The sequence below is a fragment of the Methylophilus sp. 3sh_L genome (assembly GCF_046766015.1).
Taxonomy (GTDB): Bacteria; Pseudomonadota; Gammaproteobacteria; order Burkholderiales; family Methylophilaceae; genus Methylophilus.
In genome coordinates this window covers 402,185-458,881 of the sequence record NZ_JBKOUF010000002.1, presented here as the reverse complement: position 1 = coordinate 458,881, position 56,697 = coordinate 402,185, and the positions used below count along the sequence as shown (strand labels likewise).

General features: G+C 51.6%; 59 protein-coding genes (2 of these 59 only partly in view). 36 read left to right on the top strand and 23 right to left on the bottom strand.

All coding sequences use genetic code 11. From position 1 onward, the window contains the following. The 3 genes from ACIDF8_RS07750 to ACIDF8_RS07740 form a co-directional block, all read right to left on the bottom strand. Positions 1-212 carry the 5' portion of a type I secretion system permease/ATPase gene (locus tag ACIDF8_RS07750; RefSeq protein WP_412010042.1) on the bottom strand. 1,933 nt of this gene lie to the left of the window's left edge, so the window shows 212 of its 2,145 coding nt (coding positions 1-212); the start codon lies at positions 210-212; its stop codon lies off the left edge, out of view. Between the two features lie 135 nt (positions 213-347). Next, positions 348-2,276 (bottom strand): EAL domain-containing protein, encoded by a 1,929-nt coding sequence (locus tag ACIDF8_RS07745; RefSeq protein ID WP_412010041.1) that lies wholly within the window; start codon positions 2,274-2,276, stop codon positions 348-350. 118 nt (positions 2,277-2,394) lie between these two features. Next, positions 2,395-3,066 carry a transglutaminase-like cysteine peptidase gene (locus ACIDF8_RS07740; protein WP_412010040.1) on the bottom strand — a complete coding sequence of 224 codons (672 nt, stop codon included), beginning with the start codon at positions 3,064-3,066 and terminating at the stop codon, positions 2,395-2,397. A 194-nt stretch (positions 3,067-3,260) separates the two neighbouring features. Between ACIDF8_RS07740 and purB the strand changes: the two genes are divergently transcribed. The 11 genes from purB (at position 3,261) to ACIDF8_RS07685 (ending at position 15,256) form a co-directional block, all read left to right on the top strand. Continuing rightward, positions 3,261-4,634 carry an adenylosuccinate lyase gene (purB, locus tag ACIDF8_RS07735; protein ID WP_412010039.1) on the top strand — a complete coding sequence of 458 codons (1,374 nt, stop codon included), beginning with the start codon at positions 3,261-3,263 and terminating at the stop codon, positions 4,632-4,634. Positions 4,635-4,736: 102 nt separating this feature from the next. Then, positions 4,737-6,566 (top strand): autotransporter assembly complex protein TamA, encoded by a 1,830-nt coding sequence (locus ACIDF8_RS07730; RefSeq protein WP_412010038.1) that lies wholly within the window; start codon positions 4,737-4,739, stop codon positions 6,564-6,566. Further along, positions 6,566-9,949: a translocation/assembly module TamB domain-containing protein gene (locus tag ACIDF8_RS07725; protein WP_412010037.1), complete on the top strand. Its 3,384-nt coding sequence runs from the start codon at positions 6,566-6,568 to the stop codon at positions 9,947-9,949. The genes ACIDF8_RS07730 and ACIDF8_RS07725 overlap by 1 nt, the downstream gene beginning before the upstream one ends. A gap of 12 nt (positions 9,950-9,961) precedes the next feature. Then, complete coding sequence (locus ACIDF8_RS07720) at positions 9,962-10,684, top strand: NYN domain-containing protein (protein ID WP_412010036.1); 723 nt, start codon at positions 9,962-9,964, stop codon at positions 10,682-10,684. Beyond that, positions 10,681-11,271: an NAD(P)H:quinone oxidoreductase gene (gene wrbA / locus ACIDF8_RS07715; RefSeq protein ID WP_412010035.1), complete on the top strand. Its 591-nt coding sequence runs from the start codon at positions 10,681-10,683 to the stop codon at positions 11,269-11,271. The genes ACIDF8_RS07720 and wrbA overlap by 4 nt, the downstream gene beginning before the upstream one ends. A gap of 23 nt (positions 11,272-11,294) precedes the next feature. After that, the gene (locus tag ACIDF8_RS07710) at positions 11,295-12,035 is read left to right on the top strand and encodes a HugZ family protein (RefSeq protein ID WP_412010034.1); all 741 of its coding nucleotides are present in this window, start codon (positions 11,295-11,297) and stop codon (positions 12,033-12,035) included. Further along, complete coding sequence (locus ACIDF8_RS07705; protein WP_412010033.1) at positions 12,032-12,394, top strand: DUF2069 domain-containing protein; 363 nt, start codon at positions 12,032-12,034, stop codon at positions 12,392-12,394. The genes ACIDF8_RS07710 and ACIDF8_RS07705 overlap by 4 nt, the downstream gene beginning before the upstream one ends. Before the next feature lie 96 nt (positions 12,395-12,490). Further along, positions 12,491-13,240 (top strand): 5'/3'-nucleotidase SurE, encoded by a 750-nt coding sequence (gene surE / locus ACIDF8_RS07700; RefSeq protein WP_412010032.1) that lies wholly within the window; start codon positions 12,491-12,493, stop codon positions 13,238-13,240. Between the two features lie 36 nt (positions 13,241-13,276). Beyond that, positions 13,277-13,951, top strand: a complete 675-nt coding sequence (locus ACIDF8_RS07695) for a protein-L-isoaspartate(D-aspartate) O-methyltransferase (protein WP_412010031.1) — start codon at positions 13,277-13,279, stop codon at positions 13,949-13,951. Further along, positions 13,948-14,835, top strand: coding sequence for a peptidoglycan DD-metalloendopeptidase family protein (locus ACIDF8_RS07690; RefSeq protein ID WP_412010030.1), 888 nt, complete (start codon positions 13,948-13,950; stop codon positions 14,833-14,835). The genes ACIDF8_RS07695 and ACIDF8_RS07690 overlap by 4 nt, the downstream gene beginning before the upstream one ends. A gap of 73 nt (positions 14,836-14,908) precedes the next feature. Beyond that, positions 14,909-15,256, top strand: a complete 348-nt coding sequence (locus tag ACIDF8_RS07685) for a hypothetical protein (RefSeq protein ID WP_412010029.1) — start codon at positions 14,909-14,911, stop codon at positions 15,254-15,256. A 40-nt stretch (positions 15,257-15,296) separates the two neighbouring features. On the opposite strand, the gene leuA is transcribed toward ACIDF8_RS07685, so the two are convergent. Beyond that, entirely contained in the window at positions 15,297-16,991 is a 1,695-nt protein-coding gene (leuA, locus tag ACIDF8_RS07680; protein ID WP_412010028.1) for a 2-isopropylmalate synthase, read from the bottom strand. 162 nt (positions 16,992-17,153) lie between these two features. On the opposite strand from leuA, the gene ACIDF8_RS07675 reads away from it, so the two are divergent. Further along, entirely contained in the window at positions 17,154-17,618 is a 465-nt protein-coding gene (locus ACIDF8_RS07675; protein WP_194747001.1) for an Lrp/AsnC family transcriptional regulator, read from the top strand. A 157-nt stretch (positions 17,619-17,775) separates the two neighbouring features. Here ACIDF8_RS07675 and ACIDF8_RS07670 read toward each other — a convergent pair whose 3' ends face one another. From ACIDF8_RS07670 to ACIDF8_RS07650, 5 genes are all read right to left on the bottom strand, one after another. Further along, complete coding sequence (locus tag ACIDF8_RS07670) at positions 17,776-19,212, bottom strand: hypothetical protein (RefSeq protein ID WP_412010027.1); 1,437 nt, start codon at positions 19,210-19,212, stop codon at positions 17,776-17,778. A gap of 303 nt (positions 19,213-19,515) precedes the next feature. Then, a complete protein-coding gene (locus ACIDF8_RS07665) occupies positions 19,516-19,884 on the bottom strand; it encodes a thioredoxin family protein (RefSeq protein ID WP_412010026.1) in 369 nt (122 codons plus the stop codon). Between the two features lie 94 nt (positions 19,885-19,978). Continuing rightward, positions 19,979-20,578, bottom strand: coding sequence for a nitroreductase family protein (locus ACIDF8_RS07660; RefSeq protein WP_412010025.1), 600 nt, complete (start codon positions 20,576-20,578; stop codon positions 19,979-19,981). Between the two features lie 10 nt (positions 20,579-20,588). Continuing rightward, positions 20,589-23,135, bottom strand: coding sequence for a DNA mismatch repair protein MutS (gene mutS / locus ACIDF8_RS07655; protein WP_412010024.1), 2,547 nt, complete (start codon positions 23,133-23,135; stop codon positions 20,589-20,591). Positions 23,136-24,134: 999 nt separating this feature from the next. Continuing rightward, on the bottom strand, positions 24,135-24,950 hold the full coding sequence (locus ACIDF8_RS07650; RefSeq protein ID WP_412010023.1) for an inositol monophosphatase family protein: 816 nt from the start codon (positions 24,948-24,950) through the stop codon (positions 24,135-24,137). 84 nt (positions 24,951-25,034) lie between these two features. On the opposite strand from ACIDF8_RS07650, the gene ACIDF8_RS07645 reads away from it, so the two are divergent. Continuing rightward, positions 25,035-25,787: an RNA methyltransferase gene (locus ACIDF8_RS07645; RefSeq protein WP_412010022.1), complete on the top strand. Its 753-nt coding sequence runs from the start codon at positions 25,035-25,037 to the stop codon at positions 25,785-25,787. A gap of 136 nt (positions 25,788-25,923) precedes the next feature. On the opposite strand, the gene ACIDF8_RS07640 is transcribed toward ACIDF8_RS07645, so the two are convergent. Next, positions 25,924-26,232, bottom strand: a complete 309-nt coding sequence (locus tag ACIDF8_RS07640) for a YkgJ family cysteine cluster protein (protein WP_412010021.1) — start codon at positions 26,230-26,232, stop codon at positions 25,924-25,926. Positions 26,233-26,432: 200 nt separating this feature from the next. On the opposite strand from ACIDF8_RS07640, the gene cysE reads away from it, so the two are divergent. From cysE to fdx, 9 genes are all read left to right on the top strand, one after another. Beyond that, positions 26,433-27,167, top strand: coding sequence for a serine O-acetyltransferase (gene cysE, locus ACIDF8_RS07635; RefSeq protein WP_412010020.1), 735 nt, complete (start codon positions 26,433-26,435; stop codon positions 27,165-27,167). A 151-nt stretch (positions 27,168-27,318) separates the two neighbouring features. Then, positions 27,319-27,789, top strand: coding sequence for a Fe-S cluster assembly transcriptional regulator IscR (gene iscR, locus ACIDF8_RS07630; protein WP_412010019.1), 471 nt, complete (start codon positions 27,319-27,321; stop codon positions 27,787-27,789). A 23-nt stretch (positions 27,790-27,812) separates the two neighbouring features. Further along, complete coding sequence (locus ACIDF8_RS07625) at positions 27,813-28,958, top strand: cysteine desulfurase family protein (protein WP_412010018.1); 1,146 nt, start codon at positions 27,813-27,815, stop codon at positions 28,956-28,958. 26 nt (positions 28,959-28,984) lie between these two features. After that, positions 28,985-30,202, top strand: a complete 1,218-nt coding sequence (locus ACIDF8_RS07620) for an IscS subfamily cysteine desulfurase (RefSeq protein WP_412010017.1) — start codon at positions 28,985-28,987, stop codon at positions 30,200-30,202. A 183-nt stretch (positions 30,203-30,385) separates the two neighbouring features. After that, positions 30,386-30,769: a Fe-S cluster assembly scaffold IscU gene (gene iscU, locus ACIDF8_RS07615; protein WP_412010016.1), complete on the top strand. Its 384-nt coding sequence runs from the start codon at positions 30,386-30,388 to the stop codon at positions 30,767-30,769. Position 30,770: 1 nt separating this feature from the next. After that, positions 30,771-31,094, top strand: a complete 324-nt coding sequence (gene iscA, locus ACIDF8_RS07610; protein WP_412010015.1) for an iron-sulfur cluster assembly protein IscA — start codon at positions 30,771-30,773, stop codon at positions 31,092-31,094. 44 nt (positions 31,095-31,138) lie between these two features. Beyond that, positions 31,139-31,651, top strand: a complete 513-nt coding sequence (gene hscB, locus ACIDF8_RS07605) for a Fe-S protein assembly co-chaperone HscB (protein WP_412010014.1) — start codon at positions 31,139-31,141, stop codon at positions 31,649-31,651. Between the two features lie 6 nt (positions 31,652-31,657). Next, the gene (gene hscA, locus ACIDF8_RS07600) at positions 31,658-33,550 is read left to right on the top strand and encodes a Fe-S protein assembly chaperone HscA (protein ID WP_412010013.1); all 1,893 of its coding nucleotides are present in this window, start codon (positions 31,658-31,660) and stop codon (positions 33,548-33,550) included. A gap of 1 nt (position 33,551) precedes the next feature. Next, positions 33,552-33,893, top strand: coding sequence for an ISC system 2Fe-2S type ferredoxin (gene fdx / locus ACIDF8_RS07595; protein WP_412010012.1), 342 nt, complete (start codon positions 33,552-33,554; stop codon positions 33,891-33,893). Between the two features lie 80 nt (positions 33,894-33,973). On the opposite strand, the gene ACIDF8_RS07590 is transcribed toward fdx, so the two are convergent. From ACIDF8_RS07590 to ACIDF8_RS07580, 3 genes are all read right to left on the bottom strand, one after another. Continuing rightward, positions 33,974-34,618: a carbonic anhydrase gene (locus ACIDF8_RS07590; protein WP_412010011.1), complete on the bottom strand. Its 645-nt coding sequence runs from the start codon at positions 34,616-34,618 to the stop codon at positions 33,974-33,976. A gap of 44 nt (positions 34,619-34,662) precedes the next feature. After that, positions 34,663-36,249, bottom strand: a complete 1,587-nt coding sequence (locus ACIDF8_RS07585; protein WP_412010010.1) for a SulP family inorganic anion transporter — start codon at positions 36,247-36,249, stop codon at positions 34,663-34,665. Positions 36,250-36,382: 133 nt separating this feature from the next. Beyond that, a complete protein-coding gene (locus tag ACIDF8_RS07580) occupies positions 36,383-36,670 on the bottom strand; it encodes a hypothetical protein (protein WP_412010009.1) in 288 nt (95 codons plus the stop codon). Positions 36,671-36,838: 168 nt separating this feature from the next. Between ACIDF8_RS07580 and ACIDF8_RS07575 the strand changes: the two genes are divergently transcribed. From ACIDF8_RS07575 to ACIDF8_RS07565, 3 genes are read left to right on the top strand one after another with little or no spacing between them, the layout of a single operon-like run. Beyond that, entirely contained in the window at positions 36,839-37,630 is a 792-nt protein-coding gene (locus tag ACIDF8_RS07575) for a helix-turn-helix transcriptional regulator (RefSeq protein ID WP_412010008.1), read from the top strand. Positions 37,631-37,632: 2 nt separating this feature from the next. Further along, positions 37,633-39,615, top strand: coding sequence for an ATP-binding protein (locus ACIDF8_RS07570; protein WP_412010007.1), 1,983 nt, complete (start codon positions 37,633-37,635; stop codon positions 39,613-39,615). Then, positions 39,612-40,064 (top strand): response regulator, encoded by a 453-nt coding sequence (locus ACIDF8_RS07565; protein ID WP_412010006.1) that lies wholly within the window; start codon positions 39,612-39,614, stop codon positions 40,062-40,064. Before ACIDF8_RS07570 ends, ACIDF8_RS07565 begins: the two co-directional genes overlap by 4 nt. 6 nt (positions 40,065-40,070) lie before the next feature. On the opposite strand, the gene ACIDF8_RS07560 is transcribed toward ACIDF8_RS07565, so the two are convergent. After that, positions 40,071-40,328, bottom strand: coding sequence for a hypothetical protein (locus ACIDF8_RS07560; RefSeq protein WP_412010005.1), 258 nt, complete (start codon positions 40,326-40,328; stop codon positions 40,071-40,073). A 219-nt stretch (positions 40,329-40,547) separates the two neighbouring features. Here ACIDF8_RS07560 and ACIDF8_RS07555 point away from each other — a divergent pair, with 219 nt between their 5' ends. Next, positions 40,548-40,880 carry a PepSY domain-containing protein gene (locus tag ACIDF8_RS07555; RefSeq protein WP_412010004.1) on the top strand — a complete coding sequence of 111 codons (333 nt, stop codon included), beginning with the start codon at positions 40,548-40,550 and terminating at the stop codon, positions 40,878-40,880. 45 nt (positions 40,881-40,925) lie between these two features. Here ACIDF8_RS07555 and ACIDF8_RS07550 read toward each other — a convergent pair whose 3' ends face one another. The 3 genes from ACIDF8_RS07550 to ACIDF8_RS07540 are packed head-to-tail and all read right to left on the bottom strand — an operon-like array spanning position 40,926 to position 43,248. Beyond that, positions 40,926-42,260, bottom strand: coding sequence for a sensor histidine kinase (locus ACIDF8_RS07550; protein ID WP_412010003.1), 1,335 nt, complete (start codon positions 42,258-42,260; stop codon positions 40,926-40,928). After that, positions 42,257-42,922, bottom strand: coding sequence for a response regulator transcription factor (locus ACIDF8_RS07545; RefSeq protein ID WP_412010002.1), 666 nt, complete (start codon positions 42,920-42,922; stop codon positions 42,257-42,259). Before ACIDF8_RS07545 ends, ACIDF8_RS07550 begins: the two co-directional genes overlap by 4 nt. Further along, positions 42,922-43,248, bottom strand: a complete 327-nt coding sequence (locus tag ACIDF8_RS07540) for a PepSY domain-containing protein (RefSeq protein WP_412010001.1) — start codon at positions 43,246-43,248, stop codon at positions 42,922-42,924. Before ACIDF8_RS07540 ends, ACIDF8_RS07545 begins: the two co-directional genes overlap by 1 nt. Before the next feature lie 185 nt (positions 43,249-43,433). On the opposite strand from ACIDF8_RS07540, the gene ribA reads away from it, so the two are divergent. From ribA to ACIDF8_RS07490, 10 genes are all read left to right on the top strand, one after another. Then, entirely contained in the window at positions 43,434-44,039 is a 606-nt protein-coding gene (gene ribA / locus ACIDF8_RS07535) for a GTP cyclohydrolase II (RefSeq protein WP_412010000.1), read from the top strand. Positions 44,040-44,337: 298 nt separating this feature from the next. Further along, positions 44,338-44,988, top strand: coding sequence for an OmpW/AlkL family protein (locus ACIDF8_RS07530; RefSeq protein ID WP_412009999.1), 651 nt, complete (start codon positions 44,338-44,340; stop codon positions 44,986-44,988). A gap of 21 nt (positions 44,989-45,009) precedes the next feature. Beyond that, positions 45,010-46,239 carry an SfnB family sulfur acquisition oxidoreductase gene (locus tag ACIDF8_RS07525; RefSeq protein ID WP_412009998.1) on the top strand — a complete coding sequence of 410 codons (1,230 nt, stop codon included), beginning with the start codon at positions 45,010-45,012 and terminating at the stop codon, positions 46,237-46,239. Positions 46,240-46,333: 94 nt separating this feature from the next. Next, a complete protein-coding gene (locus ACIDF8_RS07520) occupies positions 46,334-47,605 on the top strand; it encodes an O-acetylhomoserine aminocarboxypropyltransferase/cysteine synthase family protein (protein WP_412009997.1) in 1,272 nt (423 codons plus the stop codon). 404 nt (positions 47,606-48,009) lie between these two features. Continuing rightward, a complete protein-coding gene (locus ACIDF8_RS07515; protein ID WP_412009996.1) occupies positions 48,010-48,738 on the top strand; it encodes a hypothetical protein in 729 nt (242 codons plus the stop codon). Between the two features lie 96 nt (positions 48,739-48,834). Then, positions 48,835-49,122, top strand: coding sequence for a hypothetical protein (locus ACIDF8_RS07510; protein ID WP_412009995.1), 288 nt, complete (start codon positions 48,835-48,837; stop codon positions 49,120-49,122). Positions 49,123-49,327: 205 nt separating this feature from the next. After that, positions 49,328-49,807: a hypothetical protein gene (locus ACIDF8_RS07505; RefSeq protein ID WP_412009994.1), complete on the top strand. Its 480-nt coding sequence runs from the start codon at positions 49,328-49,330 to the stop codon at positions 49,805-49,807. Between the two features lie 544 nt (positions 49,808-50,351). Continuing rightward, positions 50,352-50,618: a hypothetical protein gene (locus ACIDF8_RS07500; protein WP_412009993.1), complete on the top strand. Its 267-nt coding sequence runs from the start codon at positions 50,352-50,354 to the stop codon at positions 50,616-50,618. A 108-nt stretch (positions 50,619-50,726) separates the two neighbouring features. After that, positions 50,727-50,984 (top strand): hypothetical protein, encoded by a 258-nt coding sequence (locus tag ACIDF8_RS07495; protein WP_412009992.1) that lies wholly within the window; start codon positions 50,727-50,729, stop codon positions 50,982-50,984. A 242-nt stretch (positions 50,985-51,226) separates the two neighbouring features. Then, positions 51,227-51,475 carry a FitA-like ribbon-helix-helix domain-containing protein gene (locus ACIDF8_RS07490; RefSeq protein WP_412009991.1) on the top strand — a complete coding sequence of 83 codons (249 nt, stop codon included), beginning with the start codon at positions 51,227-51,229 and terminating at the stop codon, positions 51,473-51,475. 112 nt (positions 51,476-51,587) lie between these two features. Here the strand turns inward: ACIDF8_RS07490 and ACIDF8_RS07485 are convergent, their stop codons facing one another. The 6 genes from ACIDF8_RS07485 to cysK form a co-directional block, all read right to left on the bottom strand. Further along, positions 51,588-52,565 carry a sulfate/molybdate ABC transporter ATP-binding protein gene (locus ACIDF8_RS07485; protein WP_412009990.1) on the bottom strand — a complete coding sequence of 326 codons (978 nt, stop codon included), beginning with the start codon at positions 52,563-52,565 and terminating at the stop codon, positions 51,588-51,590. Position 52,566: 1 nt separating this feature from the next. Then, on the bottom strand, positions 52,567-53,457 hold the full coding sequence (cysW, locus tag ACIDF8_RS07480; RefSeq protein WP_412009989.1) for a sulfate ABC transporter permease subunit CysW: 891 nt from the start codon (positions 53,455-53,457) through the stop codon (positions 52,567-52,569). Positions 53,458-53,497: 40 nt separating this feature from the next. Next, on the bottom strand, positions 53,498-54,331 hold the full coding sequence (gene cysT / locus ACIDF8_RS07475) for a sulfate ABC transporter permease subunit CysT (RefSeq protein WP_412009988.1): 834 nt from the start codon (positions 54,329-54,331) through the stop codon (positions 53,498-53,500). 118 nt (positions 54,332-54,449) lie between these two features. Beyond that, positions 54,450-55,319, bottom strand: coding sequence for an EAL domain-containing protein (locus ACIDF8_RS07470; RefSeq protein ID WP_412010053.1), 870 nt, complete (start codon positions 55,317-55,319; stop codon positions 54,450-54,452). A 71-nt stretch (positions 55,320-55,390) separates the two neighbouring features. Beyond that, on the bottom strand, positions 55,391-56,371 hold the full coding sequence (locus ACIDF8_RS07465; protein ID WP_412009987.1) for a sulfate ABC transporter substrate-binding protein: 981 nt from the start codon (positions 56,369-56,371) through the stop codon (positions 55,391-55,393). Positions 56,372-56,632: 261 nt separating this feature from the next. Next, positions 56,633-56,697 carry the final stretch of a cysteine synthase A gene (cysK, locus tag ACIDF8_RS07460; RefSeq protein WP_412009986.1) on the bottom strand. The gene runs 919 nt beyond the window's last position, so only the last 65 of its 984 coding nucleotides appear in the window; its start codon lies beyond the right edge, outside the window; it ends in the stop codon at positions 56,633-56,635.

Here is a 56,697-nt window from a genome sequence, read left to right as displayed (position 1 = left end):
GATGCAATCGCAGCTTGTTGCACCGTCACCGCCAACTGCAAGCGCTCTGCAGAGCGCTTGAACAGTTCGGGATTCAACTTTCCGTCCTGCAACGGCAGTCCCGAAATCAGCGCATCCCGCGTCGTCGCCAACCGATTATGACGACAGATAAAAAGCAGACACTCCAACAGGGCGTCTTTCTCGGTTTTATTAAAGTATGGCGTCGTTTCCATGGCAGATGACTTATTATTATCCTTATCCGAGCGATATCAGTGACTGATTAACAATGTCGATTGTATGGTCTTTCAACTGGCATCAAAACGGGGAGTATATGGCATAACCCGTTTGAATTACAAAAATTGACCACTTCACAGGTCCCCAAACGTACTGTTTTCCTGAACGTAAGGGCCGGTGACGGCTTCTATACCGACGGCATTCAAGCTATCCAACTCCTGCTGGTGCTGCACCCCTTCGGCAATCGGGACAATACCCATGGTGCGCACCATCATGCAGAGACCGCGCATGAGTGACTGCTGTTGCGGCCGCAAATGAATATCGCGGATCAGCGAAGCGTCAAACTTGATGTAATCCAGGCCCAGCTCATGCAAATCACCTAATTGTGATAAACGGGTAGCAACATGCTCCATCCCTATCATGCAGCCCAGCGATTTGACCAGGTGCACAAATTCCCGGAATTTAATAAAGTCACTAAACACCGCCTCTTCTGCCACCTCAAAACTCAATCTGGCCGGCTGGCTGACTGTCAGGATCAAGGCCTGCAATTTGTCACGGTAATCATCGCTACGCATAGCAGCAGCAGATACGTTCACACTTAAATTGGCATTGCTCTTGGCCAGCATGTCGACGGCATATTCAAGCGCAAGCCCATCCAGGGTCTTGATCATATCGAGCTGGCTGGCCCAATCAATAAAGGCACCGGCCGCCAGCCATTGATCCCCTTCATCAATATGCAAACGCAAGGGACACTCGTAGTGGAACAGTTGCTGATGGCGCTGCATGACCGGATAGCAGGCCAGCTTGATTTGTTTCTGCTCAATCGCTTGCAAGAATTGCTGTTTCCATTGACTGAGGTAATTTTTTCTCGAAGTAACGATACTGTTGGCATTCATCACCCGCATCGGCAAGGCCCCCTGATCCTCGGCCAGATCAAGGATAAATTGCATGACACGGTGGATATCAGCGAAATCGTCGCCTTTTTTGGTTTTAGTATGCGTCAGCACAAATTGGAACTGCAGCAATTGTTGTGCTGCATTGAGTTTTTCCAACACCAGTTTCAGCTCGGTGGCCACAGCAAAATCATCGACAGGCTGACGGCTGAAAATCCCGAACACGCCCCCGGCCAGGCGACCGCAGACCACATCGGGATAATGCATCATTTGCTGCGACAAGGCATCACCCACTTTTTTGATCAATTGGTTGGTCACGCTGTAGCCCAATTGCCGGTCAATATCAGACAAATTGCGCATCTGCACCAGGATCAACATGCCCTCAACAAAACTATCATTTTTGAGCGCCACCGAAGCTGTATTGGTAAAGTGTGACTGGTTCATAAGACCCGTCACTTCGTCGTAGTTGATTTGCTGATTCAGGGTGTTCAGGCGTTCAGACTCTGCCGTGACCATGGATTTGACACGGTCAGACAAGGTATTCATGGTGCGTACCAGCTTCTTGAACTCCTCGGTTTCTGGCTCGGCAATCGTAATGTATTTACGCTCGCCCAAGGCTTCAGCTTGAGCAATGACCTCATCGAGCGGCCGCAAGATTTTCTTCAGCCACACCCCAGAAATCGCGTAACTCAACAAAGCCACCACCAATGTCCACAGCATGGCATGGCGCGAAGTCTCCCAAAGCTGGTCATAAGCCAGCGAAGGTTCACTCTCCATGATCAACGTGCCATATTGCTGCCAGCCAGACTGGATATTGGCAACACCGGGTTGGATTTCAATCGACAGTAGAGACTGGAACCAGCCAGGGGCTGCCGAGTGTGGCGCACGGTTAATACGCTCTATCATGGTTTTATTATCGGGTGAAACAATGGCAATCCGGCGGTAGTGGCCCATGTCAAACTGTGCACTGACAATCAGCTCAACTGTGACATTATCTTTTTGGATATTGGAAAGCGTAATGGCCAGCCCGTTGGCATTATCATTATTCTTTTTTTGCAGCTGTTCAGCCATGTAACGATGGTCATTGTAAACACCAAGAAACAGACATCCGGCGGCCACCATCAAAATAATGGCCGAAATTGCAATACGTATTTGTTTGATTAACGACATCAGAAAGCCCTCTTACTTTCCTGGGGGGAGATTGGCAACTGCCCGGTCCTTATGCAGACTCTATGTGCAAGCCTAGCATCCTCACCCCATAATAACCATACCTCTAAACATTTTTCCCTCATTCCAATCCGTCCTGTCGCATCCGCGTCAATACATCTCTCCATTTCGAGATATTGGTCGGTGAGCCCGCACGAACATTTGGATTATTGGCAACGAACAAGCCTTTATCGTTGAAACTGAATACAGGCGCCAAGTCACCGCGCCGCGAGGCGGGTAACAATTCAAAATTCAGGTTATCCAGAATCAGTGGATCGCTGTTAGGCGTGGCATAGTAAGCCAATACCATGTGTGGGCGGATAGCCCCGCTAGGCATGCGTGCGCGGACATAAGTCAGGCGTAATTTATCCTGTGAGACGCCCAGCTTCTTGAGCAGAATGTATTTGGCGATACTAAAATCTTCACAGTCACCGGCACCCTTACCCAGGGTTTCGAGTGGACTGGCCCAATAATCCTCCATGCCCCATAAGGTACTGTCATCCACAAACAGCACATGCTGATTGGTGAAGTCATTGACCATGCCTACCTTGGTCATTTCGCTGGAGCCGCCAATCTGTGCAAACAACTCATTCAGGCGCATGACATTCTGGTAGGCCTCTTCACCATAGCGCTGGCGGATTTTCTCCAGCATGGCCAGCACATAATCATCCGCCTGTATCTGCGACCATAGCAGGCTGATTGCCAGACATAAGCCTGTCAATATTCTGGCAAAGATAGGTGGCGTCAATTTCATGGGCATCTAGGTTTTTCAGGCAACGATTATGTCACGATGAAAAGAGACACAATTTAACAAACAAAATGGTTTTCATCGACAAATTCCGTCCTGTTTCATCCACACAATCCTACAAACATGACAGAGACAACAAAGACAAGTATGGATGGATTGGGTAAAATGCTGTTTTTTCGAACCGATTAAATTGTTTAACCATGACGTCACTCACCACGCTCAACGCACTCTCCCCCCTGGATGGCCGCTATCAATCAAAACTTGACCCCTTGCGCCCTTATTTTAGCGAGTATGCGCTGATCAAATATCGTGCGATGGTTGAAGTCGCCTGGTTAAAAGCCTTGAGTGCTGCACCGGATATCGCTGAAATCGCCCCGTTTAGTGCAAATACCATTGCTGAACTGGATGCAGCGATCGCGGCCTTTAGTGAGGCTGATGCGATGCAAGTTAAAGCCATTGAGGTACGGACAAACCACGATGTGAAGGCGCTTGAATACTGGCTCAAGGAAAAGTTTGACGGCAATCCTGAAATCAAGAAAGCCAGTGAATTCATTCATTTTGCCTGCACCTCTGAAGACATCAACAACCTGTCGCACGCCTTGATGCTTAAATCTGCGCGTGAAGCCGTGATGCAACCCAACCTGCAAGCAGTCATCGCCCGCCTGACCGAGTTGGCACAAACACTGGCAGAACAAGCTATGCTGTCCCGCACCCATGGCCAAACAGCCAGCCCAACCACCATGGGCAAAGAGCTGGCCAATGTGGTTTATCGCCTGCAACGCCAGTTCAAACAACTGCAAGCCAACGAAATCCTCGGCAAAATCAACGGCGCCGTCGGCAACTTCAACGCCCATTTATCTGCCTACCCGAACGTAGATTGGGAGGCGTTTGCCCGCCGCTTTGTCGAATCACTGGGTCTGACTTATAACCCATTGACCATCCAGATTGAGCCGCATGACTACATGGCTGAAATTTACGATACGCTGGCGCGTATCAATACCATCCTGATCGACCTGAACCGCGACATTTGGGGCTACATCTCGGTCGGCTATTTCAAACAAAAAGTCAAAGCGGGTGAAATCGGCTCTTCTACCATGCCGCACAAGGTGAATCCAATTGACTTTGAGAACTCTGAAGGCAACTTGGGACTTGCTAACGCGATTCTGCGCCACCTGGCCGAAAAACTGCCGATTTCACGCTGGCAACGTGACCTCACCGACTCCACCGTGTTGCGCAATATGGGGGTCGCATTTGGTTACACCCTGCTGGGCTATGACTCCTGCCTGCGCGGCCTGAATAAACTGGAAGTCAATCCACAACGCCTGCTGGAAGATCTCGACAACAGCTGGGAAGTCCTGGCCGAACCGATCCAGACCGTGATGCGCCGTTATGGCATTGAAAACCCCTATGAGCAACTGAAAGAACTCACCCGCGGCAAAGGTGGCATCAACAAGCAGTCACTGCATACGTTTATTGAAACCTTGCAGATCCCGGCCGACGCCAAACAGGCATTACTGGCGCTGACACCTGCAACTTATACCGGCAAGGCCAGTCAACTGGTTAAACATATTTAAACGCACCTTGATTTGACCAGGGAATTTTTAGCGCACGTTATCCAGTTATTTTCATTCAGGGCCGCTGTCCAGATGCCAGTGAGGCAGTCTTGGCAGCGGCTCTTGTTACTCGGCTTTACTTCCTCCTCCCGTCTGCTGCAAGTCGGCATCGGTTATTTTTTTAGGCATTTATTGTTTACGCTCGCGCTGTTTGCCAGCCTGCCAGCCAGTGCCGAAGAGCAACTCTGGTTCGAGGTGCAAACCAACGACCGCTACAAAACCCGTTTTTTCATTAGCGGTAGCGCATTGCCGGAACAACAGGCTACGCTGCGCGAGTTACTGCAAAAGCACCTGACGATTCATGAAGCAATGTCCAACCCTCGCTTGAACGCAAGCGAGTGGCAACGACTGGTCAAGAAAACGCCACAAGAGATTAGTGACTTGCTCGCAACCGAGGGCTACTTCAAAACGAAAACCACCCTGCGAAAAGCAGGCATCGGTGAAGCTCAATTTCACCTGACACTGCCGCCGCAAGCCAAAGTCAGCCAAGTCAATGTGAGCATCACTGGCGAAGTACAACAAGCGTTGCACCAAGCCACGCTTGAAGCGGCACAAAAAAGCTGGCCCTTACCCGTCAATAGTGTATTTACCCAAGCGGCCTGGAGCAAAGCCAAGCGGGACATACTGGCGCCTTTATTACGTGATGAGTTCCCTAATGCACGCTTGACGCAGTCGCAAGCCGTGGTCAATCCTGCCAGCCAGGCCGTCATCATTCAGGTAAATGTAGACTCAGGGCCAGCAGTCAAGTTTGGCAGCGTACACATCCAAGGCTTACAACACTATCCGGAGTCTTTGCTCAGGCCATTGATTACGCTCAAAACAGGGGCGCCTTACCGTCAGGAGGATTTGCTCACTTTACAGAACAGTTTTATGAGCACAGGCAAATTTAGAGCAGTAGATGTGGTTGCCAAAACGGATCAGCTTAATCCTGATCAGTCGGCTGATATTGTGATCACGGTCAATGAACTCGAACAACATTCCATGCGTATTGGCACAGGCGCCAGCACCAATACCGGTGCCAGGGTGGTCTTCAATTACACCGACCGTAACCTTTTTGACCGTGGACTGCTTTGGGACAGTAGCGTGCGGTTGGAACAACGCCTGCAGGCAGTGACTTCTAACATTACCTTCCTGACTGATGACAAGGGCTACCGCGACAGTATTCAAAACAACCTGATCCGCACCGCCGTAGAAGGCCAGGTCACCACCGCCATTCAAAATGGCGTGCGCCGTTATTGGGGACAACCCACCACCATAGAACAATTTGTGGGGGCAAACCTGCTGTATGAATTTTTGACTGTGGACGGTGAAAACTCACAATTCAACAAAGCGGCAACGGTCGCTTATGGCTTTAACATGCGCAGGCTTAATAATGCGCTAGCCCCCACCAAAGGCTGGATTTTCAATACGCAATTTCAGCTCGCCCCGCTAGATAAACTGTCCGATGGCCGTTTTTTGCAATCACAGGCCAGGTTACAGGCGTTTTACCCGTTGACGGAGTCTACTCAGTGGCTGGGCCGAATTGAAGTAGGCAGTATTACTGGCTCTGGCAGGGTACCTGCCACCTATTTATTCCGGGCGGGTGGCGATCAATCCGTGCGCGGTTATGCCTTCCAATCCCTGGGTGTCAAAGAAGCAGATGCGGTAGTAGGCGGACGCGTCTTGCTGACCGGCAGCAGCGAAGTCGTGCAATGGTTGACGACCTCTTGGGGCGCAGCGGTGTTTGTTGACTTCGGCAATGCCGCCCGCAGCTGGAAAGAATATGAACCCGTCCTGGGCTATGGCCTGGGTGCCCGCTGGCGCAGCCCAATTGGCCCGGTAGGCGTGGATATTGCGCGCGGACAGGAGACCGGCGAATACCGGCTTCACTTCAACTTGGGGGTGAACTTTTAATGTCGCGCCTGCGCTGCCTACCATTACTATTCAAGCAGACCATCGCCCTGCTGATTTGCTTGTCGCTGATCATCACGCCGCAAATGGTGTGGGCTGCCAATGTTCTGGTGATGACCAGCCTGAGCGAGTTTGAAACGGACCTGGGCAATGCCACGCTCAGTGTCTCCGGCATAGACTCGCATATGCAACTGACGGTCACACCGCAGGGCAAACTCACCGTGTCACAGTTTGCTGCCAAACAAGTCACCTTACGCTTTAAGCCAACGACAGAACAAGCCCCTTCCCAAACTGCAAGCAAACAACCGTTGCCCGCCCATATTCATGTGCCGCTGCCCGTTTATTTGCATCTGGGGCAGATCGAACAATTAACGATCATTCAAGGGGCCAGCACCACGCAGGTTTCACATATCCAGTTTGACCTGGAGGCGGACAACACGGCCTTGCAGTTTAATATTACCCAGGCCCACAGCCCCTGGGGCACAATTAGCAGTCACTTCAAGATGCAAAATGTTGCGCCATTCAACCTCAATGGCTGGCTGGATTTGCAACAAGCCCAAGCTGACCTCCCCTACCATTTGCGGCTGGGTTTGGCTGGCAATTTAACGCGGCTGGAACTGGCTGCCAATCATCATTACCAACCAGAGGCCCGGCCGTTTGCGATCATGCCTGCCGACAGCGTCAACGCTGAGGCTAAAGACACTAAACATCCAGATATGCAGAAAACCCAGGATAACGTCCAATTACAAGCGTCTATTGGCCTGGACGAGCAGCGTCAAAGCCATCTGGCGTTTCACTTGCAACACTTTCAGGCCAAACACCTTCACCCGCAACTGGGCGGCGCAGTGAACTTAACTGTCCTGGCCGATGGCAGCCTGACCGAGCAGGGACAGATCAATATCCAAATCGATGCAGACGACAGCCAGTTGCAGCAGCACCCGCTCATCCTCAAGGGCCAAGCCAGCTTGCTCGGCAACCGATTAACCCTGCTGGATATCAAGGCGCAACTTGACCAGAATACCTTTAGTGTCCACACACAAGGGATGAATGCAACCAAGCAACCCGTCTCCCAACAAGTGCAACCCGCAACCAGCCTGCACTGGCAAGCCAACCTGGAGTCCCTTGCCCAGCTGATGCCAGGGTTTAGCGGCAAGGTGCAAGGGCAAGGCGAGATCACCCAACACACGGACGGTTTTACGACGGCGTACCAGCTCTCTGCGCAGCAATTACAGTTACCTCAAGGCTTAACGCTGGCAGGCCTGCAAGTCGATGGTCACTTTTCCAATCAATCCCAGGCGACGCTAGACAACCGTATACAGTTACAAGGGCTCTCGCAGCAAGACGCCAATGGCATGGAGAGCCCGCCGATTGATGCGGCGCTGACGCTGCAAGGCACCCTGGAACAGCATCACCTGACGGTCAGTATCACTGACAATGATGTGCAACGGCCAAGAAACTTGCTGCTGGCGCTTGATGGTCACTGGCAAGACATGGAAGGGCAAGGCAGCGGTTGGCAAGCAACCCTCACCCAGTTGCAAGATCAGGCAGGCAAGGTTTTTCAGCTCGCTCAACCAGCGCAACTGGCTTGGCAACCTGCACAGGGGTTTCAACTCAACGAGTTTATTCTCAAGGCGCAAGCTGGCGGTCAACTACAAGTGAAAACACTGCAATACCGCCCGCACCAAGCAGCCAACACGCTCACCCGGCAGCCAGGCCAAGCCGTTGTTTTACGCACGCAAGGTGCTCTGGACCATTTCCCGGTGCAATCGCTATTAGGCTGGCTTAGCCAGGCCCCTACCGAGTCGCTCCCCACAGACTCGCTCCGGCTGTCAGGCCTCTGGTCAGTGGCACTGGATCAACACCTGAATGGTTCCCTGCATCTGGAGCGGTCAGACGGCGACTGGCAAATATTCGATACCGTCAGCAATACCTGGCAAGGGCTGGGTATACAAACCCTGCTGGCAGACTGGCAAGCTAAAAACGATCAGATGCAGCTACAAGCAACACTGCAATCAAATGGTGAAGCGCAACGCGCGATCGACCTGCAATTTTCTGCCTCCACGGAAGTAACCCCTACTGTAGATGGACTTGTCATTAAAAAAACTGCGCCATTGCAAGCCATGCTCAAAGCACATCTGCCGCAATTAAATTGGCTGAACAAACTGCTGCCAGAGACGCCTGTAGCCGGGCAACTCAGCATCAATGCACAAGCCCATGGCCTCATTGCCCAACCCAAGCTACAAGGCAGCATTCAAGGTAGCGCATTATCCTTACAAGTGCCGTCTCAAGGCCTGTGGCTGGAACAAGGCACACTCAATGCAACGCTTGCCGCAAACCAGGTTCAGATCCAGCAATTGCATTTTGCTGGCAAAAGCGGAGAACTGAATGGCACGGGCGTGTTTGAATTTAACCAGGATGACTGGCACCTGGATACCGCCCTACAGCTAGACAAATTGCAAGCGCTATCACGGGTAGACCGCTGGGTGCAACTCAGCGGCCAGACCAAGCTCAGCATGAACAGCCAACAAACCGCTATCAGCGGCAATCTCAAAATTCATAAAGGGCTTTTTGAATTGCCCAAGGCAGATAAACCTGCGCTGGATGAAGATGTGGTGATTGAATCCCCGCAACCGCGGACGGAGTCGGCCTCTAAACTGCTGCTGCAGTCGTTTGCGCTGGACTTTGGTGACAAACCCACCGTGCTCCCTTTCAAGGAATCCGAACAGTTTATGCTCAGAGGCCAGGGCCTGAATGCTGCCGTGAGTGGCAAGCTGCAACTCAATGGCCTGCTGGATGCACTCAACGCCACCGGCACCCTGGACCTCACCGGCACTTATCTCGCTTACGGGCAATCGCTAAACATAGAAACGGGACGGCTGATCTTTAGCGGCAAACTGCCCAATATCGGTCTGGATGTGCTGGCGACCCGGCAAGTCGACACCACCAAGGTCGGCATCCAGATTAACGGTAGCCTGCAAACACCGCGCCTGAAACTGGTCTCCACCCCCGAAACCAGCAATGAAAACAAAGTCTCACTGCTGGTACTGGGCCAACCCATGTCACAAGTCGGCAGCAGCGACCTGGCGCTGCTTTCTGTCGCTGCGGGCGCCTTGCTCTCGCAAGGTGACTCTGTCTCATTGCAAACCCGGCTGGCACAAGCCGTGGGGCTGGATAGCATCAATGTCAGCGGTAGTGGGCCGACCAATTACGCCGTCAGCGTAGGCAAACGCATTAACCGCAACCTGGTGGTCGGCTACGAAAAAAGCATTGTCGGCCTGTTAAATGTTGGTAAACTGACCTACCAACTCACCAAGCGCATTTCGATTGAGACGAGGACGGGCTCAGAGAATGCGCTGGATGTGTTTTATGGTTTTAGTTTTGACTAATGCAGGAAAATCATGAACCATGACGCTCAAAATCCCAGGCTAGCGGTGCTGATTGATGCAGATAATGCACAAGCAGCGATTATTGAAGGCTTGCTTTCGGAGGTCGCCAAGTTTGGCATTGCCAGTGTGAAACGCATTTATGGAGACTGGACCACCCCTAATCTTGGGCAGTGGAAAACCACCTTGCTGAACCACTCTATACAACCTATACAGCAATTTCGTTACACCACAGGAAAAAATGCAACCGATAGCGCCATGATTATTGATGCTATGGACTTATTGTACTCAGGAGCATTGGATGGCTTCTGTATCGTCTCCAGTGACAGCGATTTCACGCGACTCGCATCACGAATCCGTGAATCCGGCAAACGCGTATATGGTTTTGGTGAGAAAAAAACACCTTCGGCGTTTGTGGCAGCTTGTGATCGCTTTATCTACACCGAACTGTTTCTGGAACAACCACAAGACAAAGAGACCACCAAGACTCCTGGCAACAAATTGCGTCAAGACACCAAGCTGGTCAACCTGGTTAGAACTGCAATTGATACAGCTTCAAATGAGGATGGCTGGGCGCATCTGGGGCCAGTAGGTTCCAATATTGTAAAAAATGCACCTGAATTCGACCCCAGAAACTATGGTTATGGCAAACTCAGCGACCTGATTAAAGCTATAGAATTATTTGAAATTGAAAAACAGCAAACACATCTGATCTTGCGTAACAAAACAAAAAAATGACCAACATTCTCATCCTTTACTACTCACAAGGTGGAGCCGTCCGCGATATGGCGCAGCAAATTGCGCGTGGCGTTGAAAGCGTGCCTGGTGCGCGAGCGCGTTTGCGCACGGTGCCCAAGGTCTCTGCCAACTGTGAAGCCACCGAGCCGGAGATTCCGGCCAGTGGAGCGCCCTATGCCACACTGCAAGATCTCGAAGAATGTGCCGGACTGGCACTAGGCAGCCCGACCCGTTTTGGCAATATGGCCGCGCCGATGAAATATTTTCTGGATGGCACCTCTGGACTCTGGCTAAAAGGGGCGTTGATTGGCAAGCCGGCTGCAGTCTTCACCTCTAGTGGCTCCATGCACGGCGGCAATGAAATGACCTTGATGACCATGATGATCCCGCTGCTGCATCATGGCATGCTGTTAATGGGCTTGCCTTATTCCGAACCGCAATTGGGGGCGACCAAAACCGGTGGTACGCCTTATGGGGCAAGTCATATCGGCGGTGCAATGGATGATCAGCCATTATCAGACGATGAGAAAAAATTATGTCTGGCCTTGGGCAAACGTCTGGCCCACACCGCACTCAAACTGCAATAATCGTTTTTTCAGGAAATTTAAGTATGTCTGCCGCACCTACCCCAAAATCATTGGCCCGTGAAGCCCGTCAATTCTTGTTTTCAACCCGCCATGCCATTTTATCGACGCATTCGATGAAGTATCCTGGCTTTCCGTTTGGCTCGGTGGCACCGTTTGTCTGCAACCAACAGGCAGAGCCGGTGATTCTGATCAGCACCATTGCCGAGCACACCAAAAATATTCTCGAAAACGCCAAAGTCTCTTTACTGGTGTTCTCGGGGGCGGAGGATTTGCAAGCCAACGCGCGCCTGACATTGATGGGCGAAGCCATTCCTTGCGACAAGCAGGATGCCGATCTGCGTGCCCGCTACCTGCGCTATTTGCCGCAGGCAGCCAGCTATTTTGATATGCATGACTTTCATTTTTACCGCATTCAGGTGGAGCATGTGCGCTATATCGCCGGCTTTGGCCGGATGGGCTGGTTTGAAGGCTCGGCGCTCAATGAAGGGCTGGGCGAGAGCATGCTGGCTGCACAAGAAGCAGGCATCGTCGCCCATATGAATGAGGATCACAAGGATAGCCTGCTGCAATATTGTCAGCATGTCCATGACATCACCGCCGACCATGCAGAAATGATAGGCCTGGATGCTGAAGGTTTTGATGTGCAATATCACCAGGGCGAAGAAACCCAAGGCTTGTTGCGTTTTGCGTTTGAGCAGCCCGTGCTCAATGCCATGGATGCGCGCAAAGCCTTGGTAGCCTTGTCTCAAGCGTGCAAAGCATGATCGCGCGCTGGTTGATGATCAGTCGCTGGGTTGCCAGCGTCAGCTTGATTGCGTTGATTGTATTGTGCCTGGGCTGGGAAATTTTATGGGCGCCCTTACGGGCCGGAGGCAGCTTGCTATTTTTAAAAGTGTTGCCGTTATTGGGTCCGGTATTTGGCATTTTGCGTGGCAAGCGCTACACCTACCAATGGTCTGGCATGCTGATCCTGTTTTATTTTACCGAAGGCGTGGTCAGGGCCTGGTCAGAGACCGGGATCAGTCATTGGCTGGCGCTGGCTGAGATCTTGTTTAGCGCGCTGTTTTTTGCCAGTGTCGTCACCTATGCCAAATTTAGCGGCAGCCGTTACCAAGCGGCTTAATCGGCATTAGCCAGCAAGGTTATTTAGCGAGTTTCACAGTAAATTCTTTGCGGAATCCACGCTAACAAGCCCGGTAAACCTTATATAATATCGGGCATGAAAATTCTGTTATCTAACGACGATGGCTATCTCGCGCCCGGCCTGAATATCTTGGCCGCGCACTTAAGCAAAATAGCCGATATCACGGTGGTTGCCCCCGAGCGCAACCGCAGTGGTGCCAGCAACTCACTCACCCTGGATAGGCCACTGAGTGTCAAACAAGCCGCCAATGGCTTTTTTTATGTGAACGGCACACCTACCGATTGTGTGCACATTGCCTTAACCGGCCTCATGCAAGAGATGCCAGACATGGTCATCAGCGGCATTAATGATGGTGCCAATATGGGTGATGATACGATTTACTCAGGGACGGTAGCCGCCGCGACCGAGGGGTATTTACTCGGCATTCCGTCTTTTGCTATTTCCATGTCGCAGCATCAGGCGCAGCATTTTGAAACCGCCGCCAAAATCGTGGTTGACTTGGTTCATCAATACAACCATAGCGAATTTACTGAGCCGACCTTGTTGAATGTCAATGTCCCGGATGTGCCGCTGGAAGCCATCAAAGGCAAAAAAATTACGCGCCTGGGCAAACGCCATAAGGCAGAACCCGTGATTCAACTGCAAACGCCCAGAGGCGAAACCGTTTACTGGGTGGGCGCTGCGGGCCAGCCGAATGATGGCGGTGAAGGCACTGACTTTCACGCTGTGGCAGAGGGCTATGTTTCCATTTCCCCGATTCAGGTCGATTTGACCAAGCACACTCAAATTGCCACCCTGCAGCAATGGCTGCAAGGCCAGCAATGAGTCATCAGAAGCAATCAGTCATAAGAATTAAGTGACATGGCGATCCCAAGAACATCACACAAAACCGGTATCGGAATGACCTCGTCGCGGACACGCGAACGCATGTTGACGCGCCTGCGCGAGCAAGGCATTCAGGATGAAATTGTCATTGCGGCCATGGCAGAGATTCCCCGCCACATTTTCGTTGACGAAGCGCTGTCTATCCGCGCGTATGAAGACGTTTCGCTACCCATCGGTTACGGCCAGACCATTTCGCAGCCTTACATCGTGGCCAAGATGACGCAAATTTTGCGCAATGGCAAACCATTGAATAAAGTCCTTGAGATTGGCACCGGTTGTGGTTACCAGACAGCCGTGTTGTCACGCGTCAGCAGCGAAGTCTATTCACTGGAACGTATCCGCCCGCTGGTGATGAAAGCGCGGAATCATTTACGCACCCTCAAATGTACCAATGTGAAACTTGACCATGCCGATGGCAGCCTGGGACTCAAGGATTATGGCCCGTTTGATGCCATCATGGTGACCGCGGCGGCCAGTCATGTCCCGCAAGAACTGGTCGAACAATTAGCTGTAGGTGGCCGCATGGTGATTCCGGTGGGGACGACTGACCAGGTACTGCATTTGATCGAACGGACCGCACAAGGGGTTCAACAGACCGCGCTTGAGTCCGTGAAGTTTGTTCCATTGTTAGGAGGCACTGCTTTATCATGAATTTACGCACCTTGCTGATCACGTGCGGAACTGCCTGTACGCTTGCTGCCTGCGCACTCAACTCGCCCATGCCCCGCGCACCGGTCACCAGTGTGTCCTCACCTGTCCCTGAGAGTAAACCGGCGGCCCCGGTCAGTGTGGGTGCGAATCAGTATCTGGTACAAAAAGGCGATACGCTCTATAGCATAGGCCGAAAGTTTGGCATTCCATTCATGAAATTGGCCGAATTTAACCAACTGCAAGCACCGTATGAGATTCATGTGGGCCAAGTGCTCAACCTCACGGCAAAAAGCGTGACCAGCGCGGCAAACAGCAAAAGCACGGATCCAACAGGCTCCGATGATGCTGAGGTAGTCACTTCCGCAATCAGCAGACCGGACATGAATGCAAGCACGGAACCGGCTACTGCCGCCAATGTGCCCTCTACAGCCCCGGTGGCTACCGAGGGCGAAAAATCTGCAGCCCCTTTAGACCTTGAAGCCATTAACGACGCCGATATTCAATGGCAATGGCCGCTTGCAGGCAAGGTGAGTGCAGGCTTTGATGCGCAAACCAATAAAGGCTTGAATATCACGGGGAGCGCCGGTCAGGCAGTGACCGCCGCGGGTGCAGGTAAAGTTATTTACAGTGGCATGGACGTGCGCGGTTATGGCAAGCTGATTATCGTCAAACATAACAGCAACCTGCTCTCGGTCTACGCGCATCAGGGCAACTCAGTGGTTAAAGAAGGCGTATTTGTGACTCAAGGCGAAAAACTCGCCAGCCTGCCTGCGCCAGCCAATAACAAACTACCGGTCTTGCATTTTGAAATCCGCCAAAAAGGCAAACCGGTAGATCCGGCGACCTATTTGCCCACAACGCCGGCCACTGCCAGCAGTCATTAGGCATTGCGTGGCCAGCGCGGGTTGATCACGCGCCAATGAAGAATGCAGCACGGCAAACAGCAAAGGAGCTGGCATGGACCCTAACCGCTACAGCAAGAACCGTCATATCCGGCCAGACAGCGTTTGGAAAATCTTGCAGGCACTGCTGACGCTGGCGCTGGTGATTTGTGGCCTGCTTGGCATCGCTGTGCATCTATTTAGCAACGAGTCTGGCCCGGCTGACTGGTTGCAGTGGCTGATGGCCAGCCCTATGAATATCGTGATCGCTGTCGCTACCCTGCTGGCCCTGTTTGTGTTTCACCGCTATATCAGCCACCTGACTAATCAGCAACGCCGTTCAGCCAGTGATTTCCCAGTCTATGTCATGATGCTGCTAGGCGCTTATTTTATCTATCAACTGCTCACCACTGGGCATTGGTAGAGGCCATTCAGCACCTAAGTCCACACCCTACATCCAGCCATCAAGCTGTTTTGAGCAGCTTAGCTGCCTGCACATGGCAACGGTTCATGCCACTAAAAATGGCCTGTAGCGAAGCGGTGACGATATTCGTATCCATCCCCACGCCGTAACACACCTTACCCTGGCACACAACCTCAACAAACGCGCACGCCATCGCCTCACCAGCTGAAGGGCTGGCCCCCAGTGAGCGCTCCTCAAAGCTACGCACTTGCACCTCGATACCGATATTCTGCAGCGCATGAATCGCAGCATCCACAGGCCCGTTGCCCTGCCCGCTGGTAATGGTCGGCACCCCATTGACGGCCATATGCATACGGATGGCCTGGCCCTGGGCATAACTCTCCAGCTGGTAATCATGCATATGCATAGGCATCACCGCTGAAACATAATGCGCATTAAACAGCTGCCAGAGCTCAGCAGGCCCCACCTCGCTGCCATGTTGGTCGGTATATTGCTGTACCACCGCAGAAAACTCCACCTGCATGCGTCTCGGCATCACCACGCCATAATGACTCTCAAGCAGATAAGCCACTCCGCCTTTGCCTGACTGGCTATTCACCCGGATGATGGAATCATAATTGCGGCCCACATCCTTGGGGTCTATCGGCAGGTAAGGCATATTCCAGGGCGCATCGGCTGGCTGCGACTGCCTTGCAGTAAAGCCTTTTTTAATCGCATCCTGATGCGAACCAGAGAATGCGGTAAACACCAGATCCCCGGCATAAGGATGACGCGGGTGAATCTCAATCTGCGTACACTCTTCCACCGTCCGGCCAATCGCATCAATATCAGAAAAATCCAGGCCAGGATGCACCCCCTGCGTATACATATTCAGCGCCACCGTCACCAGATCGACATTGCCGGTGCGCTCACCATGCCCAAACAGGCAGCCTTCCACGCGGTCAGCCCCGGCCATGATGCCGAGCTCAGTCGCCGCCACGGCGGTACCACGGTCATTATGCGGATGCAGGCTCAGAATCACGCTGTCGCGGCGTGCCAGATGGCGATGCATCCATTCAATCTGGTCTGCGTACACATTCGGCGTCGCCACTTCCACGGTGGCTGGCAGGTTAATAATCACCTTGCGGTCAGGCGTCGCACCCCAGGCCTCTGTCACCGCATCACACACCTCTTTAGAAAACGTCAGCTCAGTCGCCGTGAACGTCTCCGGGCTGTATTGCATGATCACCTCGGTTTCAGGCATGTCAGCAGCCAGGCTTTTCACCAGCCGCACCGCCTCTACCGCCATGGCCTTCACCTCATCCTTAGTCATGTTGAACACCACGTCCCTAAACGTCGGCGAAATCGCGTTATAAATATGCACAATCACCCGCCGCGCGCCACGGACTGACTCCATCGTGCGGCGGATCAGATGCTCTCGCGCCTGCGTCAGCACCTCAATCGTCACCTCCTCGGGAATCTGCTTTTCTTCAATCAGGCTACGCACAAAGTTGAAATCGGTTTGCGAGGCCGAAGGAAACGCCACTTCAATTTCCTTAAAGCCCATCTGGCACAGCATCTTGAACATACGGCGCTTTTTATCCGCATCCATCGGCTCAAACAGCGACTGATTACCGTCGCGCAGATCGGTACTCATCCAAATTGGTGGGTGCGTGATCACGGCATTCGGCCATTGACGGTCCGGCAGATGAACGGGAGGAAAAGCCTGATATTTATGTGCGGATTGTGTCTGCATGTTGTGCTCCAAAAGATGTTTTTGACACAACACATGATAAAGATTTTGCAAAAAATTAAATTGCTAATTCAATCAACAAACGCGTTTATTAAAAATAATATTTCAATATAAAATAATTTTTTGTAATATTATTTCAATATCTAAAATTAAACAGAAATATCCATGAAATTAGACCGTTTTGACAAAGCCATTTTAAACATCCTGCAAACCGAAGGCCATATCAGCAACCAGGACCTCGCCGACCGTATCGGCCTCTCCCCTGCCCCCTGCCTGCGCCGGGTCAAAGCGCTCGAACAAGCCGGGCTAATCCTCGGCTATCAAGCGCTGGTAGACGCGAAAAAGCTAGGCCTGAGCCTGATGGCACTCATCGGCATCTCCATGGATCAACACACACCAGAACGCTTTGCCAATTTTGAAAGCAGCATTACACAAATCCCTGAAGTACTGGAATGCCTGCTCATTACCGGCCAACAGTCTGACTACTTGTTAAAAGTGGTGGTGAAAGACATGGATGACTACCAACACCTGCTACTGCATAAAATCACCAAGATTGCAGGCGTCACCGGGGTGCATACGAGTTTTGTATTGAGAAATGTGGTGGCTCGGGCGAAAGTGCCAGTGGAATAATTTTTGAGCAGAAGAAATGCCTAGAAGACTGTTTTTCATTTATCTAAATCAATGAGTCAAATATGCTCGGTTGATTGTTTTAGCCATTCCACACCTCCTAAAAATTAGGTCGATAGCCTACTTTTCTAAGACAAGTCATGTGTCCTGTTTGAGATGGTTAGGCGTCACTCGCTACAACATCGCTGTTCTCCATGGAAGGTGCATTTCGTTTCGGGGGCAAAGGGAACTTAACTCGACCAATGCTCGAGAGCAACGCTTGTCGACAAATGGCTGCATAGTCCTGATCATTTTCGGAGAGAATATACTGCACTGGAACAAAGAGGTCGGCAGTGGCAACCAAAGCGGTCGATGAGGTCGCCGCGGCACTGTGGCATTTCTCTGTAAACGGATCCTCTCTCTCTTGCGGTGGCTGCAAACGGAAGCCGTTTCCGAAAAGAACTGGCTTGGCTGGCGCGCTTACATCTTCACGCTGAAGGTCTTCATGGATATTCATCGAGAGCTGACGCAATTTATCGATGTTCACTGCCTTGGTATCTTTGCCTTCTGCCTCACCAATCAGCCGACCTTCAGCACATTCAAACACCACATCGAATTCGGAATCTGACTCTTTGAAGGGTGCTGCTTTGAAGCCGAGGATTCGCAGCGCCTCGATGATTGCAGCTTCGAGTGGCTTGCCCTTTTCGTAGAGAAGGGCGCGCGGCGAACCTGCGGCATTAAGCGCTTCGGCAATAAGCTCTTTGCGTTTCTGCGCCTCTTCGACTGCACGCTCTGCTGCCAGCAGTTCAACGCGCAGCTTTACTTCAGACTGCAACGAGTAATCTGCTCCAGTGGCCCATGACGGTTCTGGCGTGATCTCAGATGCCGATCTAAGCGCCTTGTCTAATGCCACTATCGAGGATATGAAAGCGCCCGCGAACTGTTTCGCAGCAGCCGTCCAATTCTTCCCCTTTAAGAAGTTGCTGGCATAAAAATCAATATCTGGCAGCAACAACAGCGTGCCCGCAGATGTCTTACTCCGGTAGATCGCACCGACGGTTTTGTCGCCCGCTCGCGTAAGGACGCAAGGCGGTAGATCCGTACTACTCAGAACTACTTGAAAAGTTGAACGAGCCGAGAATTCAGCCCAGTAAGGCGCCAATACCTCGGCGCCTATAGGCGACAACTTCATGGACGATCCAGTCGTAACCACTGGACCAACCTTAACCGGTAGCGCGTCGTAATTCGAGAGCAACGCAACGTGTCTCGTGGTCTTCTGATTTCGGCCCGTCCCTGAGTATGAGCGTTGTCCGGTGTCGGCAAAGACCTCATACACCTGGGGCAAGTAGACGAAGACGGTTTTGCCTGTCTCAACTGCCTGTTTGATCTCTCGGCGCCAGTGTTCGCAACACTCCTTTGCCTCGAATGACGCAGTATCACCCAAACTCGGCTTGCCTTGGTATGTGGTGTAGTAGTTTTCGACAAACTCGTAAATATCGGGCTTGAAAAGCACAATATCCCAGTCCAGCAGAGACATTTTGGAACGGAAGCTGGCGTAAGTAGTCTCGGCAGCTGCTAGCTCAAGACCTACGGTGAGGATTCGTTTTGCTGTGGACATTGACGATATACCTTGTGACGCCTAACAATAATTATAGAGATCCATGGTCTCTATAGTAAGAATTGGACATTTTCTGATGTACATGGCTGGAAACCTTTTGCTCCTTCTTGGTTTTGTTGTTTATGCGTCCACTTATCAAATTAATAATATAGAGACAGAGGATTAATGTTTTACTGATTGTAGCCTACAGGGGCAAACTTTCAACCTGTGATGCGACATACAAGCAGTGATAAAAATTAACCGTCTCAGAAAAGCAAAAAGCCATGCTAAGCATGGCTTTTTAAGCTTAAGCAAACACACCAATTATTGCTTGGCGTCTTCTGCCTTGTAATACTCGCGCACTGGCGTCATATCAAAGTCTCTTGCCCATTTGATAATTTCATCCAGCGCTGGCGCGCCAATCTCGCCGACTTGTGCGTGTATGCCTGCGCGTTCGCGCACAACCAGCAAGCCTGGAATCTGCTTCACCTCAAAATAATCTGAGATTTCAGGGTCGGTTTCGGTATTGACCATGCCAAACACGATGTCTGGATTTTTTGCTGCCGCGGCCTCAAAGGTGGGCGTAAAGGCAACACAGGGATCACACCATGGCGCCCAGAAATCGACAATCACGAATGGGTGATTCTCGATGGTTTCTTTAAAATTTGCTTTGGTCAGCGTAACGACTGCCATATGATCTCCAATCCGTTCAATTATATTTTTATCGCCAGCATTTTAGCAGAGGATGGCAGGCTCGCTAACCGCTTTTGCTGCAATCGCGCAAAGTTTAAACAATGCTTTGATCCCATTGCCCATTGAAAAACAGCTCATTGAGCGGTTTACGGGTACGCGCTGCGGTTTCACGCTCTTTGGTTTCACCCGTCAGGCTTTCAACATCCGCTTGGTAGCCGACGGTGACCATGGCCAAAATCTGGTAGCGCTCGGGCACTTTAAATGCGGTTCTGGCTTTATCAGCGTCAAAGCCCCCCATCTGGTGCGCCATTAAACCTAGCGCGGTGGCTTGCAGGCACAGGTTTTCAGTGGCGGCGCCGGTATCGTATGGCGCCCATTTGTTAGGTTTGTCGTTATGGCTAAACAAGGTATCCGCGCAAATCAGCAGTAATACTGGTGCGTTCACAGCCCAGCCCTGGTTGCCCGGCACCAGGCAGTCAAATGCGGCTTGCCAGGCTTGCAGGTTCTCTGCCTTGTTGCAAACCACGTAGCGCCAGGGCTGGTCACCAAAACAGGAAGGCGCCCAGCGGGCTGCTTCAAGCAGGCTGATGACTTGCTCTTTACTCACACCTTGGCTGGCATCATAGGCGCGGCCACTCCAACGGTTAGCAATCAAATCGTGTATAGGCTGCTGGGTAATAGCTGGTTTTTGCATGTGGGGATCCTCACAGTTGTTTTTTCAATTGATAAAGTAACTCTAGTGCCTGCTTAGGTGTCAGGTCGTCAGGCTGAATGCGTTCCAATTCTGCGACCACCGGATGGGCAGGCGGTTCCTCGGGCGCCTCGGCACTGGCAAATAAATCATTTTGCGGGGTAGCGATAATCGTCTGGTTTTCGAGTTGCTGCAATTTGCGCTTGGCCAAATTCACGACAGACTTTGGAATGCCGGCCAGCTGTGCCACCTGTATGCCATAACTCATGGTCGCAGCACCCTCTTCAACCTTGTGTAAAAATACAATGCCCTGACCATGCTCAACCGCGTCCAGATGCACATTGGCGGCATGCTTGGCTTCATCGACGATGCGGGTCAGTTCAAAATAATGGGTGGCAAACAAGGTCAATGATTTGTTTTTTTCAAGTAACTGTTTAGCCACCGCCCAAGCCAGGCTCAAGCCATCAAAGGTACTGGTGCCGCGGCCGATTTCATCCAGCAACACCAGGCTGTTTGCCGTGGCATTATTGAGGATGTTGGCAGTCTCGGTCATTTCTACCATAAAGGTCGAGCGGCCACCTGCCAAATCGTCAGAGGCGCCGATACGGGTAAAGATACGGTCTATCTCACCAATAACTGCGCTTTGTGCAGGCACAAAACTGCCGCAGTAGGCCAGTAACACAATCAACGCGGTCTGCCGCATAAAGGTCGATTTACCACCCATGTTAGGGCCGGTGATCAGCAATACCTGCCGGTAAGGATTGAGCGTGACATGGTTAGCCACATAGGGCTGGGCGATACTCTCGACTACCGGATGCCGGCCACCTTGAATATCCAGGCCGGTGTCAGCACGGAATTGCGGCTGCACATAATTGAGCGATCTGGCCCGCTCGGCAAAACAGGCCAGCACATCCAACGTCGCTACGGCGGCGGCAATACGCTGCAACTGCGAGATGTGCGGTAGCAAGGCTTCCAACACCTGTTCATACAGCATTTTTTCACGTGCCAGCGCACGCTCATTGGCGCTCAACACTTTATCCTCAAACGCTTTTAACTCGGGGGTGATAAAGCGCTCTACGTTTTTCAAGGTCTGGCGGCGGCGGTATTCTGGCGGGGCACTCTCTGCCTGTAAGCGGCTGATTTCAATGTAAAACCCATGCACGCTGTTGTATTCCACCTTGAGGTTGGCAATGCCGGTGCGGGCTTTTTCTGCCGCCTCAAACTGCAACAGAAAGTCACCGTGGTCAGTCTGAATGGACCGCAACTCATCCAACTCGGCATCGTAACCTGTGGCAATCACGCCCCCTTCGCGCAATACGGCAGAAGGCTCGGCTTGAATCGCTTGTACCAATATCTGCAAGGCCTCAGCAGGCACCTGCAACTCGGTAAGCAAGCTCAGTAACAAACCAGAGTGTACTTGTGGCAAGCTGCTGACCAGCGCGGGCAATTGCAACAAACTATCACGCAGGCCAGACAAATCGCGCGGCCTGGCCGACTTGAGCGCCACCCGTGCGGTCATGCGCTCAATGTCACCAACGTGGTGCAAAGCCTGCTGCAAGGCTTGATCCAAAAACTGTGCAAACAACTCGGCAACGGCCAAATGCCGTTGCTGGATGACCTGCTGGTTACGCAAAGGATGGTGTAACCAGTGGCGCAACAAACGCGCGCCCATGGCGGTTTGCGTCGAGTTAAGCAGGGAATATAAAGTGGGGCTGGCTTCACCCCGTATGGTGGTGTCAATTTCAAGGTTGCGCCGAGTGGCCGCATCCAGTTGCAGGTAATGATGGCTCTGCTCGACACGCAAGCCGACAATATGCGGCAAGGCCGTACGCTGCGTGTGTTTCACATATTCAAGTAAGGCCCCCGCTGCTGTTACGGCTGCCGGCATTTCGCCACAGCCAAAACCAGCCAGGTCATGCGTATTAAATTGCTGGGTCAAGCTGCGGTTGGCCGTCTCAAGGTCAAATTGCCAAGGGGCCAGGCGCTTTTTGGCACAACGCAGCAACTGCACGGCCTCAACGGTATGATCTTCAGCCATCACCAGCTCGGCGGGATGGATGCGCTCCAGCTCCTGCAGCAAATAGCCAGGTGCAATTTCACTCAACACAAACTCACCTGAGGCTAAATTGAGCCTCGCCAAGCCTAGCACGCCCTCTCCTCGGGCAATACACAGCAAGGTGTTATCGCGCGTCTCATCCAATAACGCCGCATCGGTGAGCGTACCTGGCGTCAAGATACGGGTCACCTCACGCGCCACCGGCCCTTTGGAAGTCGCCGGATCGCCCACTTGCTCGCAAATCGCAACCGCCTCACCCATTTTCGCCAGCTTGGCCAGATAACCCTCGGCGGCATGGTATGGCAAGCCCGCCATCTTGATCGGCTCACCATTGCTGGCGCCACGGCGAGTCAACGTAATGCCCAGCAACCGCGCTGCCTTTTCTGCATCCTCAAAAAACAACTCGTAAAAATCACCCATGCGGTAAAACAGCAGCATATCTGGATACTGTGCTTTAAGCATCAGGTATTGACGCATCATGGGGGTGTGGTTTTCGAAAGACATGCGGAGAAACTTTGATTAAGATTTATTTGGGGTAAATAGCCAGTGCATCTTACAACAAAAGAATACTTTTTTTGCGTAGCGATGTCTTTATTAAGCCTCAAACCAAAGTAAGAGTAAAAAAATCATTCACTCAAATTTGAATGTTTTACTTGTTTATTAATCGGCATTTTTCGCCTGTTGGCGAGTCACTTTCTGGTGCTTGTCCCCCAGAAAGTAACCACAACTAACGCAGTGTTGCGGCGTAGGCTAACCTTTAGGTTAAGCCACGCAGTGGCGGCCGAAGCCAAAGAGGACGACACCCAGCCATCACGGCCTTCGGCTCCCTTGCGTTGTTGGCTACGGCCGCTGCGCTTAACATCGCTACGCGAGTTAGCCTACGCCGTAACAGACTGCTGCGCAGTCTTAGTTATCAACAAAGTAAGCTGTCACGAAACTCGCCCTAGCAGCTTGCACACCCCGCAAGCTGCCGCGGAGCTCAGACAGTCGCTCCCTTCTCTCTTACTTTGTTTCCGCTACTCAGCGTGATGGGATGGGGATTATCTCGCCAAAGTCACACTGTTGAAATTTGAACCGTTCAAAATTTTTTTGTTTAATCCTATACTCGTTGCGCTCGCATGGTTTTCGGGGTCACCATCTGCCGCACGCTTTAATTAAAAGAGTGCAACGCAGGCTTGGCGGGAGTCTTCGGCCATCGGCTGTCCGAGTTCCGCAACAAGCCACGTTCTGTGTGGCTTGTCAGGGCGAGTTTCGATGGCCGCCCGGCAAGCCGAGTAGCACAGGATAGAAGCGGAAGCTGGGGTGCACTTTCTTTTGGTTACTTTATCTTTGTGCAAGCAAAGAAAAGGAACTCGCCTAGGGGCGAAACAAACATTTCACTGATCAAGCATCACACTCAATGTAATCAATACTGCGCGAGAAAATGAGAGTTTTTAACTGATTTAATATAAAAAATAAACCCGGACATTTCTATCCGGGTTTAGTGATTTATCCAATCAGAAACTACATGCCCAATGTGGGTGTTTTAATCCGCTCAGTCAAATGTGGCGCTATCACCTGCAACATCTGCCCAAATACTTTCGGGTTGGCCGCAACAATATTACCGGTACGCAACCAGCTTTCGTTGCCTTCAAAGTCACCGACGATGCCACCAGCCTCCTGCACTAATAAGGCGCCTGCAGCAATATCCCATGGGGAGAGATTGATCTCGAAGAAACCATCGCTATAACCCGCTGCAACGTAAGCCAAGTCGAGTGCTGCTGAACCAGGACGGCGCAAGCCAGAGGTTTTCTTGGCCATGTCGCGGAAAATATTGATGTAGGTTTCAAGGTAGCTGAAATCTTTGAATGGGAAGCCGGTAGACAGCAAGGCTTCGTGCAGTTTTGCGCGCTGGGTGACGCGGATACGGCGGTTATTGAGGAACGCGCCACTGCCTTTAGTGGCGGTAAACAGGTCGTTACGCACCGGGTCGTAAATCACAGCTTGCGTCAGCACGCCTTTTTCTTGCAAGGCAATTGAGATGCAGTAGGCCGGGAAGCTATGCAAAAAGTTAGTCGTTCCGTCCAAGGGGTCGATGATCCAGATGCTATCGGACTCGCTGTTAGATTTACCGCTCTCTTCGCCATAAAAGCCATGGTTAGGATAAGCGTCCTTGAGTACGGCAATAATGGCTTGCTCGGCACCACGGTCCACTTCACTGACAAAGTCGTTCGTGTCTTTTTGCTCGATTTTGAGGGCGCCAATATCCATGGCGGCACGGTTAATGATTTTGCCAGCTTCACGCGCGGCGCGGATGGCGACATTCAGGGTTGGATGCATGCTGTGGGATTCTTGATTACACTGATAAAATGCTATTTTAGCTTTTTAAGCGCTGTGTCACAAACACAACGACCAACTTTACGCATGTCCTCTACCGCAGAATCCCCCATTTTTAATAATATCCGCGTGGTACTTTGCCAAACCAGCCATCCTGGCAATATTGGTTCGACCGCACGCGCCATGAAAACCATGGGCTTGCACCGGCTTTATCTGGTGCGTCCCAAGCACTTTCCCGATGGCGAAGCCAAGTCACTGGCCGTGAATGCAGGCGACGTGCTCGATCATGCCATCGTTACCGAAACGCTGGAAGAAGCCCTTGCCGATTGCCAGTTTGTGATTGGCGTCAGTGGCAAGGAGCGCTCGCTGTCGCAACAGGTGATGACGGTGCGTGAAGCAGCGCAAGAAGTTAAAACCGTCGCCAGCCATAGTCAGGTTGCCCTGGTGTTTGGTACCGAAATGAGCGGGCTCAGTAATGCCGAGGCGGATCGTTGCCATGTGCTGGCTACGATTCCGGCTAATCCGGAATATACTTCGCTCAACCTGGCACAAGCGGTGCAGGTGATGTGTTATGAAACCCGCATGGCGGTGACCACCGGTGAACTGCATTATCAGGAAAAGCCGGTGGAACTGGCGACGCAGGAAGACCTGGAGCGTTTTTATGAACATATGCGCGAAGTGCTTGAGCATATCGGCTACATCAATCCACGCGCACCGAAAAAACTGTTTGAGCGCTTGCGCCGTCTGTATGGCCGTACCCGGCTCGAAAAAGAAGAGGTCAACCTGTTGCGCGGAATTTTGACGCTCACGGTCAATCCCAAAAAACACAGCAAGTATTAAACACAGCAAGTATTTAGTCGCTGCTTTCACCACAAAAGGACGAGCAGAGTTCAGATAACGAAGCAAAATGCCGATTGCTTTTTCATCGGCGTCTATCTGCGTTTATCGGCGGTGAATATTTCTCCCCCTTAAGCCGTCAAATCGCCGCCAACCCGATCTTCGCCCGCGCCTCATTGCAGACCGTTGAGCCTGCCTCAAACTCGCGGCAGGTGCTGGAACGCAAGGCATAAATGCTGCAACCGACGGCTTGCCCGACCTCACCTTGCAAGGCGACACAACGGACCGGTTTGATCTCTGTGCCCTGCATGCAGACATAGGTCTCGTTGACCTTGCGCGTCATGCTGACCGGCACCGTGCCCAGCGGATGCGCATCGGTTTCTGCCCAGTAAAACGACACCCGATAACTGGCACAACAGGCCCCACAAGATTGGCAATGATCTGACATTTAACACGATTGGCTGATTAACACGCCCGATATTTTAACGGCTTTCACTTTTTTAGCCACAACGCCCACATAAGGCAAAGAAAAACAAAAACGTGTGTTTCATGGGTTTCCTCTGCGATCTCTTCGCCCTCTGTGGCTAACCACCTATCTCAACCAACAACCCGGCAAGCCTAAGCCACGACTTGTGGCATAATGCGCGCATGTTCAAACATCTTAAAGAAGATATTTCGATTGTGTTTGACCGTGACCCGGCCGCACGGACACATTTCGAGATCCTGACCACCTACCCTGGTGTCCATGCACTGATTTTGCATCGCTTTAGCCATTGGCTTTGGCACCACCGGTTGTACTGGCTAGGTCGCGCTTTCTCCCATCTTGGACGCTGGATTACCGGGATTGAAATTCACCCCGGAGCCACCATAGGACGCCGCGTGTTTATTGATCATGGCATGGGCGTGGTGATTGGTGAAACGGCCATTATTGGTGACGATTGCACGCTTTATCATGGCGTGACTTTAGGCGGGACAAGCTGGAACAAGGGCAAACGCCACCCTACCCTGGAGTCTGGCGTGGTGATTGGTGCTGGTGCCAAAGTGTTAGGCCCGATCACCATAGGCAAAAATGCCAAGATTGGTTCCAATGCCGTTGTGGTCAAGGACGTCCCGGAAGGCGCCACTGCGGTGGGTATCCCGGCACGCATCTTGGAGGAAGAAAAAGCCAAGCAACGCCAAGATGCTGCACAAAAAATGGGATTTAATGCCTATGCCGTGGGCAATGATGAGAATGATCCCATGATCAAGGCGATTAACAGCCTGCTGGACCATGCGCATAAACAAGAGGCGGATATTGAAGCCCTGAAAGCGCAATTAGCCCGCCTCAACGATCTGGAAAACGACAGCAACGTGGGCGAAGCCTTTGCCAAAAAACCGGAATAAGCAATACGACAAGCCCGACCAGCCCAGCTTATAGGCCGCCCAGCCGGATGATTTCGGTGAATCAAAATACGCTGAACTTTTACCGCATAATAATTGACTAAAACAGTAGGTTATTTTATAATTTGCTACTGTTTTTAAAGGTCATCTCAAGATGCGATTAACTACCAAAGGTCGTTTTGCCGTTACCGCCATGTTGGATATCGCGCTCTATGAAGCGGATAAACCTGTGACGCTGGCCGGGATCAGTGAGCGCCAAAGCATTTCATTATCTTATCTTGAACAGTTATTCAGCCGCCTGCGCAAACAAGGCCTGGTTTCCAGCGTGCGTGGTCCTGGTGGCGGTTACCGTATCGCTAAAGCGCATCAAGAGATTTCTGTGTCTGACATTATTACTGCGGTGGATGAACAGATCGACGCCACTCAATGTGGTGGCAACGAGAATTGCCACGAAGAAGGCCGCTGCATGACCCATGAGTTGTGGGCCTCCCTAAACAGCAAAATTCTGGAATATTTGTCAGGGGTCACCTTGGCAGACATGGTAGACATGCAACGCAATAAATCTTCTGGAACAGTGATTTTTGCACCGAGAAAATGTGGCTCTGAAGCCAGCATTGCGGCTTAAGGCCAGGCATCCAGGATCAGTCCATGACCACCGCTTTTTTTGACCACAACAGCACCACCGCACTGAAGCCGAAAGTGCTGGATGCCATGCTGCCATGGCTGGGGCAAGCAAGTGGTAATCCGACCAGCCGCCATGTGTTTGGCCGCAATGCGCGTGATGCCATGGAACTGGCCAGGGCACAGATAGCAGAGTGTGTGGGCGTGCAACCGTCGCAAGTGGTATTTACTTCTGGCGGCACTGAAGCCAATAACTTTGCAATCAAGGGGATAACAGCAAACCTGAATCCTTCGCAATTATTGATCAGTGCTATTGAGCATCCCTGTGTCACCAAACCGGCACAGTCGCTGGCTTGGCATGATTGGCAAGTGAAGGTGCTACCCGTGACTGCGGATGGCACGCTGGATTTGCACCAAGCGGAACTCGCCTTGAATACGCGTACCGGTTTAGTGTCTTGTATGTTGGCGAATAACGAAACTGGCGTTTTGCAACCGGTGGCTGAATTGGCAACGTTGGCAAAAGCCCGTGGGGCCTTCATCCATACCGATGCCGTGCAGGCATTTGGCAAGGTGCCGGTCAATTTTCAACAATTGGGCGTCCATGCCATGACGATTTCCAGCCATAAAGTGGGTGGTCCAGTTGGGGTAGGCGCATTGATTCTGGATAAACGGGTAGATATCGCGCCATTGCTGTACGGTGGCGGCCAGGAAAAAGGCTTGCGGAGTGGCACAGAGAACGTTGCCGGTATTGTAGGCTTTGCCCGCGCCTGCCAGCTTGCCATGCAAACCTTGCAAAGCCGCAGTGCGGCGACTCAAGGTTTACGGGATCAGCTTGAAGCGGGTTTACAACGGCTGGGGGCGGTCATTTTTGGCGCAAACACCGCCCGCTTGCCCAATACGAGTTTTTTTGCCATCCCCAATATTGAGGGTGAGACCTTGGTTACCGCGCTGGATAAAGCCGGATTTGCCGTCGCCAGCGGTTCAGCTTGCTCAAGCGACAGTACTGAGCCCAGTCATGTCTTGCTGGCCATGGGGATAGAACCTGACCTTGCGCGTGGCGCGGTACGCGTGAGTTTGAGCGACAGTAATACCGCCGAAGAAATCAGCGAATTTTTGGCCGCGTTGCAAAAAGAAGTGCAACGCCTCAAAGGGTTAAGTGCCATTGCGGCATAAGTATTTTATGGAAAGAGCATTGAAATATGTCTGAAAGAAAGCCGATCTACCTGGATTATTCAGCGACCACGCCTGTGGATCCTCGCGTTGCGCAAAAAATGATCCCCTATCTGACTGAGGACTTTGGTAACCCTGCTTCCCGTAGCCATCCCTATGGCTGGACAGCCGAACAGGCCGTGGAAAATGCGCGTGAAGAAGTGGCCAGGCTGGTGAATGCCGATCCACGCGAAATCGTCTGGACCTCAGGTGCAACCGAATCAAACAACCTGGCGATCAAAGGTGCAGCGCACTTTTACGCGGCCAGCAAAGGTAAACACATCATTACCTCGGCCACTGAGCACAAAGCGGTACTGGACACCGTGCGTGAACTGGAGCGCGAGGGTTACGAAGCTACTTACTTGCAACCAGAAGCCGATGGCCTGATTTCACTGGAAAAATTCAAGGCCGCAATCCGCCCAGACACCGTGCTGGCGTCTATCATGCTGGTGAATAACGAAATTGGCGTGATCCAGGATATTGAGTCCTTAGGTAATCTATGCCGCGCCAACAACGTGATCTTCCATGTGGACGCTGCACAAGCGACCGGCAAAGTCGCGATTGACCTGGAAAAATTGCCGGTAGACCTCATGAGCTTTTCTGCGCACAAAACCTATGGTCCTAAAGGCATAGGCGCACTGTATGTCCGCCGTAAGCCACGTATCCGTATCGAAGCACAAATGCACGGCGGTGGTCATGAGCGCGGCATGCGTTCAGGCACCTTGGCGACCCACCAAATCGTAGGCATGGGCGAGGCTTTCCGTATCGCACGTGAAGAAATGGCGAGCGAAAACGAGCGTATCCGCATGTTGCGTGACCGTTTACTCAATGGTTTGCTGCAAATTGAAGAGACCTATGTCAATGGCGACCTGGATCATCGCGTTCCACATAACCTCAACGTGAGCTTTAACTTTGTTGAAGGCGAATCGTTGATCATGGCGATCAAGGATATTGCAGTGTCTTCTGGCTCGGCCTGTACCTCTGCCAGCCTGGAACCAAGCTATGTGTTGCGTGCCCTGGGCCGCTCTGACGAGTTGGCACACAGCTCCATCCGTTTCAGCATCGGCCGTTTCACGACGGAAGCCGATGTCGACTACACCATCGACTTATTGAAGAGCAAGATTGGAAAATTGCGTGAACTGTCCCCATTATGGGAGATGTTCAAGGATGGGATTGATTTGTCCAAAGTTGAATGGGCAGAGCATTAAAAGTTGATCTTTCATCGCCTGGCGGCGTTGTCGACATGCTTGTTTAGATTAAACTAAACGGCGCATGCCTCCGCCTTGCCAGACAATGAAATCTGCAATTTTTATTCATTAAAGAAATATTTTTAATAATTAAAACGCGAAAATCAGCCTGATTACCGCGATTTAATTGATAGGAGCAAGAGCATGGCTTACTCAGATAAAGTATTAGACCACTACGAAAATCCACGTAATGTGGGTTCTCTGGACAAAAATGACCCGAACGTGGGCACCGGTATGGTCGGCGCGCCGGCGTGTGGTGACGTGATGAAACTACAGATCAAGGTCAATGAGTCTGGCGTGATTGAAGATGCCAAATTCAAAACCTATGGCTGTGGTTCTGCGATTGCTTCCAGCTCATTGGTGACTGAATGGCTCAAGGGTAAAACCTTGGACCAGGCACAAGAGATCAAGAACTCTGCGATTGCCGAAGAGCTGGCTTTGCCACCGGTAAAAATTCACTGCTCGGTGCTGGCAGAAGATGCCATCAAATCTGCGATTGCCGATTTAAAATCCAAGCAAGGCGCATAATATGGCCATTACCCTGACAGAAGCCGCCGCCCAACGTGTTGAAAAGTTTCTGGCAAACCGTGGCAAAGGCATAGGCTTGCGCCTGGGGGTGAAAACCACCGGCTGTTCAGGCATGGCCTATACGCTGGAGTTTGTGGATGATTTACAGCCTGAAGACATGACGTTTGAGAGTCACGGCATTAAAGTGATCGTCGACCCGAAAAGCCTGGTTTACATTGATGGCACGGAACTGGATTTTGCCAAAGAGGGGCTGAATGAGGGCTTTAAGTTTAACAACCCGAATGTCAAAGACGAATGCGGTTGTGGTGAATCTTTTACCGTTTAATTGTTGCCGCAGATGACGCAGGTTTTCTGCGGTAAAACCCCTATATGCAAAACCATTTCTCGCTGTTTCAACTGCCAGTTCAATTTGAGATTGACCAGGCCACGCTAGATGCAAATTACCGCAAACTGCAAGCCGAAGTGCATCCCGACAAATTTGTGAATGCCTCCCCGGCCGAGCGCATGCAATCCATGCAGATGGCCACCTTGGCCAATGAGGCCTACCAAACCCTGAAACAGCCGACAGCTCGCGCCCGTTACCTGCTGCAATTGCAGGGCATCGCCACCGATGAAGAGCAAAATACCGCCATGCCTGCAGATTTTCTGATGACGCAAATGGAATGGCGCGAGGCGATGGAAGAAGCCAAGTTTGGCAAAGATATTCCGGCATTGGAACGCTTGCTATCAGACATGCGTCAGGCGGCCAAAGCTTTGCAGCAACAAGTGAAAACCGAGCTTACTGATGTCCCGCAAGCGGCGGCACTGACCGTACGGAAAATGCGTTTTATTGACAAAGTGACTGAGGATATCGACCAGATCATCGCCCAGTTGGAAGATTAGAGTTTCATGGCCCTATTACAGATTTCTGAACCAGGTTTTTCGCCCGCCCCTCACCAGCATAAACTGGCAGTGGGCATAGACCTTGGCACCACCAACTCACTGGTGGCCACCGTCCGTAGCGGCATGAGTACTGTCCTGCATGACGAGCACGGGCATGCCTTGTTACCGTCTGTCGTCCGTTACCTGGATGAAGCAGCCGTCATCGTCGGCCATGAAGCGCAAGCAGCGCAAAGCCAGGATCCGGTGAACACCATTGTTTCGGTTAAGCGCTTTATGGGCCGTGCTTTGCATGACATCACTGACCGTGCACATATTCCTTACCATTTTGTTGAAAACGACAGTTCACAGGGTGTATTGGAGCTCAAAACCCGTGCTGGGCTCAAAAGTCCGATCGAAATTTCTGCCGAAATTTTAAAGACACTGAAAGTGCGCGCAGAAAAAGCGTTGGGCGGCGAACTTACGGGGGCAGTCATTACCGTGCCCGCCTATTTTGACGATGCGCAACGCCAGGCAACCAAAGATGCCGCCCGGCTGGCAGGCCTGCATGTGCTGCGCTTACTCAATGAACCCACTGCAGCGGCTGTCGCCTATGGCCTAGATAACGCCGCCGAAGGCGTTTATGTGATTTATGACCTTGGCGGCGGCACCTTTGATATTTCTATCCTGCGCTTGAGCAAGGGCGTGTTTGAGGTCCTGGCGACCAACGGTGACTCTGCGCTGGGTGGGGATGATTTTGACCACCGCATTTATTGCTGGGTGCTAGACCAGGTGCGCAGTAAAACGGCTGACTTCAAGCCGCTCACCGAAGAAGACACCCGTTTGCTACTGACCAAGGCGCGTCAGGCCAAAGAATGGCTGACCGATAATCATGAAGCCAATATTGTCTGCAAGCTCAGCAATGGCGCCCTGGTAGATGAAACCTTGAGTGTGAGCCAGTTTGTCGCCCTGACCGAACATCTGGTGAATAAAACCCTGAGCCCAACCCGCAAAGCCATGCGCGATGCAGGGCTGGCCATCGATGAGATCAAAGGCGTCGTCCTGGTGGGTGGGGCAACCCGCATGCCGCATATCCGCCATGCTGTACAAGGCTTTTTTCAGCAAGAGCCGCTCACCAATCTGGACCCGGACAAAGTCGTGGCCCTGGGGGCTGCCATTCAGGCCAATATCCTCGCAGGCAACCGCAGTGGCGATGACTTATTGCTGTTGGATGTAACGCCGCTCTCTTTGGGACTGGAAACCATGGGCGGGCTGGTTGAAAAAGTCATTCCACGCAACTCGACCTTGCCGATTGCACGCGCCCAGGATTTCACCACCTACAAAGACGGCCAAACGGCGATGGCGATTCATGTTGTGCAGGGCGAGCGCGAGCTGGTTAGCGACTGCCGCTCACTGGCTCGCTTTGAACTGCGGGGCATTCCACCTATGGCAGCTGGGGCTGCCCGTATCCGCGTCACTTTCCAGATTGATGCCGATGGCCTGCTCTCGGTCTCTGCGCGCGAACAGACCAGTGGCGTCGAGTCCAATGTCACCGTCAAGCCTTCTTACGGCCTCAACGAAGAACAAATCACCAGCATGCTCAAAGCGTCATTTGGTGCGGCAGAATCGGATAAACAGGCGCGCATGTTACGCGAAGCGATTGTGGATGCCCAACGCCTGATTGAAGCGATTGAAGCCGCGCTGGTAGAAAGCGGTGCGACCTTGCTCGATGCGGCGGAGCGCGCGCAGATAGAAGAAGCCATCAAGGCGTTACGTGCCTTGTGTGAGCAACACGATAGCCAGGCCATCAAACAGGCGACCGAAGCCCTCAATCATGCCACCGAAACATTTGCGGCGCGCCGTATGGATGCTTCTGTTCAAAAAGCACTGGCCGGAAAAAACCTGGATTCACTGGAACTCTGATATGCCTAAAATTACTATTCTTCCCCATGCTGAACTTTGCCCGGAGGGCACCGTAATTGAGGCAGCCCCAGGGACCTCGATTTGTGACGCGTTGTTAAAGCACGATATTGATATTGATAATGCCTGTGGCGGCGTCTGTGCCTGCACCACCTGCCATGTGATTGTGCGCGAAGGCTTTAATAGCCTGAACGAGATCGAAGAAGATGAAGAAGACATGCTGGACCGTGCCTGGGGCCTGCAACCGCACTCCCGTTTGTCTTGCCAGGCAGTGTTGCAGGAACAGGATGTCACGGTTGAGATTCCCAAATACAGTATCAACCTGGCCAAAGAAGGCCATCATTAATTAATTAATCAATCCATTGGATTGATGTCTACAAAAAAGCCGATGCAAGCATCGGCTTTTTTATGGCTACGCTCGGGCGATTAGCCAATAAACGTCTCTTCCAGAAAATCCACTTTACCATTCGAGATATCGTAAACCGCGCCGACAATACCAATCTGCTTGCTTTGCAGCATATCATCGACAATGTCACTGCAGCGGATGATGGTATCGATTTGATATTTCACATTGAGTGCGCAAATCTTTTCTACAAAGTCGCCATTCTTGGAGTTGCGCTGCGCCGGATCGGAGACTGTTTTTTCGTGGCGGATAGACGGTTTGATCAAATTAATAATCTCGCCGATATGTCCATCTTTAAAATCATCACAGGCAGCTTTGACAGCCCCACAAGAGGTATGCCCCATCACCACAATCAGTTTGCTGCCCAGGTATTTACTGGCAAATTCCAGACTGCCAATCGCTTTATCGGAAGCAATATTCCCAGCCAGCCGCACGCTGAAGACATCACCCAAGGCCTGGTCAAACAGCAACTCCACAGGCGCACGGGAATCACTGCAACTAAGGAATGAGGCAAACGGGTGTTGCTTGTCCTTGGTAATTTGAATCAGGCTTTTAAAGTCTTTGTCCTGCTCTAAATCACTGGTAAAGCGGTGATTGCCTTCAACCAGAATCTCCAGCGCCTCACGCGCGGTCATTTTGTCACGGTCGAGCAAGGGATGTTTGTACATATCAATCTATCCTTAATAATCAGTTTTTGTTATTTAGCCAGGCACTAATGGCCGAGCATATATTTGGGTGGGTTAAACCGGATGGTTTCAACCGCAATATTTTTCAGTTTGGCCTGTTGTTGGTAGTCTTGGATACACTCCACCACATCATAGGCGATTGATTTGCTATTGGTGCAATCAATGACCACCTTGCTGTCACGCGGGATGGACGCCAGGACTTCGAGGATGCTCGCTTTATTAAAAAACGACACTTCTTCGGCCAAAACGAGATGATACACTTCGCGGCCCTCTTCGTTCGAGCGCGTTTGCTTGATGTAATGCGAATTCCGGTAGCTATGATGCAAGGTAAAGAAAATGGCCACTAGCAGACCAAGACCAATCCCTGTCAGTAAATCGGTAAACACAATCGCGGCGATGGTCACCACAAATGGCACAAATTGCTCCCAGCCCAACCCATACATCTGCTTGAACAAGCTGGGTTTAGCCAGCTTATAGCCCACCATAATCAGGATGGTTGCCAGGCTGGCCAGCGGTATCATGTTTAACAGGCAGGCAATGGTGAGGGCACTTAACAGTAACCAAAACCCATGCAGGACCGCAGAAGCTTTGGTATGCGCACCAAACGTGATATTAGCACTGCTACGCACAATCACCTGGGTAATCGGCAAGCCGCCAATCAGGCCGGACACGATATTGCCTAGCCCTTGTGCTTTAAGCTCCCGATTAGTCGGTGTCACACGTTTATGCGGGTCCAGTTTATCCGTTGCCTCCACACACAGCAGGGTTTCCAGGCTGGCGACAATCGCCATGACCAGTGCCGTCTTGATCACCAATGGCTGAGCCATCTGGCTAAAATCCGGATGGGTAAAAAAACTGGCGAAATCGCCCAGGCTGTTAGCAACCGGTAGACTCACGATCTGGTCTGCGGCCAGTTTGAAATCCAGCCACTGCTGCATAAAAGCCCAGTTCAGTGCAATCCCCGTCAATACTACGACAATCGGCCCCTGCAACACTTGAAACACACGGTGCTTTTTACTCAAATAAACATCCCAAAAAATCAGGATGGCAAAAGACACTGCAGCAATCACCATGGCGCCCGGCGTCAAAAAATCCCAGGCCTGCAAAATATCGCTAAACGTATTGTGACCGCCCGCCTCTTCAAAGGCTTCATCGCCTTCAAAGTCAGCATCGTAGCCAAAGGCATGTGGAATCTGCTTGAGAATGATCAACAACCCTATGCCGGTCAGCATCCCTTTAATCACCGACGACGGCACAAAATAAGCGATAAACCCGGCTTTAAACTGACCGAGTAAATATTGGAACACCCCAGCGAGGACGACTGCAGCCAGAAACGCCTCATAAGAGCCAAGATTGCTGATCGCCGCCAGCACAATCACTGCCAGGCCCGCCGCGGGTCCACTCACCCCCAGTTGTGAACCGCTGGCAAGGCCAACCACGATGCCGCCAATAATACCGGCAATCACGCCGGAAAATAACGGTGCGCCAGAAGCCAGTGCAATGCCCAGGCACAAGGGCAAGGCAACAAAAAAGACAACTATGGAAGCAGGCAGGTCGCGGTTCAAATGTGCTAACAATGCCCAGGGCTGTGATCGTTGCGTATCGCTTGACATGGTGTATCAGTCCTTTAATTTACTTGTTTTTATCATTATGCATGTCCAATGCAAGCCACGCCTCAGCGCGGGGTGCATTCTTTACCAGTGTGCAACTCGGCATCAACGAGTCAGACCTGATCAGCGCTTGAAGCTAGTCGGGCATGGGCGCGATATAAGGACGCTTGCTGATAAAGTGCATTTGCATTTGCATTTGCTGGTGTTTGTCAAAACCCTTCTCAGGCTGATCAGTCACCAGGCCTGCCCCCACCCATTTTTCATCAGCCACCTGCTTGGCTACTGGTGCCTTTGCATACGGCCGTTTACTCAAAAAGTTGTGATGTTGCATCTGATGAACCGTAGCTTGCTGATCCAGATCAGCCGCATAGACTGAACCCATTAAACCAAATGCAGTGATGACTGCCAACCATAATTTTTTCATTGTTTGCTCCTTTTCATTGACTGATTACTCGAATGTAAACAGCTTTGCGTACAATTAGGCCAACCTGCCATGTCACACGTGATCTATTCACCATATGTTGCATTGTGCCAGGCGCTTGTCCATTAAAAATCAACCGATATACGGAGTTCGGTATATACTAAATGGCATATGCCGAACGATAACCCTTCTTCCTTGCCAGCCAATGCACCTGTTGCAGAAAGTGCGTTTGCACTGCGCAATGAGCTTAAACAAAATCAGGTACAAATCGCGCATGAACGCCTGTTTGAAAAACTGGGACAGCGGCTCTTCAATGAGGGCTGGTCCGACAGCCTGCTGCAGTGGGTACTGGATGAGCTCAGCGGGCAATTTGGCGCGCAGCATGCCCTCATCAGCCAGCAACATGCCGGGGCGCTCAAAATCCTTGCGCAAAGAGGCAATACCTATCCAGTGGGCGCACGCATCCCCATGTTGGGTGCGCTGGCACTATGGCTCAAGGAACCACTCAGCTTTGAAGTGCATAACCAATATGTCGCCAGCCTGTGGACACTGCAGGCGCCAGCGGGGTCGGCAACCGCCCTGCATTGCTACCACCTGCCAATTGCCTGCCAGCAACGTGCGGTGGGATTGCTGGCGCTCATGACCAGCAATCCACTCAGCCAGGCTAACCTGCAACTATTACATAGCCTGTGCGGGCTGATTGGATTTGCCTTGCAACAATCCACCCACACTGCCAGTACGGTCGATGACAGCGTGCTGCAAAAGTTAACCCCCCGCGAACGTGAGGTCTTTGCCTTGCTCCCCTCGGGGGCCAGCAATGCCATCCTGGCGCAAAAGCTGGGCATTTCACCGGGCACAATCAAGATTCATGTCGAGCGCATTTTGAGCAAACTACAGTTGCGGGACCGCACACAGGCGGCAGTAAAAGCCGTTGAAGCCGGTTTTAGCAGCGACGGGTTATAAACATGCAGTGGATGGTGACAGGCTTACAGCAATTCAGCAGTCGGATGAACCGGCTTTGGCAGGATTTATCGCTGACGACCAAAGGCATTGTGCTCAATGCCTTGCCACTCACCGTGCTACTGGCATCTTTAGCGCTCATTTTCGAGAGTGAACAACAGGCGGCCCTGCTTGAAAGACGGGTACAGAACGCCTTGCAAATCCAGCAGGATATCCAGACCTTGCAAACCTTGTTACTGGAAGCCTCTACCGGCGTGCGTGACTTTTTACTGACGGGCAACCGCCAGTTCCTGGCTGGCTATGAAAGCGCCAAACAAAGCATGCCGCATTTACTGCAATCGCTTGAACACAACCTTGATGATGCTTCGCAACATCATCTGCTCGAAGTGATACACCCACTCGTGGCGCAAAACCTGGATGACCTCGCCGTCATGGCCAGCCACCGGGCGCAGGAAGCCGATGAGGCCCTGATTGCAAAATTCTCTTCGCAAGGCAATGCCTTAAACCAGTTACGCAGCCATTTAAGCCAGATGGGTGCCCGCGAATCCGCCATTGTCGAACAAGACAAGAAAGAAGTAATTTTTGAGCGCAAGCGTAATTTGCGCATTACGCTGATGGCGGTCATCGCCGGGGTGGCGGGCTCATTGATTGGCGTTTGGCTCTTTAGCCAGACTATCGTTGCCCGGGTCAGGACCATCCGCGATAGTGCAACCCATCTAGTGAAAGGCGAGCCGTTGGCCTTACCTACGATCAGCCGGGATGAGCTGGGCGAACTCACCAGTGAGCTGGAGCATGCCTCGCAATTGTTGACGCAAAGTGCCCAAGAAGCGCATCTGGCAAGGGTGGAAGCCGAAGAAGCCAGTGCGGCAAAAAGTAATTTTTTATCGCGTACCAGTCATGAGTTGCGTACCCCGCTCAATGCCATTTTAGGCTTTGCGCAAATCCTGGAAAATGACTTACCGGAAGGCCGGCAGAAAGACAGCGCCACCTTGATCCATAATGCAGGCCAGCATCTATTAAAGCTGATTAACGAGGTACTCGACATCTCGCGGATTGAAAGCGGTGACATTGAGATGGCCCTGGAGCCTGTGTCAGTCAATGGGCTGCTGGAAGAGGCCTATCACTATCTGAAGCCATTAGAAAAAGTCCGCGACATCACGATCCAGACGGCATTTGAAGCCAGCCTCAGCGTGCAGGCAGACCGTCAGCGCTTGCTGCAAGTGGTGCTCAACCTGTTGTCTAATGCGTTGAAATACGGCCCGGAAAACAGTGTGGTCCAACTCCGGGCTTATCATCAACAGGGTCAGGTACGGGTCGAAGTCGAGGATGCGGGCAAAGGCATTCCGCTGGTCATGCGTTCCCGGTTGTTTACGCCGTTTGACCGTTTAGGCGCCGAACGGACGGTCACCGAAGGCACAGGCTTGGGGTTGGTGCTCAGCAAACAATTGATCGATGCCATGGGCGGGCACATTGGCGTGGCTGAGGATAAAAGCCTGTTTTGGATCAGCCTGCCCGCACAGTCCAATGCTGAAGTTATCCCCCAGCCACGATCATCGACACCACAGACGGGCATGCATGTGCTGCCTGTGACGAACCCCGCTCCTGGAAAACGCCATGTACTGTATGTGGAAGACAACCCCAGTAATCAGGCGTTGATTGAAGCAATTATGAGTAAACACCGTCACCTGAAGCTACATCTGGCCGCCAACTTGCAAGAAAGTTTGGTCTGGTTAAGAGATATGCAGCCGGATTTATTGTTGCTGGACCTCAACTTGCCAGATGGTTCCGGTGAAAGCCTGATTCAACACATCCAGACCGAACGTCCGTCTTTGCAAGCTATGCCTATTGTCGTTTTGAGTGCAGATGCTCTGCCAGAAACCAGGGAACGCCTGGCGCAGTTAGGGGTGACCCATTACTTTACCAAGCCATTGAATGTGGCTAGCTTCAACCAGTTATTGCTCAAATTATTACCCGAGGTAGCCACATGAACCTAGAACAACTGCGCGCATCCAAAATTCTGATTGTCGATGACGCGGAAGCCAATTTGCGCCTGTTGGAAGAGCTGTTGACCAAAGAGGGATTTGAGCAGGTGATCAGCACCACTGACCCCACCAAAACCATGGATCTGGTTAATGCATTTCAACCTGATCTGATTTTGCTGGACCTGATGATGCCAGTTCTGGATGGATTTGCGGTGCTTGATCAACTGTCGCACCATGTTGGTCAACACGAATACTTACCCGTCTTGGTACTGACTGCGGATGCAACGATTGCCACCCGTCGGCGGGCGCTGGCCCTGGGGGCAAAAGATTTTTTAACCAAACCTTTTGACCCCATGGAGGCCATGTTGCGCGTCTGGATACTGCTGGAAACGCGCTGGTTATTTACCCAGCTCAAGCAACATCAACCTGATTTGCAATTGCCGGGCTATCAGTAAGCACCCTTATTGATAAGCGCGTTTGCTGGCAAAGCGCAGATTTAACAATTGACGCTGATGTTGTGCAACGCTTTGTGCCGGATCAGTTACCTTCAAGCTGGTACCTTCCCAAGCCTGTTCTGATTTTTCAGCAGTCGCATTTACTGTTAATGGGCGTTTACTAAAGTTTTGTTGCTGAACAGGGATGCTCTCATCCGCCAATGCAGTTCCTGCAACAGTGAATAATGCCATACCCACAACAACCAATGATTTAGAAATATTCATTTGAAACTCCTGTCTTTAAGTGGTTACGAGGGCCGTCTTGCTTAACAAATGAGGCTTAACGGATTCTGTAAGTGTCATTCTGCACACATTCCCTTACAACAGCCTTGCAAATATTAAAAAAATATGAATTTAAAAATACTGCTCGGATAAAAGGCTTTTCAGCTTGAGTTAAGGCTGCGCAGGTATCTTGATGGTTCATTGTGAATCATGGAGACCAAGATGAAAAAAATGATGCCTTACTTGTGGATGAGCCTGCTGCTGGCTGGCACCGTGTCACAACACGCCTGGGCGGACGACGACGATGATGATGACGATATGCAGAAAATGGAACAGATGGTAAAAACATTTGGCCTGATTTCCCAGCAGGACGCGCAAACCAAAGCCCTGGCAGCCAAGCCGGGGGTAGTGAAAGAGATAGAGCTGGAACGCCGGAAATTCAGGGACGGCTGGGACTACGAAGTAGAAATCGTCGATGCCAATGGCAAAGAGTGGGAAGTCATGCTGGATGCCAAGACAGGCAAAGTGAATAGCGTCAACCGTGACTGGTTTTAAAGACCAGCCTGCATCACACCTGTGATAGTCACCAGGTGTCGTCGCTCAGGCCTGCACACCAGGCCTGAGCGTTAATGTCACCCGCAGTCCACCGAGCCGAGCCGAATGATCCAACACAATACTGCCCTGGTAATGCTGCGCAATATCCTGCACGATCGCCAGGCCCAGGCCGCTCCCCGGCTTGGATTCATCCATACGCATGCCACGCTGCAACAAACTGGTCAACTCTGTGGCCTGGCTACCCGGCCCATCATCTTCAACCACAATCTGCACAGACGCATGCACGGCGATGTTTAATTGGACCTGGCTGCGACACCACTTAAATGCGTTATCCAGCACATTGCCCAGTAACTCCAGCATATCCTCACGGTCTATCATCACCCGCGCCTGCCCCTCGTGCTGCCAGGCAAAAGCCACCGTCTTTTCACTGTAGATTTTTTGCAGGGTGGCCACCAGCTTGGGCAGCTCAGTTTCCAGATCCGTCGCCTGACTGGTAACCGCGTCGCCCATCAAGCGGGCACGTTTTAATTCGCGCTCCACATCCTGGTGAATGTCGTCCGTGCAGCTTTGTATCATTTGCCGTAACTGGACATCACTTTCTGCTGTGGCCTCCCCAGACAATAATTGCAGCTGGGCAAGGCGGGTTTTGAGCCCGTGGGCCAGATTGCCTATAGCCAGCCGCGAACGCCGGGTTTTCTGGCTGGCACTTTTGAGGATACGGTTAAACTCATTGATGAGCGGCATGACTTCGGCCGGGCCGCTGGCATTAAGCTGCTGTAACTCGCCGCTGGCCACTTTGGCCAAGTTCTCCTTGATCTGCTGTAAGGGATTGAGCGTATTGACTACAATCCAGCGCTGCAAGGCCAGCAGTGCCAATAATCCGAGCAAAGAAAGCACCCCATACAGCCAATGAAACATGCGTAAGCTTTGCTGCAACTCCACCAGGCTTTCGGCGATATAAATCGTGATGGTGCGCTGCTGTTTGCGGTAAGCATGCCCTAATAACAATAAGGGCTGGGATTCAGGACCGGTCACATGGGTGACCTGCTCCTCACCCACCTTGAGTGCACTGACTGGCAACTCGACATCCCACCATGAGCGTGATTGAGTGCGGGATTGATCCAGCATGACAATAAAATAACGCCCGGAAAAAGGACGCTGGTATCCAGCCGTCATCACATGCGGTGCCAACGTCAATTGCCCGCGCGCGTTCACCGTCACGCCAGCGAGTATGCCCTCCGCCTCCTGTTGCATGCGCGCCGTCATCTGTGACTGAATCAGGTGGTCTATGGTAAACGTCACCACCGCCCATTGCAGCGTCAGCAGCCCGACCAGGCTGAGCGTCAAGCCCAGTGACAATTGCTTGCGCAGTGACTTCATGCCTTTGTACTCACCAGCACATAGCCCTGGCCACGTTTGGTCTGGATTTTATCGGCGCCTATTTTCTGCCGCAGGCGGTTCACATACACCTCAATCACATTGCTGTCCTTATCGGCATCATAGGCATACACATGTTCGGTCAGCTCGCTTTTGGAAAAAATCCGGCCCGGTTGCAGCATCAGGTACCGCAACAGCCTGAACTCGGTACCGGTTAACACATGCGCAGTCTCCCCCTGCCAAACGGTTTGGGTGTGCTCATCGAGTTTTAAATCGTCCACCACCAGGCCGCCAGTGACAACCCCAACCGTGCGTTTATGGACGGCACTCATGCGCGCCAGCAACTCCTCCATATGAAAAGGCTTGGTCACATAGTCATCTGCGCCCAGGTTAAACGCCTCCACCTTCTCCTGCCAGCTGCTGCGGGCGGTCAGTACGATCACTGGCATGCCCAGGTTTTTATTCCGCCATTCGGCCAAGACCTCCAGCCCAGGCCGACCTGGCAGGCCCAAATCCAGAATCACCAGGTCGTAAGGTTCCAATTCGCCTTGAATGCCCGCTTCCACGCCCTCTTGCACCCAGTCGCAGGCGTAACCTGCCGCCTTGAGCGCCTGCTGCGTCTGCGCACCGAGTAAGGCATCATCTTCTACCAGCAGCAAGCGCATCAGTCGTCCTGCTCCATTTTCAGCAACTGCCCAGTTTTGGCGTCCAGCTTCAGCTCCCACACCTGGCTACCCGCATCCAGGATATCAATCTCATACACATAGCGGCCGTGTTTCTTCTCCAGTTCAACCTCGAGAATTTCCCCCGCCTTGTAAGACCTGGCTTTTTGCGAGATTTTTTCCAGGCTGAGGATTTCACCTTTGCTAGACAAACGGTTCGCGTTGGCAGGGCTTTCACCCGAATCCGCCTGTGGCAACACAGATAATGCACAGAGCACGATCATGAGCACGAGCAGTATCCTCCATGCGCGGCGTTGCATCCAAACCATGCGTGTTTAACTCCTGAAACAGTGACAATGCCCAAAAGTGTAACAGCATTCATCTTAAACCAAGCTTAAATTGGGCATTTGCAAGGTGCTCACACAATCCCCTAGGGATTATTTCAAAACCTGCCCTTTAAAAAGCCTGTTGCAGCTACAATATTAAATTGGCATTCATCCCAACGCCCGACCCCATGCAATTTTTATCTCACAGTTCCACCGCCCGCTTACCAACCCAGTTTGGCGAGTTTGATATCCACGTATTTACTGACCGCCGCAATGGCATCGAACACATCGCGCTGGCGTGCGGCAAGGTACAAGGCGCACAGTCGCCTTTGGTCAGGGTGCATTCGGAATGTTTAACCGGCGATGTGTTTGGCTCTACCCGTTGTGATTGCGGCGAACAGTTGCACCATGCGCAACGCCTGATCCAGCAAACCGGCCTGGGCTTGGTCCTGTATTTAAAAAACCACGAAGGCCGTGGCATTGGCCTCAATAACAAAATGCGCGCCTATGCCCTGCAAGACACAGGCATGGATACCGTAGAGGCTAATCTGGCCTTAGGCCTGCCAGTCGATGCGCGTACCTACGAAGCAGCCGCAGACATGCTGCACTATTTTAAGATCAATACTATCCAGTTGCTTTCCAATAACCAGGAAAAACGCACGGCCTTGCAGTCGCTGGGGATCAGCGTGGATCAGCAAGTCCCCTTGCTCACGACGCCAACCACAGAAAACCTCAAATACTTGCAAACCAAGTTCCAAAAACTGGGGCATTTATTGCCCGATTTACCTGGTTAATAGCTCCTTTCATTCCCTCCCCGTTCTTTAAGGTGTTGCCAGCCCGGTCGCACCTGTTTCACGCTTTCGCATCTTTTCAAGCCGCCTAACTCCTGCCGTTGTCAGGGCATGCTGACAGCAAGCTGCTTTTCAAAAAGCATGCCTATCTACCTCAATATTTTCATAACGCATTGTTTTTAAATAACTCTTTCCATTGGCACGCTTTCTGCAAAGAATCGTTAAGCCAGGTCACCTTCTTGACGTACGAGTGGTTCAGTACCTGCATGTCGCCTACTTGAAAACCAGAAGGAGTTTTACCTTGAAACATGCATTTTCATTCTATCCCTCTTATCCGCCTTTGATCGTCGTCGGTCTGGCCTTATCGGTCATGGCTTCCCCAATCCATGCAGAGACTGTGCACGCCGACACAGACTTATCGCCATGGCAATTACGTGCCGGGATTTCATTGATTGACCCTCAATCCCACAATGGCCGGATTATCCAAGATACCGCTGCGGTGACGGTGGATAGCCAAACCGGCCCGACTTTTAATATCGGCTATTACTTAACACCGAACTGGGCCATCGACCTCTTGGGCGGCCTCGCCTTCAAGCACCAGATTAACGTCAATGGTGAACGGGCAGGTTCCACCAAACATTTGCCGCCCATCCTCAGCCTGCAATACCACTTCCGGCCAGAAGCGACCATCCGCCCATTTGTCGGTGTAGGCATCAACTACACGCGTTTTTTGGATGAAAAACTCGATAGCGGCGCCAAATTGTCACTGGGCAGCTCCTGGGGTCCGGCGGTGCAAGCAGGCGTGGATATCGCCCTGGATGCGCATTGGACGCTCGGTGGTGATATCCGTTATGCGCGTATAGATACGCGCACAAAAATCAATGGCGCCAACGTTGGCACGGTGGAGATCAATCCCACTGTTTACAGCCTGAATGTTGGCTACCGCTTTTAATCTATCGCGAAAGGAATCATCATGAGTCAATCCTCGACAATCAGCATCCCAGCGCTGGAAACCCTTCCGGCCGCGCACCGCATTCGCAACGACGAAGAAGCCATTACCGTTGCCAAACAACTGGCCGCGACCTTTGCCAAAGAAGCCTCCGTGCGTGACCGTGAGCGCCGTTTACCGGTGGCAGAACTGGAAGCCTTTTCGCAAAGCGGCTTATGGGCCATCACCATCCCCAAAGCTTATGGCGGCGCGGGCGTGTCATATCGCACCCTGGGTGAAGTGATCAAAATTATTTCGGCGGCAGACCCCTCGCTGGGCCAATTGCCACAAAACCATTTTGTGATTATCGAACACCTGATCCTGGATGCCAGCGAGCACCAGAAGCAATTCTTTTTTGACCTAGTGCTCAAAGGTGCCCGCTTTGGCAATGCCTTTTCAGAAAAAGGCAGCCGTACCGTGGTCGAGTTTGCTACGCGCATCAAACCGCAAGGCGAGGCTTACGTGGTCAATGGCACCAAGTTTTTTGCCACTGGCGCCTTACTGGCGCACTGGATTCCAATCGTCGCCGCCACTGAAGAAGGCCTGCCCTATCTGGCGCTAGCCAAACAAGGTACCCCTGGGCTGACGGTGATCAATGACTGGTCCAGCTTTGGTCAACGCACGACTGCCAGCGGGACCGTGGTGATTGAGGAGGTACAAGTGCCTGCCGAACATGTGGTGCCGATTTACCAAGCCTTTGCCCGGCCCACCATTGCCGGGCCCAGCTCGCAGTTTATTCAGGCTGCCGTCGATGCAGGCATTGCTGTCGGTACGATAGCCGCGACACTGGACTACGTAAAACAGTCTGCGCGGCCATGGATAGATGCCAAGGATATCCAGCATGCCAGTGATGACCCTTACACCATCCAGCAAATTGGCGACCTCGAATTGCGACTGCATGCAGCAGAAGCCTTGCTAGACCGCGCCGCCGAGGCCCTGACGCGAGGCGCAGCAGAAGCCAATGAAACCACCGTCGCGGCAGCCTCAATCACCGTGGCAGAAGCCAAAGTGCTTACCACCGAGATCGCGCTATTAGCAGGTAACAAACTGTTTGAACTCAGCGGCACGCGCTCAACGCTAGAAGAGCTCAACCTTGACCGCCACTGGCGCAATGCGCGTACGCATACCTTGCACGACCCAGTACGCTGGAAGTTTCATGCCATCGGTAACTACTATTTAAACCAGGTGAATCCGCCCCGTCACCCGTGGTTATAAGCATGTAAGCAAACGGTATAACCCCGGCTTAACACCGGGGTTATACTTTAATACCAATACAATAAATCACAACAATCCATACAGGAGCTGAGCGATGAAACAAGAAACCCTTTCCATTCATGGCGGCTATCGCCCGGACCCAACCACCAAGGCGGTTGCGGTCCCGCTTTATCAGACAACCTCTTACGCTTTTGATAACACGCAACACGGCGCAGATTTATTTGACCTTAAGGTGCAAGGTAATATTTATACGCGCATCATGAACCCGACCACTGCGGTACTCGAGGAGCGTCTGGCGCAACTGGAGGGCGGCATAGGCGCACTGGCGCTGGCTTCCGGCATGGCCGCGATTACCTACGCGATTCAAACCATTGCCGAGGCAGGCGATAATATCGTCTCGGTCTCGACGCTTTATGGCGGCACCTATAACTTTTTTGCGCACACCTTGCCCAAGCAAGGCATAGAAGTCAGGTTCTTTGATTACCGCGATCCGGCTTCACTGGAAAAACTCATCGATAGCCGCACCAAACTGGTGTTTGCCGAAACCATAGGCAACCCGCTCGGCAATGTGGTCGATCTCGCCGCCATTAGCGCGGCTGCACACAAACATGGCGTCCCAGTCATCGTCGACAACACCGTCGCCACGCCGATTTTGTCGCGTCCCTTTGAGCACGGCGTGGATATTGTGGTGCACTCGCTGACCAAATATATCGGCGGTCACGGCAACTCCATCGGCGGCATCATTGTCGATAGCGGCAAATTCCCCTGGGGCGAGCACGCTAAACGCTTCCCCAGCCTCAATACGCCCGACCCCAGCTACCATGGCGTCAACTACGTCGAAGCCTTAGGCCCCGCCGCCTACATCGCCCGCGCCCGCGTCGTCCCCTTGCGCAACACCGGCGCCGCCATCAGCCCATTTAATAGCTTTTTGATTCTGCAAGGCCTGGAAACACTCGCCCTTAGAATCGAGCGCCACAGCACCAACGCGCTGGCCGTCGCAAATTACCTGAAACAACACCCCAAAGTAAAATGGGTCAGATACGCCGGGCTTAAAGACCACCCTGACCACGCACTGGTGAAAAAATACCTCAACGGCCACGCCTCAGGCATTTTGTCATTTGGCGTGCAAGACGGTCGCGAAGGCGGCACCCGCTTTATTGACGCGCTGCAACTGTTCACCCGCCTGGTCAATATTGGCGATGCCAAAAGCCTCGCCTGCCACCCCGCTACCACCACCCACCGTCAGCTTAATGCTGAGGAACTGGCACGTGCTGGCGTGAGCGAAGATATGGTCAGGTTATCTGTTGGGATTGAGCATATTGATGATTTGATTGCTGATTTGGGGCAGGCATTGGCGAAAGTTTAAGGTGATCAAAAACTAGTCATGTCAGTTTTTGGCATTAAAGGCAACTATGCGAGCGCAGCAGCAATGCTGCGCTTTTTTCTTAAATTATCAGCACATAGCTGCTTTCCAACGATCGGTTATGAACAGCAATCCAATCGTGGCAGACCAGTCGGCACTACTTTTACAAGCTAAGATTTAATATTGCATTTTTGTAAAAGCTTGATGATAATCAGATTGAGTTTACTAATAATTAAAAGCTTTAAATAGTGCAACCAGCAGGTGTGTTCCATGCATAATATATAAATTAAAAATTATCAATAAAAACAAAAAGATATGCTAGACACTCATATAAACAATCACATACAAAAAATAAGTTATACACCGATATCGGTGTCTATATTACGTTAGCTTTCAAAGGAGTCGCTTTGGAATCATTCGCCGTCTTTCTGTCATCAACCGTAGTAGCCGCGCTTGTAGCGGCACTCGTTTCTCTTCGTACAAATGAGAGAAAAATTCTCATTGAAAATGTCACGCAAGAGCGCGCCAAATGGCGCAATGCCATGCGTGATCTTTCCGATTCACTCATCAAGGCAACTCGTACAAAGGATTTCCAGTCGGCCGGGTTGTGTTGTGCCCAACTCGCCCTGAATGTAAGCCCATTTGATGCAGAGGACAGGGCATTGATTCAAGCAGCAGAGTTGCTTGCCACAGTGGAAGACAAAGATGCTCAGGTCAAAGAGTTCACTGAACGCATGGCGCTACTTCTAAAGCACGATTGGGAGCGCGCGAAGCGAGAAGCTCGTCCTTGGTTCTTTCGTGGAGAAGAGCCAAGGCGCGCTCCCTACAGTGAGTTCAAATGCGTTGACGCTTCATCGCTATCTGCTTCTAAACCGCAAACACGTTCACTGGCGCTTTGTTGGTATTTTGTGGCGTTGTCTTTTTCGGCTGGCATCATCTTCTTTCTCGCAGTCTGCCTAACCGAGCCATTCCAAGATCTCGTAAAGGTGTTCAACGATCCACACACAGATAAGCCCATTGGCGCTTGGTTACAATTCGTTTTTTGGTCGGTTATCTGTGGTTCCATGTGGTCAGCCGCTTATCTCTGGTTCAAAGGCAGCGAAAAGAGGTTTCTCGAAATTTGGTTTGCAAAATGAAAGCTACCCCATTACTCAACCTCGCTCCTTTCAGTCGCTGGACGCTGCGCGATAAAGCCGCGCAGCGCCGGTTAGTTTTACGTTAGACCTCTCAATATGCCGCAACTAGACAATATAAGCTTCGATCAAGGCAATGGTGTGGTGTTCACCATTGAGCATGCTGGCACGCCAATTCGTTGCTTCGTGGAACAGAGCAATCAATGGCTAAAACAGAAGGAAGGCTCCTCCACTAGCTTCCCCTCATTAGTCCAGCGGTACGCTCAAGTCATCCATGCTGCGGCTATTGCCAAAGCTGCTCAAAGTGGAGCGTCTAGTGACCCGTGGGGGCATCTGATCACAGCAGAAGACCTCCTCAATGCCCAACAGGCTATGCGAAATGTCTGACCGTCGAGTTATAAACCTCAGCCTTCGTGCACAACGGCCATTGCCCGAGTTTTGTGGACACTCGAACCTAACGGTTAAACACATGCAAAACCCCACTCGCACACACCGCTGGCCTAACTCGTCGGTCAAGCTGACGCCAAAAGCCGCGCTTTTGGTGCCCTCCATGCTTCGCATTCCGGCGCAGCTTACCTAGGGCGTTAGACATATGGTTACGCTATCTGACAGAACAGCCGTTTGGGATGCGTGGCTTGAGTGCGAGTATCAGCGGCGTTATTGGCACTCGAAAGCCGCCCAATTTTCGAAGAGAGAGAGCTGGCTACAAATTGGGCTCGCGCTTTTGTCGTCCTCGGCAGTCTTGTCCGCGCTTGGGGATTTGCAGCAGCTGTGGGTGTGGAAGGTTTTGTCTTTTCTCACTGCGGCAGTTGCAACGGTACAGCCGTTCCTGAACTACACCCGAGAATCGGTAAAAATGTGTGATGTTGGGTCGCAATGGCACTTGCTAGAAATTGAATTTGAAGCAATGTGGCGAGCGGTTGAAAACGGTTCATTCTCCGAAGCAAAGCTCAAAGACCTTCGGAAAAAATCCGTAGATATCTCGAAGAGCGCTGCCGACCTGCCATTTGACGATCAAGCTCTACAAACACAATGCCAAGACCAGGTACTTATTTCACGAGGATTAAAGTAATGAGCTATGACGATAGAAAGGGACAGGTTCCAAAACCTGCCCCTTGGCCGGCTCCACCGCCGCCCGCTCCGAACAAGCTGAGCCATGTCTAACACTTCGGTCAAGCGGGACCGTCTTCCAGCGTGCCGCCTCCAGCCCTGTAGGGTGGGCAACTTGTTGCCCACGCGTTCAATCCCTGGCAAATTGATTCAATATTGCATCACCGCCGCGCCAACCCTCCTAAAGCAAGTTACCTTTTACGGTAGTCACTTACCGTAAGCAACTGTTTTTATGTGATGTCGATGTGCGCTTTGCGCTGCGGGAAGCTACCCTATTGCTACACCGTTATTGTGATCATCGAATCCTCGTTGAGCCTTGAAAATAGCTTATCTCAGCCTCTGCTTTTTTATTCTTAAAGCAACAAAAATATGCCGTTTGGTATATACCAACCTACCTATATCTATAGACGATTTATGGAAAAAGTCCGCACATAATGCAAACCATCGTGATTGAGCAAGGTTTTAACAGATTGCCATCACATTGACTAACAGATAGGAGAACAAACATGCGTAACGTTATTTCTGCAATGGCTTTAATAGCTGGTTTTATTGTTGCTGCCCCAGTAGTGGCGGTTGAACAAAATGGTGGGATTGAAAAAACACAAACTGCCCAACATTTTTTGAGCAAGCGTCCATATGCTCAACCAGTGGTTGCCAAAGCTGACAGTGAGCAACCCTGGGTAGGCGCGACACTGGTGGTGGATGGTAACAACGGACGTGCGAACGTTCATGAAGTGCAAAAACTGCACATGCTTGGCAAGCGCGCTTTTTAATCCACGGCATAGGGTCCACGCGAAAAGCGAAGCGTCCCAATTGCTTTAGGACAAATTTAGGAGATTACAAATGAAAAATTATTTTTAACCGTATTGGCTTTAGGCTTTGTGGCGCAAGTAAATGCTGCTGATTTACCGGATAACGAGCAAAGTGTTGGCCAGTCACATCACAATCACTTTATCGGGAAACGCCCCTACCACAAAATTATTGATAAGCCAGCCAAGGGTGCTGATCAAGCCTGGGAAGGTACTGGTTTAGTGGCTGAAGATCCGGAACAAGCTGAAAAGAAATTGATTAAACATAACCAACATCAAATGAATTTTATTGGTAAACGGCCATATGTTGCACCGCATAACCCTGACTAACATCTGGTTTACCAACCGATTTTAAATCTCTCTGTGTTACCCGCCTGTTTTTTGGGCGTTTTTTTTGTTCATTCGCACGCTAGAAAATCAAGAGACTGGCCACTCCACTTTTCATCGACTCAAAGGTGGGGAGTTTTGTTGAAAATTGGGAAAGTAGCTCAGAGTTTGAAGAGAAAGCGTCAATTTGACAGCATTTTTTTAAATGATAGCTTTTTTATGTGTTTATCATGGAGTGCTCAGATATGTCTGTCGTCACTGTCAGAAATTTACCCGAAGAAACACACCGCGCACTCAAGGCACGGGCGGCTCAGAACCACCGCAGTACCGAGGCGGAAATACGCTTTATTTTAGAAAATGCAGTGAGGCCTAAGCATGGAGTCATGCTTGGCTCATTGTTAACGGAAATTGGTCGTGAGGTTGAGGGCGTGGATATTGAGATTGAGCGAGACCAAACAGTTTGTAGGGTGGGCAACTTGTTGCCCACTCGTTGAAGTCATTCTCTACAAACGATGAGTTGCTTTCAGCCATTTAACAATCGTTGATTACCACAAATGCAAAAAAGCGCAGCCATAATCGCTGCGCCCTTGTATTTACTAAGTCAAATTAAAACACTCGCAATTGCGTCGGCTTCAAATACACCGTCTCGCCCTGCTTAAAACTTAACTGATTAAACTGCTCCCGGCCCAGCTCCACATCGACATATTGCTCGTTGTCTGCGCGCTTGATTTCCAAGCGCACCAGTGAGCCGACTGAATGCACGTAGGTGAGAGATCCAGCGATGGTTTGTGCGTCGGCTTCGCGGCTGACTGCAATTTCATAGGGGCGTACAAAGCCTTTGCCTTGCGGCGTTTCAAAGGCGTTTACATTGCCTAGAAACTCATACACAAACGGCGTGGCAGGGTTATCGTAAACAGCTTGTGGCGAGCCCACCTGCTCTACCTGGCCGTGGTTCATAACGACGATGGTATCGGCCACTTCTAGCGCTTCTTCCTGGTCGTGCGTCACAAATACACTGGTCACATGTAGCTCATCATGCAAGCGGCGCAACCAGCGGCGCAGGTCTTTACGCACTTTGGCGTCGAGCGCGCCAAATGGCTCATCCAGCAACAGTACTTTTGGTTCTACGGCCAAGGCACGCGCCAAGGCAATCCGTTGACGCTGGCCGCCTGAGAGTTGTGGTGGGTAGCGGTCAGCCAGCCAGTCGAGTTGCACCAGTTTAAGTAAGTCATGTACGCGTTTTTTGATTTCGGCTTCTGACGGACGCGTTTCTTTGGGGCGCACGCGCAGGCCAAAGGCGACGTTTTCAAACACAGTCATATGGCGGAAAAGCGCATAATGCTGGAACACAAAGCCGACCTGGCGCTCACGTACATCGGCATGCGTGGTGTCTATGCCATCAAACAGTACTTGACCGCTGTCTGGGGTCTCAAGACCGGCGATAATGCGCAACAGGGTGGTTTTACCGCAACCTGACGGGCCCAATAACGCGACGAGTTCACCAGACGGCACTTGCAAATTGATATCACGTAAGGCGCTAAACTGGCCAAAGCCTTTATTGATCTGTTGTATGGTAATGCTCATCTTAAGCCGTCACTTCCTTTTCAATAGCGGCTGCATCGCGGGATGCTTGCCATTCGACATAGGTTTTCAAAACCAGGGTTACCAGCGCCAGCAGCGTGAGCAATGAAGCCACAGCAAAAGCCGCCGCGTAGTTATATTCGTTATACAAAATCTCGACATGCAAAGGCATGGTGTTGGTGAGGCCGCGGATATGGCCGGAGACCACTGACACGGCGCCAAACTCGCCCATGGCACGGGCATTGGTCAGGATCACGCCATAAATCAGGCCCCACTTCACATTAGGCAGAGTCACATGCCACAGCATCTTCCAGCCAGAGGCACCCAATACCAATGCGGCCTCTTCCTCTTCTTTGCCTTGCGCCTGCATGAGCGGGATCAACTCGCGCGCCACAAACGGAAAAGTCACAAAAATCGTCGCCAGTACAATGCCGGGCACGGCAAACACGACTTTCAGGTCGTGATCGATCAACCATTCGCCAAACCAGCCTTGCAAGCCAAAAATCAGCACAAAGATGAGACCGGCAATCACCGGTGAGACCGCAAATGGCAAGTCAATCAGGGTAATCAAAAAGCTTTTGCCTCTAAAGTCAAACTTGGTAATCGCCCAGGCGGCGGCCACGCCAAATACCAGATTCAGAGGCACCGAGATCAACGAGGCGATCAGAGTCAGCTTCATCGCCGACAAAGCATCAGCTTCAGTGATCGCAGCCAGGTAAACGCCCCAGCCTTTGCGCAAGGCCTCGGTAAACACCGCAGCCAGCGGCACCAGCAAAAACAGACCTAAAAATGCCATGGCAAGGCCTATCAACCCCCAGCGGACCCAGGTAGGTTCTGAGGTCGCGCGCTTATACGCTACTTTGCCCTGATATTGTTGAAATTGTGTGGTATGCATAAAGGTTCTATTCAATTAGAGATTGAGCGAGTGCGGCCAATTATTTGCCGCCGTGACGGTGTGTACTCCACCATTGCAGCAAATTAATCAATAACAGCAATACAAACGAAATAACCAGCATCACCACCGCAATGGCGGTCGCCCCCGCATAATCATATTGCTCCAGCTTGGTGATGATCATGAGTGGCGTGATCTCGGAAATCATCGGCATATTGCCTGCAATAAAAATCACCGAGCCATATTCGCCAACCGCACGGGCAAACGCCAGCGAGAATCCGGTGAGCAAGGCTGGCCAGATAGCGGGCAGAATAATTTTGTAAAACGTTTGCCAGCGGTTAGCCCCCAGGCTGGCAGCCGCCTCTTCAGCCTCGGCACTAAAATCCTCTAGCACCGGCTGCACAGTGCGCACCACAAACGGCAAGCCAATAAAGGTGAGCGCCACCACCACGCCGAGTGGGGTAAAGGCGACCTTAATGCCATGTGGCTCCAGCCACTGGCCTAGCCAACCATTAGGGGCATAAATCGCAGTCAGCGAAATCCCGGCTACGGCAGTTGGCAAGGCAAACGGTAAATCCACCAGCGCATCTAGTACTTTTTTGCCAAAAAACTGATAGCGCACCAGTACCCAGGCAGTCAGCAGGCCAAACACCAGATTAATCAGCGCCGCAAGCAATGAAGCGCCAAAGGTTAATTTATAGGTGGCTACTACGCGCGGGGTCGTGACGACGGCCCAAAACTCGTGCAGACTGAGCTCGGTGGTACGCAGAAAAACAGCCGCTAAAGGGATGAGCACGATGAGGCTCAAATAGACCAGCGTATAGCCGAGCGATAAGCCAAAGCCAGGGAGTAAATGTTTCTTTTTATGTGATGCCATGATGTATGGTGATCCGTTAAACAGGCGCTAATATAGCTGCATTCTTTTAAATCATTAAAGAATGAATAATCATTAATTTATAAGCACCTGTTATATAAAAACGCCTTAGCTAGAGCAGTTAGGCAACTTTAGGCGTACGGTGCTGGTATTGGTCATTGATCACCTTGGCCACCACCGGTGCAGCCAGCAAGTGGCCCTGCAACACAGTCGCGCCAGCAGCAATGGCAATATCCAGTTGCTGCTGGGTTTCAATGCCCACAATGACTGGCTTACTGCCCAGATCGTGTACGCTGGACACCAGCCCCTTGAGCGCTTTGGCCAAAGCCGGTTGTTGCGCGGCCTGCTGAATCACCGAGACATCAAACTTGATAAAGTCATGCTGCACACTCCACAAACGGTACAGCTTGCTTTGGTGGCCGCCGACATGATCAAACGCAATCTGATAACCTAAGGCGCGGTAATTCTCGACGGCGGCAATCAGGTGCTTATCCTGCTCAATGAGCGACTCGTTGATTTCGAGTACAACCCGATGCGTAGGCACCGAATATTTATGCAGGATCTGTTCAAATACCTTGCCGTGAGCGCTAACCTCGAGCAGTAATTTCGGATGCACGTTTAAAAACAACAAGCCGTTTTCCTGGTGGATGGCCCGGTAATTAAGCACGTGCTGTGAGCGGCAGACGCGGTCAAACTGCACCAGCTTGCCGGACTGCTCGGCATAGGTAAAGGCAAATTCGGGCGTGCTCCCCAAAGTGCCAAACAACGAGGGGCGAATCAGGGCTTCATAACCATAAATATCGCCTTGCTTGGCGTCATAAATTGGCTGAAAAGCGGTTTTCAGATGCACGCCGATAAAGGTGCTTTCATATTCGCCCGAGCTGGCTTCCAGCAAGCCTAACTCTTCCAGATCCAGCGCAAGCACCTGCTTGAGTTCGGCGCGCAATTGCACAATGTGCTCCGGTTCCGGGGGTAACTGTTTTTGTGTCATCATGACTCCTTTCTGCGTTTAGGCATGCCTGCGCTAAGCTATGGTTTCCGCCAGGCAATAATGTTTAAACGCTATTTTTGATAAATCTGGTCGAAGATGCCGCCATCACTAAAATGCGTGTTTTCGGCTTCATTCCAGCTGCCAAACGCTTGTTTGACCGTAAACGTATTCAGCTTTTTAAAGCTGGGTTGGGCCACTTCGGCCACTTGTGGCCGTAAATAATGTTTGGCCGCCAAGGCCTGACCCGCTGGCGAAAAATGAAACTCAAGATAGGCTTGTGCCAGCTTGCGCGTGCCTTTTTTATCGACCACTTTGTCTACCAATGCCACCGGGTTCTCGGCCAGCACGGTGATAGACGGATACACCAACTCAAACTTGTCTTCACCCAACTCCTTTTGCAACAAATAAGCCTCGTTTTCAAACGTTACCAACACATCGCCAATTTCGCGCTGGGCAAAAGTGGTGGTTGCGCCACGGCCACCGGTATCCAGCACCGGCACATGTTTGAATACCTGGGTCACGAATTGGCGCGCCTTGCTGGCATCACCGCCTTTTTGCGTGATAAAACCCCAGGCACCCAAATAGCTATACTTGCCATTGCCTGACGTTTTTGGGTTAGGAATCACTGCTGCCACGCCAGGCCTGACCAGGTCATCCCAGTCTTTAATCTGCTTGGGGTTGCCTTTGCGTACCAGAAACACCGTAGGGGAAGCGCTGGGGACGCTGTTATTAGGCAATCTGGCCTGCCAGTTTGCCGGGATCAATTTGGCTTTTTGCGCCAAAATATCAATGTCGGCGCTACGGTTCATGGTAATCACATCTGCGGGTAAACCGTCGACCACGGCACGGGCCTGCTTGGTTGAACCGCCGTGTGACTGGTTAATGGTCACCGTTTCGCCAGTTTTTTCTTTCCAATACTGGATGAACGCAGGGTTGAATTCTTTGTAAAACTCACGCGTCACATCGTAAGAAACATTCAATAATTCAGCAGCTTGTACTGGCGCATGTGCCAGTGCAGCCCATAGCAATAAGTGACGGATAAAAGACGACATAAGAAACTCCCTGATCTCAATAGGGAGGCACTATAGCGGGAATTTTATAGTTTTAAAAAGAATAAAATAAAATATATTTATAACATAAAAGAATAATAAGACCCTTGGGCATAAAAAATGCCAGTGCAAGCACTGGCGTTTTCAATCCAGGCCTGAACAGGACCTCAGCAAATACTGTGACACTTTAAATTGAGAGACTTAAAATTGAGACACTTTAAGTCAAGACGCATTTAAGTCAAGACGCATTTAAGCCGAGACACTTTAAGCAGAAAGACTTAGCCCTTGCTCGTCAAATATTCCATCAAACAACACTGAACTCAAATAGC

Excerpts from the sequence above, each read along its gene's own strand:
- ACIDF8_RS07745 (WP_412010041.1), bottom strand. The coding sequence starts at position 2,276 with ATGTCGTTAATCAAACAAATACGTATTGCAATTTCGGCCATTATTTTG.
- ACIDF8_RS07740 (WP_412010040.1), bottom strand. The coding sequence starts at position 3,066 with ATGAAATTGACGCCACCTATCTTTGCCAGAATATTGACAGGCTTATGT.
- purB (WP_412010039.1), top strand. The coding sequence starts at position 3,261 with ATGACGTCACTCACCACGCTCAACGCACTCTCCCCCCTGGATGGCCGC.
- ACIDF8_RS07725 (WP_412010037.1), top strand. The coding sequence starts at position 6,566 with ATGTCGCGCCTGCGCTGCCTACCATTACTATTCAAGCAGACCATCGCC.
- ACIDF8_RS07720 (WP_412010036.1), top strand. The coding sequence starts at position 9,962 with ATGAACCATGACGCTCAAAATCCCAGGCTAGCGGTGCTGATTGATGCA.
- wrbA (WP_412010035.1), top strand. The coding sequence starts at position 10,681 with ATGACCAACATTCTCATCCTTTACTACTCACAAGGTGGAGCCGTCCGC.
- ACIDF8_RS07710 (WP_412010034.1), top strand. The coding sequence starts at position 11,295 with ATGTCTGCCGCACCTACCCCAAAATCATTGGCCCGTGAAGCCCGTCAA.
- ACIDF8_RS07705 (WP_412010033.1), top strand. The coding sequence starts at position 12,032 with ATGATCGCGCGCTGGTTGATGATCAGTCGCTGGGTTGCCAGCGTCAGC.
- surE (WP_412010032.1), top strand. The coding sequence starts at position 12,491 with ATGAAAATTCTGTTATCTAACGACGATGGCTATCTCGCGCCCGGCCTG.
- ACIDF8_RS07695 (WP_412010031.1), top strand. The coding sequence starts at position 13,277 with ATGGCGATCCCAAGAACATCACACAAAACCGGTATCGGAATGACCTCG.
- ACIDF8_RS07690 (WP_412010030.1), top strand. The coding sequence starts at position 13,948 with ATGAATTTACGCACCTTGCTGATCACGTGCGGAACTGCCTGTACGCTT.
- ACIDF8_RS07685 (WP_412010029.1), top strand. The coding sequence starts at position 14,909 with ATGGACCCTAACCGCTACAGCAAGAACCGTCATATCCGGCCAGACAGC.
- leuA (WP_412010028.1), bottom strand. The coding sequence starts at position 16,991 with ATGCAGACACAATCCGCACATAAATATCAGGCTTTTCCTCCCGTTCAT.
- ACIDF8_RS07675 (WP_194747001.1), top strand. The coding sequence starts at position 17,154 with ATGAAATTAGACCGTTTTGACAAAGCCATTTTAAACATCCTGCAAACC.
- ACIDF8_RS07670 (WP_412010027.1), bottom strand. The coding sequence starts at position 19,212 with ATGTCCACAGCAAAACGAATCCTCACCGTAGGTCTTGAGCTAGCAGCT.
- ACIDF8_RS07665 (WP_412010026.1), bottom strand. The coding sequence starts at position 19,884 with ATGGCAGTCGTTACGCTGACCAAAGCAAATTTTAAAGAAACCATCGAG.
- ACIDF8_RS07660 (WP_412010025.1), bottom strand. The coding sequence starts at position 20,578 with ATGCAAAAACCAGCTATTACCCAGCAGCCTATACACGATTTGATTGCT.
- mutS (WP_412010024.1), bottom strand. The coding sequence starts at position 23,135 with ATGTCTTTCGAAAACCACACCCCCATGATGCGTCAATACCTGATGCTT.
- ACIDF8_RS07650 (WP_412010023.1), bottom strand. The coding sequence starts at position 24,950 with ATGCATCCAACCCTGAATGTCGCCATCCGCGCCGCGCGTGAAGCTGGC.
- ACIDF8_RS07645 (WP_412010022.1), top strand. The coding sequence starts at position 25,035 with ATGTCCTCTACCGCAGAATCCCCCATTTTTAATAATATCCGCGTGGTA.
- ACIDF8_RS07640 (WP_412010021.1), bottom strand. The coding sequence starts at position 26,232 with ATGTCAGATCATTGCCAATCTTGTGGGGCCTGTTGTGCCAGTTATCGG.
- cysE (WP_412010020.1), top strand. The coding sequence starts at position 26,433 with ATGTTCAAACATCTTAAAGAAGATATTTCGATTGTGTTTGACCGTGAC.
- iscR (WP_412010019.1), top strand. The coding sequence starts at position 27,319 with ATGCGATTAACTACCAAAGGTCGTTTTGCCGTTACCGCCATGTTGGAT.
- ACIDF8_RS07625 (WP_412010018.1), top strand. The coding sequence starts at position 27,813 with ATGACCACCGCTTTTTTTGACCACAACAGCACCACCGCACTGAAGCCG.
- ACIDF8_RS07620 (WP_412010017.1), top strand. The coding sequence starts at position 28,985 with ATGTCTGAAAGAAAGCCGATCTACCTGGATTATTCAGCGACCACGCCT.
- iscU (WP_412010016.1), top strand. The coding sequence starts at position 30,386 with ATGGCTTACTCAGATAAAGTATTAGACCACTACGAAAATCCACGTAAT.
- iscA (WP_412010015.1), top strand. The coding sequence starts at position 30,771 with ATGGCCATTACCCTGACAGAAGCCGCCGCCCAACGTGTTGAAAAGTTT.
- hscB (WP_412010014.1), top strand. The coding sequence starts at position 31,139 with ATGCAAAACCATTTCTCGCTGTTTCAACTGCCAGTTCAATTTGAGATT.
- hscA (WP_412010013.1), top strand. The coding sequence starts at position 31,658 with ATGGCCCTATTACAGATTTCTGAACCAGGTTTTTCGCCCGCCCCTCAC.
- fdx (WP_412010012.1), top strand. The coding sequence starts at position 33,552 with ATGCCTAAAATTACTATTCTTCCCCATGCTGAACTTTGCCCGGAGGGC.
- ACIDF8_RS07590 (WP_412010011.1), bottom strand. The coding sequence starts at position 34,618 with ATGTACAAACATCCCTTGCTCGACCGTGACAAAATGACCGCGCGTGAG.
- ACIDF8_RS07585 (WP_412010010.1), bottom strand. The coding sequence starts at position 36,249 with ATGTCAAGCGATACGCAACGATCACAGCCCTGGGCATTGTTAGCACAT.
- ACIDF8_RS07580 (WP_412010009.1), bottom strand. The coding sequence starts at position 36,670 with ATGAAAAAATTATGGTTGGCAGTCATCACTGCATTTGGTTTAATGGGT.
- ACIDF8_RS07575 (WP_412010008.1), top strand. The coding sequence starts at position 36,839 with ATGCCGAACGATAACCCTTCTTCCTTGCCAGCCAATGCACCTGTTGCA.
- ACIDF8_RS07570 (WP_412010007.1), top strand. The coding sequence starts at position 37,633 with ATGCAGTGGATGGTGACAGGCTTACAGCAATTCAGCAGTCGGATGAAC.
- ACIDF8_RS07565 (WP_412010006.1), top strand. The coding sequence starts at position 39,612 with ATGAACCTAGAACAACTGCGCGCATCCAAAATTCTGATTGTCGATGAC.
- ACIDF8_RS07560 (WP_412010005.1), bottom strand. The coding sequence starts at position 40,328 with ATGAATATTTCTAAATCATTGGTTGTTGTGGGTATGGCATTATTCACT.
- ACIDF8_RS07555 (WP_412010004.1), top strand. The coding sequence starts at position 40,548 with ATGAAAAAAATGATGCCTTACTTGTGGATGAGCCTGCTGCTGGCTGGC.
- ACIDF8_RS07550 (WP_412010003.1), bottom strand. The coding sequence starts at position 42,260 with ATGAAGTCACTGCGCAAGCAATTGTCACTGGGCTTGACGCTCAGCCTG.
- ACIDF8_RS07545 (WP_412010002.1), bottom strand. The coding sequence starts at position 42,922 with ATGCGCTTGCTGCTGGTAGAAGATGATGCCTTACTCGGTGCGCAGACG.
- ACIDF8_RS07540 (WP_412010001.1), bottom strand. The coding sequence starts at position 43,248 with ATGGTTTGGATGCAACGCCGCGCATGGAGGATACTGCTCGTGCTCATG.
- ribA (WP_412010000.1), top strand. The coding sequence starts at position 43,434 with ATGCAATTTTTATCTCACAGTTCCACCGCCCGCTTACCAACCCAGTTT.
- ACIDF8_RS07525 (WP_412009998.1), top strand. The coding sequence starts at position 45,010 with ATGAGTCAATCCTCGACAATCAGCATCCCAGCGCTGGAAACCCTTCCG.
- ACIDF8_RS07520 (WP_412009997.1), top strand. The coding sequence starts at position 46,334 with ATGAAACAAGAAACCCTTTCCATTCATGGCGGCTATCGCCCGGACCCA.
- ACIDF8_RS07510 (WP_412009995.1), top strand. The coding sequence starts at position 48,835 with ATGCCGCAACTAGACAATATAAGCTTCGATCAAGGCAATGGTGTGGTG.
- ACIDF8_RS07505 (WP_412009994.1), top strand. The coding sequence starts at position 49,328 with ATGGTTACGCTATCTGACAGAACAGCCGTTTGGGATGCGTGGCTTGAG.
- ACIDF8_RS07500 (WP_412009993.1), top strand. The coding sequence starts at position 50,352 with ATGCGTAACGTTATTTCTGCAATGGCTTTAATAGCTGGTTTTATTGTT.
- ACIDF8_RS07490 (WP_412009991.1), top strand. The coding sequence starts at position 51,227 with ATGTCTGTCGTCACTGTCAGAAATTTACCCGAAGAAACACACCGCGCA.
- ACIDF8_RS07485 (WP_412009990.1), bottom strand. The coding sequence starts at position 52,565 with ATGAGCATTACCATACAACAGATCAATAAAGGCTTTGGCCAGTTTAGC.
- cysW (WP_412009989.1), bottom strand. The coding sequence starts at position 53,457 with ATGCATACCACACAATTTCAACAATATCAGGGCAAAGTAGCGTATAAG.
- cysT (WP_412009988.1), bottom strand. The coding sequence starts at position 54,331 with ATGGCATCACATAAAAAGAAACATTTACTCCCTGGCTTTGGCTTATCG.
- ACIDF8_RS07470 (WP_412010053.1), bottom strand. The coding sequence starts at position 55,319 with ATGACACAAAAACAGTTACCCCCGGAACCGGAGCACATTGTGCAATTG.
- ACIDF8_RS07465 (WP_412009987.1), bottom strand. The coding sequence starts at position 56,371 with ATGTCGTCTTTTATCCGTCACTTATTGCTATGGGCTGCACTGGCACAT.